Annotated in this window: 58 protein-coding genes, 1 other RNA gene and 1 riboswitch (1 of these 60 running past the window's edge); of the genes, 52 read left to right on the top strand and 7 right to left on the bottom strand. The window is 50.6% G+C overall.

Annotated features, from left to right (window positions below; genetic code table 11):
• The 4 genes from LX24_RS09085 to LX24_RS09070 all read left to right on the top strand — a co-directional run.
• On the top strand, positions 1 to 2,144 hold the 3' portion of the coding sequence (locus tag LX24_RS09085; protein WP_207706574.1) for a RelA/SpoT family protein. Its footprint begins 34 nt before the window's first position; the window shows 2,144 of its 2,178 coding nt (coding positions 35–2,178); the start codon falls outside the window, past its left edge; it ends in the stop codon at positions 2,142 to 2,144.
• Positions 2,145 to 2,347: 203 nt separating this feature from the next.
• The gene (locus LX24_RS09080; RefSeq protein WP_166511837.1) at positions 2,348 to 2,962 is read left to right on the top strand and encodes an MBL fold metallo-hydrolase; all 615 of its coding nucleotides are present in this window, start codon (positions 2,348 to 2,350) and stop codon (positions 2,960 to 2,962) included.
• A gap of 64 nt (positions 2,963 to 3,026) precedes the next feature.
• Positions 3,027 to 3,644, top strand: coding sequence for an MBL fold metallo-hydrolase (locus tag LX24_RS09075; RefSeq protein WP_166511836.1), 618 nt, complete (start codon positions 3,027 to 3,029; stop codon positions 3,642 to 3,644).
• Between the two features lie 256 nt (positions 3,645 to 3,900).
• On the top strand, positions 3,901 to 5,598 hold the full coding sequence (locus LX24_RS09070) for an AMP-binding protein (protein ID WP_166511835.1): 1,698 nt from the start codon (positions 3,901 to 3,903) through the stop codon (positions 5,596 to 5,598).
• A gap of 98 nt (positions 5,599 to 5,696) precedes the next feature.
• Here the strand turns inward: LX24_RS09070 and LX24_RS09065 are convergent, their stop codons facing one another.
• Positions 5,697 to 5,921: a DUF896 domain-containing protein gene (locus LX24_RS09065; protein ID WP_166511834.1), complete on the bottom strand. Its 225-nt coding sequence runs from the start codon at positions 5,919 to 5,921 to the stop codon at positions 5,697 to 5,699.
• 326 nt (positions 5,922 to 6,247) lie between these two features.
• On the opposite strand from LX24_RS09065, the gene hisS reads away from it, so the two are divergent.
• From hisS to LX24_RS08840, 45 genes are all read left to right on the top strand, one after another.
• Positions 6,248 to 7,498, top strand: coding sequence for a histidine--tRNA ligase (hisS, locus tag LX24_RS09060; RefSeq protein ID WP_166511833.1), 1,251 nt, complete (start codon positions 6,248 to 6,250; stop codon positions 7,496 to 7,498).
• Between the two features lie 155 nt (positions 7,499 to 7,653).
• On the top strand, positions 7,654 to 9,450 hold the full coding sequence (gene aspS, locus LX24_RS09055; protein ID WP_166511832.1) for an aspartate--tRNA ligase: 1,797 nt from the start codon (positions 7,654 to 7,656) through the stop codon (positions 9,448 to 9,450).
• Between the two features lie 98 nt (positions 9,451 to 9,548).
• Positions 9,549 to 9,730, top strand: a non-coding RNA gene (gene ssrS, locus LX24_RS09050) — 6S RNA.
• Between the two features lie 111 nt (positions 9,731 to 9,841).
• Positions 9,842 to 10,552, top strand: a complete 711-nt coding sequence (locus tag LX24_RS09045; protein ID WP_166511831.1) for a tRNA threonylcarbamoyladenosine dehydratase — start codon at positions 9,842 to 9,844, stop codon at positions 10,550 to 10,552.
• A gap of 140 nt (positions 10,553 to 10,692) precedes the next feature.
• Positions 10,693 to 11,022 carry a thioredoxin gene (trxA, locus tag LX24_RS09040; protein ID WP_207706573.1) on the top strand — a complete coding sequence of 110 codons (330 nt, stop codon included), beginning with the start codon at positions 10,693 to 10,695 and terminating at the stop codon, positions 11,020 to 11,022.
• 63 nt (positions 11,023 to 11,085) lie between these two features.
• A complete protein-coding gene (locus tag LX24_RS09035; protein WP_166511829.1) occupies positions 11,086 to 12,411 on the top strand; it encodes a replication-associated recombination protein A in 1,326 nt (441 codons plus the stop codon).
• A 136-nt stretch (positions 12,412 to 12,547) separates the two neighbouring features.
• Positions 12,548 to 12,991 carry an RrF2 family transcriptional regulator gene (locus LX24_RS09030; protein ID WP_166511828.1) on the top strand — a complete coding sequence of 148 codons (444 nt, stop codon included), beginning with the start codon at positions 12,548 to 12,550 and terminating at the stop codon, positions 12,989 to 12,991.
• Positions 12,992 to 13,021: 30 nt separating this feature from the next.
• Positions 13,022 to 14,245, top strand: coding sequence for a cysteine desulfurase NifS (gene nifS, locus LX24_RS09025; RefSeq protein ID WP_166511931.1), 1,224 nt, complete (start codon positions 13,022 to 13,024; stop codon positions 14,243 to 14,245).
• Positions 14,246 to 14,325: 80 nt separating this feature from the next.
• Positions 14,326 to 14,694, top strand: coding sequence for a Fe-S cluster assembly scaffold protein NifU (gene nifU, locus LX24_RS09020; protein ID WP_166511827.1), 369 nt, complete (start codon positions 14,326 to 14,328; stop codon positions 14,692 to 14,694).
• Positions 14,695 to 14,742: 48 nt separating this feature from the next.
• Positions 14,743 to 15,807 carry a tRNA 2-thiouridine(34) synthase MnmA gene (gene mnmA, locus LX24_RS09015; RefSeq protein WP_166511930.1) on the top strand — a complete coding sequence of 355 codons (1,065 nt, stop codon included), beginning with the start codon at positions 14,743 to 14,745 and terminating at the stop codon, positions 15,805 to 15,807.
• Between the two features lie 373 nt (positions 15,808 to 16,180).
• Complete coding sequence (locus LX24_RS09010; protein WP_166511826.1) at positions 16,181 to 16,354, top strand: hypothetical protein; 174 nt, start codon at positions 16,181 to 16,183, stop codon at positions 16,352 to 16,354.
• Positions 16,355 to 16,383: 29 nt separating this feature from the next.
• Positions 16,384 to 16,581: a hypothetical protein gene (locus LX24_RS09005; RefSeq protein ID WP_166511825.1), complete on the top strand. Its 198-nt coding sequence runs from the start codon at positions 16,384 to 16,386 to the stop codon at positions 16,579 to 16,581.
• Positions 16,582 to 16,714: 133 nt separating this feature from the next.
• Positions 16,715 to 17,761 carry an AI-2E family transporter gene (locus tag LX24_RS09000; RefSeq protein ID WP_166511824.1) on the top strand — a complete coding sequence of 349 codons (1,047 nt, stop codon included), beginning with the start codon at positions 16,715 to 16,717 and terminating at the stop codon, positions 17,759 to 17,761.
• 375 nt (positions 17,762 to 18,136) lie between these two features.
• Complete coding sequence (gene alaS / locus LX24_RS08995; protein WP_166511823.1) at positions 18,137 to 20,773, top strand: alanine--tRNA ligase; 2,637 nt, start codon at positions 18,137 to 18,139, stop codon at positions 20,771 to 20,773.
• Between the two features lie 147 nt (positions 20,774 to 20,920).
• The gene (locus tag LX24_RS08990) at positions 20,921 to 21,175 is read left to right on the top strand and encodes an IreB family regulatory phosphoprotein (RefSeq protein WP_166511822.1); all 255 of its coding nucleotides are present in this window, start codon (positions 20,921 to 20,923) and stop codon (positions 21,173 to 21,175) included.
• Positions 21,176 to 21,207: 32 nt separating this feature from the next.
• Complete coding sequence (locus LX24_RS08985; protein ID WP_166511821.1) at positions 21,208 to 22,152, top strand: aldo/keto reductase; 945 nt, start codon at positions 21,208 to 21,210, stop codon at positions 22,150 to 22,152.
• 68 nt (positions 22,153 to 22,220) lie between these two features.
• The gene (gene ruvX, locus LX24_RS08980) at positions 22,221 to 22,643 is read left to right on the top strand and encodes a Holliday junction resolvase RuvX (RefSeq protein ID WP_166511820.1); all 423 of its coding nucleotides are present in this window, start codon (positions 22,221 to 22,223) and stop codon (positions 22,641 to 22,643) included.
• A gap of 80 nt (positions 22,644 to 22,723) precedes the next feature.
• A complete protein-coding gene (locus LX24_RS08975) occupies positions 22,724 to 23,026 on the top strand; it encodes a DUF1292 domain-containing protein (protein WP_166511819.1) in 303 nt (100 codons plus the stop codon).
• Between the two features lie 84 nt (positions 23,027 to 23,110).
• Positions 23,111 to 24,781, top strand: a complete 1,671-nt coding sequence (locus LX24_RS08970) for a VanW family protein (protein ID WP_166511818.1) — start codon at positions 23,111 to 23,113, stop codon at positions 24,779 to 24,781.
• Positions 24,782 to 24,783: 2 nt separating this feature from the next.
• The gene (mltG, locus tag LX24_RS08965; RefSeq protein WP_166511817.1) at positions 24,784 to 25,833 is read left to right on the top strand and encodes an endolytic transglycosylase MltG; all 1,050 of its coding nucleotides are present in this window, start codon (positions 24,784 to 24,786) and stop codon (positions 25,831 to 25,833) included.
• A gap of 38 nt (positions 25,834 to 25,871) precedes the next feature.
• Positions 25,872 to 27,092, top strand: a complete 1,221-nt coding sequence (locus LX24_RS08960) for a peptidase U32 family protein (RefSeq protein WP_166511816.1) — start codon at positions 25,872 to 25,874, stop codon at positions 27,090 to 27,092.
• 66 nt (positions 27,093 to 27,158) lie between these two features.
• On the top strand, positions 27,159 to 28,883 hold the full coding sequence (locus tag LX24_RS08955) for a peptidoglycan D,D-transpeptidase FtsI family protein (RefSeq protein WP_243131691.1): 1,725 nt from the start codon (positions 27,159 to 27,161) through the stop codon (positions 28,881 to 28,883).
• A 383-nt stretch (positions 28,884 to 29,266) separates the two neighbouring features.
• Positions 29,267 to 30,493, top strand: a complete 1,227-nt coding sequence (gene kamA / locus LX24_RS08950) for a lysine 2,3-aminomutase (RefSeq protein ID WP_166511815.1) — start codon at positions 29,267 to 29,269, stop codon at positions 30,491 to 30,493.
• A gap of 38 nt (positions 30,494 to 30,531) precedes the next feature.
• Entirely contained in the window at positions 30,532 to 31,386 is an 855-nt protein-coding gene (gene ablB / locus LX24_RS08945) for a putative beta-lysine N-acetyltransferase (RefSeq protein ID WP_166511814.1), read from the top strand.
• A 131-nt stretch (positions 31,387 to 31,517) separates the two neighbouring features.
• Complete coding sequence (locus LX24_RS08940) at positions 31,518 to 32,285, top strand: helix-turn-helix domain-containing protein (RefSeq protein ID WP_166511813.1); 768 nt, start codon at positions 31,518 to 31,520, stop codon at positions 32,283 to 32,285.
• A gap of 136 nt (positions 32,286 to 32,421) precedes the next feature.
• Positions 32,422 to 32,592 carry a 4Fe-4S binding protein gene (locus tag LX24_RS08935; RefSeq protein WP_166511812.1) on the top strand — a complete coding sequence of 57 codons (171 nt, stop codon included), beginning with the start codon at positions 32,422 to 32,424 and terminating at the stop codon, positions 32,590 to 32,592.
• 70 nt (positions 32,593 to 32,662) lie between these two features.
• A complete protein-coding gene (locus LX24_RS08930) occupies positions 32,663 to 32,863 on the top strand; it encodes an FmdB family zinc ribbon protein (protein WP_166511811.1) in 201 nt (66 codons plus the stop codon).
• A 498-nt stretch (positions 32,864 to 33,361) separates the two neighbouring features.
• Entirely contained in the window at positions 33,362 to 33,967 is a 606-nt protein-coding gene (gene mobA, locus LX24_RS08925) for a molybdenum cofactor guanylyltransferase (protein WP_207706572.1), read from the top strand.
• A 102-nt stretch (positions 33,968 to 34,069) separates the two neighbouring features.
• Positions 34,070 to 34,612 carry a YqeG family HAD IIIA-type phosphatase gene (locus tag LX24_RS08920; RefSeq protein ID WP_166511809.1) on the top strand — a complete coding sequence of 181 codons (543 nt, stop codon included), beginning with the start codon at positions 34,070 to 34,072 and terminating at the stop codon, positions 34,610 to 34,612.
• Positions 34,613 to 34,618: 6 nt separating this feature from the next.
• Positions 34,619 to 35,545: a shikimate dehydrogenase gene (locus LX24_RS08915; RefSeq protein WP_243131688.1), complete on the top strand. Its 927-nt coding sequence runs from the start codon at positions 34,619 to 34,621 to the stop codon at positions 35,543 to 35,545.
• Positions 35,546 to 35,586: 41 nt separating this feature from the next.
• Positions 35,587 to 36,753, top strand: a complete 1,167-nt coding sequence (gene aroC / locus LX24_RS08910; protein WP_166511808.1) for a chorismate synthase — start codon at positions 35,587 to 35,589, stop codon at positions 36,751 to 36,753.
• 13 nt (positions 36,754 to 36,766) lie between these two features.
• On the top strand, positions 36,767 to 37,288 hold the full coding sequence (locus tag LX24_RS08905) for a shikimate kinase (protein WP_166511807.1): 522 nt from the start codon (positions 36,767 to 36,769) through the stop codon (positions 37,286 to 37,288).
• Complete coding sequence (gene aroB, locus LX24_RS08900; protein ID WP_166511806.1) at positions 37,285 to 38,376, top strand: 3-dehydroquinate synthase; 1,092 nt, start codon at positions 37,285 to 37,287, stop codon at positions 38,374 to 38,376. Before LX24_RS08905 ends, aroB begins: the two co-directional genes overlap by 4 nt.
• 123 nt (positions 38,377 to 38,499) lie before the next feature.
• Positions 38,500 to 38,589, top strand: a riboswitch (cyclic di-GMP riboswitch).
• 85 nt (positions 38,590 to 38,674) lie between these two features.
• Positions 38,675 to 40,345, top strand: a complete 1,671-nt coding sequence (locus tag LX24_RS08895) for a GspE/PulE family protein (RefSeq protein ID WP_166511805.1) — start codon at positions 38,675 to 38,677, stop codon at positions 40,343 to 40,345.
• Positions 40,342 to 41,418: a type IV pilus twitching motility protein PilT gene (locus LX24_RS08890; RefSeq protein WP_166511804.1), complete on the top strand. Its 1,077-nt coding sequence runs from the start codon at positions 40,342 to 40,344 to the stop codon at positions 41,416 to 41,418. Before LX24_RS08895 ends, LX24_RS08890 begins: the two co-directional genes overlap by 4 nt.
• A gap of 64 nt (positions 41,419 to 41,482) precedes the next feature.
• A complete protein-coding gene (locus tag LX24_RS08885; protein WP_166511803.1) occupies positions 41,483 to 42,691 on the top strand; it encodes a type II secretion system F family protein in 1,209 nt (402 codons plus the stop codon).
• Positions 42,692 to 42,719: 28 nt separating this feature from the next.
• Positions 42,720 to 43,808, top strand: coding sequence for a type IV pilus biogenesis protein PilM (gene pilM, locus LX24_RS08880; protein WP_166511802.1), 1,089 nt, complete (start codon positions 42,720 to 42,722; stop codon positions 43,806 to 43,808).
• A 3-nt stretch (positions 43,809 to 43,811) separates the two neighbouring features.
• The gene (locus LX24_RS08875; RefSeq protein WP_166511801.1) at positions 43,812 to 44,552 is read left to right on the top strand and encodes a PilN domain-containing protein; all 741 of its coding nucleotides are present in this window, start codon (positions 43,812 to 43,814) and stop codon (positions 44,550 to 44,552) included.
• Positions 44,553 to 44,559: 7 nt separating this feature from the next.
• Positions 44,560 to 45,093: a type 4a pilus biogenesis protein PilO gene (gene pilO, locus LX24_RS08870; RefSeq protein WP_166511800.1), complete on the top strand. Its 534-nt coding sequence runs from the start codon at positions 44,560 to 44,562 to the stop codon at positions 45,091 to 45,093.
• A 47-nt stretch (positions 45,094 to 45,140) separates the two neighbouring features.
• Complete coding sequence (locus LX24_RS08865) at positions 45,141 to 45,929, top strand: hypothetical protein (protein ID WP_166511799.1); 789 nt, start codon at positions 45,141 to 45,143, stop codon at positions 45,927 to 45,929.
• Entirely contained in the window at positions 45,926 to 47,212 is a 1,287-nt protein-coding gene (locus tag LX24_RS08860) for an energy transducer TonB (protein ID WP_166511798.1), read from the top strand. Before LX24_RS08865 ends, LX24_RS08860 begins: the two co-directional genes overlap by 4 nt.
• A 158-nt stretch (positions 47,213 to 47,370) precedes the next feature.
• Positions 47,371 to 47,772 carry a type II secretion system protein gene (locus LX24_RS08855; protein WP_166511797.1) on the top strand — a complete coding sequence of 134 codons (402 nt, stop codon included), beginning with the start codon at positions 47,371 to 47,373 and terminating at the stop codon, positions 47,770 to 47,772.
• Positions 47,773 to 47,850: 78 nt separating this feature from the next.
• The gene (locus LX24_RS08850; protein ID WP_166511796.1) at positions 47,851 to 48,684 is read left to right on the top strand and encodes a transposase; all 834 of its coding nucleotides are present in this window, start codon (positions 47,851 to 47,853) and stop codon (positions 48,682 to 48,684) included.
• A 307-nt stretch (positions 48,685 to 48,991) separates the two neighbouring features.
• Positions 48,992 to 50,500, top strand: coding sequence for a sodium-dependent transporter (locus LX24_RS08845; protein WP_243131690.1), 1,509 nt, complete (start codon positions 48,992 to 48,994; stop codon positions 50,498 to 50,500).
• The gene (locus tag LX24_RS08840) at positions 50,490 to 50,591 is read left to right on the top strand and encodes a MetS family NSS transporter small subunit (RefSeq protein WP_166511794.1); all 102 of its coding nucleotides are present in this window, start codon (positions 50,490 to 50,492) and stop codon (positions 50,589 to 50,591) included. Before LX24_RS08845 ends, LX24_RS08840 begins: the two co-directional genes overlap by 11 nt.
• A 117-nt stretch (positions 50,592 to 50,708) precedes the next feature.
• Here LX24_RS08840 and LX24_RS08835 read toward each other — a convergent pair whose 3' ends face one another.
• The 4 genes from LX24_RS08835 to dmpI all read right to left on the bottom strand — a co-directional run bounded on the left by LX24_RS08835 (position 50,709) and on the right by dmpI (position 54,458).
• Positions 50,709 to 51,662, bottom strand: coding sequence for an alpha/beta hydrolase (locus LX24_RS08835; protein WP_423244333.1), 954 nt, complete (start codon positions 51,660 to 51,662; stop codon positions 50,709 to 50,711).
• Positions 51,663 to 51,809: 147 nt separating this feature from the next.
• Positions 51,810 to 53,129, bottom strand: coding sequence for a hexokinase family protein (locus LX24_RS08830; RefSeq protein WP_166511793.1), 1,320 nt, complete (start codon positions 53,127 to 53,129; stop codon positions 51,810 to 51,812).
• Positions 53,130 to 53,561: 432 nt separating this feature from the next.
• Positions 53,562 to 54,140, bottom strand: a complete 579-nt coding sequence (locus LX24_RS08825; protein ID WP_166511792.1) for an NAD(P)H-dependent oxidoreductase — start codon at positions 54,138 to 54,140, stop codon at positions 53,562 to 53,564.
• 126 nt (positions 54,141 to 54,266) lie between these two features.
• On the bottom strand, positions 54,267 to 54,458 hold the full coding sequence (gene dmpI, locus LX24_RS08820; protein WP_166511791.1) for a 4-oxalocrotonate tautomerase DmpI: 192 nt from the start codon (positions 54,456 to 54,458) through the stop codon (positions 54,267 to 54,269).
• Positions 54,459 to 54,692: 234 nt separating this feature from the next.
• Here dmpI and LX24_RS08815 point away from each other — a divergent pair, with 234 nt between their 5' ends.
• From LX24_RS08815 to LX24_RS08805, 3 genes are all read left to right on the top strand, one after another.
• Complete coding sequence (locus LX24_RS08815; RefSeq protein ID WP_166511790.1) at positions 54,693 to 55,835, top strand: DUF7305 domain-containing protein; 1,143 nt, start codon at positions 54,693 to 54,695, stop codon at positions 55,833 to 55,835.
• Positions 55,836 to 55,852: 17 nt separating this feature from the next.
• Positions 55,853 to 56,215, top strand: coding sequence for a type IV pilus modification PilV family protein (locus LX24_RS08810; RefSeq protein WP_166511789.1), 363 nt, complete (start codon positions 55,853 to 55,855; stop codon positions 56,213 to 56,215).
• Positions 56,216 to 56,299: 84 nt separating this feature from the next.
• The gene (locus LX24_RS08805) at positions 56,300 to 56,833 is read left to right on the top strand and encodes a PilW family protein (RefSeq protein WP_166511788.1); all 534 of its coding nucleotides are present in this window, start codon (positions 56,300 to 56,302) and stop codon (positions 56,831 to 56,833) included.
• A 153-nt stretch (positions 56,834 to 56,986) separates the two neighbouring features.
• On the opposite strand, the gene LX24_RS08800 is transcribed toward LX24_RS08805, so the two are convergent.
• Both LX24_RS08800 and LX24_RS08795 read right to left on the bottom strand, forming a co-directional pair.
• Entirely contained in the window at positions 56,987 to 57,259 is a 273-nt protein-coding gene (locus tag LX24_RS08800) for a hypothetical protein (protein WP_166511787.1), read from the bottom strand.
• 121 nt (positions 57,260 to 57,380) lie between these two features.
• A partial coding sequence (locus tag LX24_RS08795) for a transposase (RefSeq protein WP_166511786.1) occupies positions 57,381 to 57,671 on the bottom strand: 291 nt, incomplete at its 5' end.

Genomic DNA, 57,671 nt, shown 5'->3' with positions numbered 1-57,671 from the left:
TATATAACCCCGATGCCGATTTGCAGCTGCTCAAGCGAGCCTTTGCCTTTGCCAGTGAAGCACATGCCGGGCAAAAGCGCATTTCCGGGGAACCCTATGTCACTCACCCGGTGGCCATTGCCGCCATTTTGGCTGATCTGGAAATGGATATGGATACCCTGGTGGCCGGCCTGTTGCATGATACAGTGGAAGATACCGGGGTTACCCTGGAGGAAATAGAAAAGCGTTTTGGCCGGGAAGTGGCCCAGCTGGTGGACGGGGTAACTAAATTAAGTCGCCTGGAGTACCGTTCCAAGGAAGAGCGGCAGGTGGAAAACCTGCGTAAAATGTTTTTGGCCATGGCGCGGGATATCCGGGTGGTGCTTATAAAACTGGCTGACCGGCTGCATAATATGCGCACGCTCCAATACCACCAGGAGCACAAACAACGGGAGATAGCGCTGGAAACGCTGGAGATATTCGCCCCCCTGGCACACCGGTTGGGTATTTACAGGCTGAAGTGGGAACTGGAGGACCTGGCTTTTCGTTTCAGTAATCCGGAAAAATATTATGAACTGGCCGACCTGGTGTCCCGGACCCGTAAAAAACGGGAGGATTATATTCGATCCATTATATCCGTGCTGCACAAGAAATTGATTGAGGTAAAAATCAACGCTGAAATCCAGGGACGACCCAAGAACCTGTACAGTATATATACGAAAATGCAAAAGCAGCAATTGGAGTTTAACCAGATCTATGACGTGATGGCAGTCAGGGTGCTGGTGGATTCGGTGCGGGATTGTTATGCCGTCCTGGGTACGGTGCACACATTATGGGTGCCTATACCCGGTCGTTTCAAAGATTACATTGCCATGCCCAAATCAAATATGTACCAATCGCTGCACACCACGGTGGTCAGCCCCCAGGGGGACCCCCTGGAAATACAAATCAGAACCTGGGAAATGCACCGCACATCGGAATACGGCATTGCCGCCCACTGGCGTTACAAGGAAGGTGGAGGTAAGGAAGGTGATTTCGACCGTAAACTCAGCTGGCTGCGGCAGATGTTGGACTGGCAGAAGGATCTCAAAGACGCCCGGGAGTTTATGGAAAGCCTCAAAATAGATCTTTTCGCCGATGTGGTGTTTGTATTCACCCCCAAGGGGGATGTGATGGAATTCCCCGCCGGTTCCACACCCCTGGACTTTGCTTACCGGGTGCATACCCAGGTGGGGCACAATTGCGTGGGGGCCAAGGTGAACGATAAAATCGTGCCCCTGGATTACACCCTCAAGAACGGCGACCGGGTGGAAGTATTGACTTCCAAGCAGAGCCACGGTCCCAGCCGGGACTGGCTGAAGATCGTTAAAACATCCCAGGCCAAAACAAAGATCAGGCAGTGGTTTAAAAAGGAACAGCGGGAAGACAATATAGCCAGGGGCCGGGAATTGCTGGAACGGGAAATCAAGAAACAAGGCCTTGAGCCCGAGACCGTAAAAAGTGATAAGCTAGTTGAATATGGCCATAAAATGAATTTGGCCAGCTTGGATGACGTCTATGCCGCCGTGGGCGATGGCACCGTTTCCGCCTCCAGTTTGGTCAACAAACTGCGGGAGGATGCGCTGCGGGCGGATAAAAAAGCCCTGGCCGGTGAATGTCTAAACACACTGCTGCAGCAGTCGGAACCCCGCCCTTTACCCTCCTGGGGCAAGCCCACCCAGGGTATTCGGGTGCGGGGCATCGATAATCTTTTAATCAGGCTGGCCCATTGCTGCAACCCGGTACCCGGCGATGACATAGTGGGCTATATCACCCGCGGCAGGGGGGTCTCCATTCACCGGGAAGATTGCCCCAATGTGGAGTCCCTGCTCAACGAGCCCGACCGCCTGGTGGAAGTGGCCTGGGACAAAGATTTTCACTCCCCCTTCCAGGTACGCCTGGAAATCGTGGGCGCGGACCGGGCCGGACTGCTCAGCGACATCATGGCCATACTGATGGAACTAAAAATGAGCGCCAACTGGGTCAACGCCCGGGGACGCAAAGACAACACCGGAGTGGTGGAAATGATCCTGGAAATGAGAAACATGGACCAGCTTGATTACCTCATCAACCGGTTCAGCCGGGTCCAGGACGTCTACAGCGTACACAGAAGGGGTCAGGCTTAAAGTTTATTAAAGTAACTGCTTTATTTGGATAAACGGATACTTGTTTCGTAAATACTGGCTTGGGGCAGCAAGACGCAATAACTGCGAACCAAGGTGATATCCCGGTAATTCTCCGTGCTTTATTGGTAGATTAAACTGAAAGTTTGGAATTGGTTGCCTTTAAAGCTAACCCGTGCACAAAAAAATAATCGGAGGGATTTGTTTTGATTTTGGAACGGCTTGAAGTAGGCCCCCTGGCCACTAATTGTTACATCATCGGTTGTCCCCAAACCGGTATCGCTGCGGTGGTGGATCCCGGCGACGAGGGGGAAATTATTTTGGATAAACTAAACAAACTGCATTTGCAATGCAAATACATAATCCTCACCCACGGCCACGTCGACCATATCGGTGCGCTGGATGAGGTACAGGCAGCCACCGGTGCCGGGGTGCTGATACACCCGGGTGACGCCGAAAGACTAGCCAACCCGGCGAAGTATTCTGTTCTACCCATTGGCTCCCTTAACCCCCAGAAGGCCGACCGGCTTTTGGAGGACGGGGATACAATACAGGTGGGTCATATTACTTTGGAAGTGCTGCATACTCCGGGCCATACCCCCGGTGGTATTTGCCTCAAAACAGGTCATATATTAATAACCGGGGATACCCTTTTTGCCGGCTCGGTGGGGCGTTCCGACCTGCCCGGGGGCAGTCACCAGGTATTGATTAACTCCATAAAAACCAAACTGCTGGGCTTTGCTGATGAAACAAAGGTTTATCCCGGCCACGGCCCCGCCTCCACCATTGGGGCTGAAAAAAGGTTTAACCCCTTTCTATAATCGGGCATGATTCATTTTAAGGTGCACGTCGCTGACCAAATTCTTAAACAGGAGGTTTTTTGTTTTGATATTAGAAGGATTCGGGGTAGGCCCCATGGGTGCCAATTGTTACATCATCGGCTGTGATAAAACCAAAGAGGCGGTAGTGGTGGATCCCGGCGCCGAGGGCGGGCGCATTTTAAGCCGGCTAAAAAGCCTGGGGCTGACCTGTAAATATATTATCCTCACCCACGGGCACGTAGATCATATTGCGGCGCTTAAGGAAGTGCGGGAGGCCACCGGGGCTCAAGTACTCATCCATACCCGGGATGCCGACATGCTCACCAACCCGGGGCTGAACCTGTCCATGTTCATGGGAACCGTGTTAAAGTTCAAGGAAGCGGAGCGATTGCTGGAGGACGGGGACAAAATACAGGTGGGCCAGCTGTCCATTGAAGTTATCCATACCCCGGGGCATACTCCGGGCGGCATCTCTTTAAAGGTGGGTAAGAATTTGATTACCGGAGATACCCTGTTCCAGGGTTCGGTGGGCCGTTCCGACTTCCCAGGGGGTAATCACAACGTGCTGATCAATTCCATAAAAAACAGGTTAATGGTCTTCCCCGACGAAACCAAGGTATATCCCGGACACGGCCCGGTTTCCACCATCGGTGCTGAAAAAAGATACAATCCTTTTCTTTAAGCAGTGCCGGCGCAAACAAGATACAGCAATAGAGGTGCCGCCGGCGCAAGCATTACATTACCAGGAACCCTGTTAGATGCTGGAGCGAAAATTTAGGCGACTGGTGCCAGGTATTGAAAGGTGGAAAGTCTCTTGACTTTCCACCTTTCAATACCTGGCACTAAAGTTTATCCTTCAAACGACTCCCATAAAATATTCACAATTGCAGGAAAATTGGCTGCATTTATGGTACTTAAATAGTGGGAGGGGTGGTAAAATGAGTAAAGCAAAAAGAATCAGCGCTTTACCGGGCGACCACAATTTACAAAATTATGATCAAGCTTGCCGTACCTTTAATTTTGAGGAACTGGCCCGGGAATTTTACGGGGACGCTGCCTGGGTCAATGTGGCTCACCGGGTGTTGGAAGATAATATCGCCCGCGGCTTGGGCGACCGGGTGGCACTGTATTTTGACGGGGACGACCGGCAGGAAACTTATACTTTCAACCAATTAAACCAGCAGGTCAACCGCTTCGCCAACATTTTGGAAAAACACGGCCTGCAGCGGGGCGACCGGTTGGGTTTATTCCTGCCCCGGAGTCCCGAGTTGTATATCAGTTTTCTGGGGGCGGCCAAGAAAGGTGTTGTAGTGGTGCCCCTTTTTGAAGCTTTCATGGAGGATGCCGTGCGGGAACGGCTGCAGGACAGCGGTGCCCGGGCACTGGTGACCACGGCGGATCTATTGCCCCGGGTACCACGGCAGCATTTGCCAGGATTAAAGACAGTATTTATCACCCGGGGTGCGGTGGCGGACACGGACAATACTTTGGATTGGCACAGTGAAGTAACCGCTGCCTCCCCGGTAACCCGGTGCTGCTGGTTAAACAGGGAGGACCCCCTGTTCATACTGTACGCCGCCGGTGCGGACGGGCGTCCCAAGGGACTGGTGCACGTGCACGATATCATGCTGGGATTGTGGTACACCTCCGCCTGGGTGCATGATTTAAAAGATGGGGACGTTTACTGGTGCACCGCCGACCCGGGCTGGATCACGGGTATTGCCTACGGTTTTTTAGCCCCCTGGCTGCACGGTGTACCGGTACTGGTTAAAGGGGGACGCTTTGATGCGGCCGGTTGGTGCCGGGCGCTGGAAAAATACAAGGTGAGCGTTTGGTATAGCGCGCCAACCGCCTGGCGGATGATTATCGCTGCCGGTCGTGAAGTTTACGGGCAGTATGACTTGAGCAGCGTGCGGCATTTGCTCAGTGTGGGTGAACCCCTAACCGGGGATGTTATGCAGTGGTGTATGGAGACCTTTGGTATCCCGGTTTATGATACCTGGTGGATGAGCGAAACAGGGATGAATATGATTTGTAACCTGCGCTGCCTGGATATTAAACTGGGTTCCATCGGCCGGCCTGTGCCCGGTATCAAGGCTGCCGTGGTGGACGATTCCGGAAAAGAATTACCGCCTTATCATGTGGGCAACCTGGCGGTGCAGCGGGGGTGGCCCGCCATGGCCCGGGATGTATGGGGGGATCGGGCGAAATATGAGGCCTACTTTAAGCTGGCCCCCTGGTTTATTTCCGGTGATGCGGCTTACATGGATGAAGACGGCTACTTTTACTTCCAGGGCCGGGTGGACGGGGTGATCAACACCGCCGGCGAGCGGGTCGGCCCGTGGGAGGTGGAGGAGAAACTAAAGGAGCACCCGGCTGTTTTGGATGCCGGTGTGGCCGGTAAGCCGGATAAAATAAGGGGCGAAATTATCAAGGCGTATATTGTTCTGCAGCCGGGCCACCAGTGGTCGCAGCAGTTAAAGGAAGAACTGCGCAGCTTTGTCAAGAACGGTCTGGCGGCCCACGCCGCCCCTAGGGAGTTTGCGGTCAAGGAAAACATCCCTAAAACACCGGACGGCCAGGTGGATCGTAAAGCGCTGAGGGGCTGGGTACTGGAACTGGGCGGTGTTGATTAAGTCCAGGTAACGCAATATGCTAGGCGCAGCAAACCAGAGTAATATATATTATCATTCAGGCTGTAGTATGTTTGTACCTTTTGCAATGTTGCTTTAAATTAATGACGTGTCTTGCAATCATGGCACCCGCACCGGGTGTCGTGTTTTTTTGTTCTGGTATAACCGGCACTATCCATGGCGTCCACTATTTGCTTCCGGATGCCGTCCAGGTACTGCCGGCGCAGTTTCTGCTGCTCATCTTTTTCTTCTTCGGTAAGCCCTTCATAACGTTTTTTACGGGCCAGGTAGTTGATTCGTTCCACTAATTCCATGGTTATCACCATTTATCACCTCAAATCAATTATAACATTATAGCCATGCAACCGCCAGCGAGCTTACCAATAACAAGGTGTGCCCGGGAAAATAAGATTACTGATAGATAATAATAACCACCTGAGTGTATTAATTTTGAATCGCTGCTGGAAAGACAAATCCGAGCAAGGTGCAGTGGATATAAGGAAAACCGGATGGGGTGCCGGTTGACAAAACTCGAGATTTTACATAAAATTGGATTCAGGTATGCAAAGCAAGCTTTTGCTCTGCCCTCCCGTTTCCGGTAACCGGTCACGGGAGTTTTCTGTTGTATTAATTGAAGGAGGAAGTTATATACATGTTGACTACACGGCCCCGGGGGACTGCTGATATTCTCCCGGGCCAGGTTGAAAAATGGCAGTATATAGAGGAAGTGGCGGCCCGGGTGTGCCGGGAGTACGGCTACCGGGAAATCCGCACCCCTATTTTCGAGCATACGGAATTGTTTGTGCGCGGGGTGGGTGAAAGCACCGATATAGTGGAAAAGGAAATGTACACTTTCCAGGACCGGGGCCAGCGGAGCATCACCCTGCGTCCCGAGGGAACGGCATCCGTGGTGCGGGCCTACCTGGAAAATAAACTGTACGCCGGGCCGCTCCCTGTCAAAACTTATTACATAGGGCCCATGTTCCGGTATGACCGTCCCCAGGCCGGGCGCTACCGCCAGTTTCACCAGTTTGGCATCGAGGTGTTCGGAGCCCGGCAGCCCGCAATGGATGCCGAGGTAATGGCACTGGCTATGGACTTTTACGGCCGGTTGGGACTGGATGACCTGGAACTGCACATAAACAGTTTGGGCTGCCCTGCGTGTCGTAACGTGGTGCGGGAAAGGCTGCAGCAGTTTTTCCGGCCCGTGCTGGGTGAGTTGTGCCCCAACTGTCAGGGCAGGTACGAAAGAAATCCCCTGCGGATATTGGACTGCAAATCGAACCGGTGCACCGAACTGGCCTTGGAGGCCCCCACCACGGCGGATTGCTTGTGTCCCCGGTGCCGGGAGCATTTTGAACAGGTGCAGCAGTATATGCGGGATTTGGATATACCCTACGTGCTGGACAAACGGCTGGTGCGCGGTCTGGATTATTATACCCATACCGCCTTTGAAATAATGGCCCCCGGTATAGGTGCCCAGAGCTCGGTGGGTGGCGGCGGGCGCTATGACGGTTTAGTTGAAGCCTGTGGCGGGCCGCCTACCCCGGGCATCGGTTTTGCCCTGGGCCTGGAGCGGATTCTGCTGGCCCTGGAAAAACGCGGCAAGCTGCCCGTTGTTCAAGCCGGGCCGGAGGTATTTTTGGTGGCTGTGGGGGACCGGGCTTACCGGGAGAGTTTTTCACTATTAGCCCGGCTGCGGGCCGCCGGTATTGCCGCCGACATGGATTACCAAGGGCGCAGTCCCAAAGCCCAGATGAAATACGCCGGCAAACTGGGGGTGCGCTATGCAGTTATTATGGGCGAGGAAGAGCTGCAGCGAGGCAGCGTTGTGCTGCGGGACATGGCTGCGGGCAGCCAGCGGGATATCCCGGTGGGCGAAGTTATTGGTGCTTTGAAGTAAAATCTTTACAGGGAAACCAACTCCTAATTACCTGGTTTTTTATTACAGTGACCTGTTTGATTGCTTAAATATACCCAGACATTACTTGCCGCTGGCTTTAAATGCTATAACAGCCTATTAAGCCGCCGGTATTAAGGCAGGAGGTTTTTACATTAATGTCAGAATCTTTACAGGGGATGAAACGCAGTCACTATTGCGGGGAATTAACCGCTGCGGATAAAGACCGGACGGTTACTTTGATGGGTTGGGTAAACACCCGCCGTGACCATGGAGGTCTAATATTTATCGATTTGCGTGACCGTACCGGGCTGGTGCAGGTGGTATTCAGCCCTGATATCAACAGTGCATCCTTTGAAAAGGCCGGGGGGGTGCGCAGTGAGTATGTATTGGCGGTCACCGGCCGGGTGCGCATAAGGCCTGAGGGGACGGTCAACCCCAACCTGGCCACCGGGGAAATTGAAGTGCTGGTGGATGAGATGCGGGTATTGAACCGGGCTAAAACACCGCCCTTTTATATTGAGGACGGGGTGGAGGTGGACGAAAACCTGCGGCTGCGTTACCGTTATTTGGACTTGCGCCGCCCTGAAATGCAGCAGGCTATGCGCATGCGCCACCGGGCCGCCAAGGCGGCACGGGACTTTCTGGACGAGCATGGCTTTTGGGAAATTGATACACCCATGCTGACCCGTAGCACCCCGGAAGGAGCCAGGGACTTTTTGGTACCCAGCCGGTTGAATCCGGGCCGCTTTTATGCCTTGCCCCAGTCTCCCCAGTTGTTTAAACAAATTTTAATGGTAGCGGGCATGGACCGTTATTTCCAGATTGTCCGCTGCTTCAGGGACGAGGATTTGCGGGCCGACCGGCAGCCCGAGTTTACCCAGATAGATTTGGAAATGTCCTTTGTGAATGTCGACGATGTACTGGCACTGATGGAAGAAATGGTGGCCAGGCTGTGCCGGGAAACCGTAGGCCTGGATGTAACCACGCCCTTTATGCGCCTCACCTACCAGGAAGCCATGGACCGCTTTGGTACGGACAAGCCCGATACCCGGTTCGGCATGGAATTGGTGGATATCACTGATATAGCCGCGAGCTGCGGCTTTAAAGTATTTGCCTCGGCGGTGGAAAACGGCGGGCAGGTGCGGGGCATCAACGCCACCGGTTGCGGTGGGTACAGCCGCAAGGATATTGATGATTTGACCAAGTTCGTCGCTATTTACCGGGCCCGCGGGCTGGCTTATTTTATAGTTACCACCGACGGAGTAAAATCTCCCATCGCCAAATTCTTCAATGAGCAGGAAATAGCCACCATCCTGGAGCGGTTTGACGCCCGGGAAGGCGATCTGCTGCTATTTGTAGCTGATCAAGCCAGTGTGGTGGCGGCTTCCCTGGGGGCGCTGCGGGTACACCTGGCTGAGCGGCTGGATATCATCCCCCGGGATAAGTTCAACTTTTTGTGGGTTACCGATTTCCCCCTGTTGGAGTACGACGAAGAAGAGAAACGTTGGGTGGCCATGCATCACCCCTTTACCTCACCCCGGGAGGAAGATATACCCTTACTGCAAAGCGACCCAGGCCGGGTGCGGGCGCAGGCCTACGACATTGTTTTAAACGGCATCGAAATAGGGGGCGGCAGCATCAGGATTCACCGCCGGGATGTACAGGAAGCCATGTTTGACGCTATAGGCCTGACCAAAGAAGAAGCCCATGAGAAGTTTTTCTATATGCTGGAGGCCTTTGAGTACGGCACCCCGCCCCACGGGGGTATTGCCTTCGGGTTTGACCGTTTGGTAATGCTGCTCACCGGGAAAAAGACTATCCGGGATGTAATTCCTTTTCCCAAAACCCAAAGCGCCACCGATTTAATGACCATGGCCCCGGGGGCGGTGGACGAGCACCAGCTCAGGGAACTGCACATTAAAAGCACCGTGAAAAAAACGGATAAAAAATGACTTTGTTGTGTAAAAACATATTAATTGCGAGATGAAACCTTGGCACTTGCCATGAAGCCATATTTTATGTTAACATTGGCTTAATAAAGATTTAATAAATCACCCTGCGGTGTACGAGGTCCGTCTGAAGTTTTGAGCCAACACCAATGTTAAGGGAGCCTGGCCTCTGGATGTGGATTGTAATACTCTACTTAGAGGAAACATGAATCATACAGGAGGGCACCCACCTGTGAGAACAGGTTCAGAAAACTTTGGCGATTATCGGCACCATGGGGTAATTAATGTGTTATAAATGGTTTCCTTAAAGTCAATTACTTTCCGGTAATTGACTTTAAGGAAACTTTTTCGTTATTATTGACTGTAATTACCCAACAGCATTGAGGTGGATAAAATGCCCCACAGGTTTGATCGAACAGCCATGCTTATCGGCAACTCAGGACTGGAAAAACTGGCTGCTTGTAAAGTGGCGATATTTGGCCTGGGCGGTGTGGGCTCATTCACCGCGGAAGCGTTGGCTCGCTCCGGGGTGGGCGCCCTTTTACTGGTGGACCATGACATCGTGGATGTCACCAATATCAATCGCCAACTGCACGCGCTAACCGGTACGGTGGGTCTACCCAAGACCCGGATTATGGAGGAACGCCTGCGCCAGATTAATCCCACCCTGCGAGTGCAAGCACGACAGCAGCGGTTTACCCCTGATTCAGCCGCCGGTATGCTGGATAACCAGGACCTGGATTTCGTAGTGGATGCCATAGACGACGTGGACAATAAAGCAGCTCTAATTGCCGGGTGTGTCGGGCGTAACCTGCCCATAATTTCGGCTATGGGCGCGGCAAATAAACTGGATCCCATCTCCTTTAAGGTGGACAGTATATGGAAAACATCAGTCTGCCCCCTGGCCCGGGTAATGCGCAAAAAGCTGCGGGCAGCCGGGGTTACCGCTGATGTGCCCGTGGTTTATTCCACGGCTCCCCCCCGGCCCGGTGCTACCGGTGGTGCACCCGGCAGTATTGCCTTTGTGCCTCCGGTGGCGGGTTTAATTATGGCCGCCTACGTTACCGATAAATTGCTGGCACTGGGTGTTTTTTCCGTAGTATGAATTGACATTTTGGCACCGTGCAGATATTATAGTTTATGTGGACATACCCTTATGCATATGACCATTAAAGATTTACATATACTACTATTGTTTGGTGGCGAAATTTAATATACAGAGAATAAATTAAAGGAGAGATGCCAGTGGCCAGTGAAAAGATTAGCATATTAGGGGAGTCTAATTTCAGAGATTTTGTCAACAATGCCGAAACACCCGTACTGGTGGATTTTTGGGCAGAATGGTGCGGGCCCTGTAAAATGATCGCCCCTGTGGTTGAGGAAGTGGCGGCGGAATACGAGGGTAAATTACAGGTGGGCAAATTGAATGTTGATGAAAACAAGACCATCCCCTCCAGTTTCAGCGTGGTGAGTATCCCTACTTTGATAGTATTTAAGGATGGCAGCGAAGTGGAAAGGATTGTAGGATTCAGGACCAAGAAAGAACTGCAGTCCATACTTGATAAACATATCTAATTAAATAACAGGGCGAGCCAGGGACAGGTGGTGTTCCTGGCTTTTTTAATGGAGGGTTATACTATGGAAGATATTTTTCAACAGGCCGCACGCAGCCGGGTGACCCGCACGGCGCCGCTGGCCGTACGCATGCGGCCCCGTACACTGGAAGAGTTTGAGGAACAAAACAGCCTGGTGGGTACGGGGCGGCCATTGAGGCAGCTTCTGAAAAATAACGGTTTACAGTCGCTGATTCTTTTCGGTCCCCCCGGCACCGGCAAAACCACACTGGCGCACATAATTGCCAACATGACCAGTGCTCACTTTGAAAAGATAAATGCTGTTATGGCGGGCGTGGCCGATGTACGCAAAGTGGTGGAACAGGCCCGGGATCGCCTGGCCATGTACGGCCGGCGCACTGTACTGTTTATCGATGAAATCCACCGCTTCAACAAGGCCCAGCAGGATGCGCTGTTGCCCTTTGTAGAGGACGGCACGGTTATTCTCATCGGTTCCACCACCGAGAATCCCATGTTTGCCGTTAACCGACCGCTTCTTTCCCGCTCTTTGCTGTACCGGCTGGAACCCCTTTCGGCCCAGGCGCTGGCCAGAATTGTGCGCCGGGCACTGGCCGATGTAGAGCGCGGGTTGGGCAGCTACCAGGTGGATCTGCCCGGCGATGTGTTGCAAATGATGGTGAATTTCGCCAATGGCGATGCCAGGGCTGCTTTAAATGTGCTGGAAATGGCCGTACTCACCACACCTCCGGGGGAGGATGGCCGGCGGCGGATAACCCCCGATGTGGTACGGAATGTTTGCCAGAATAGAATTATTCAGTTTAACCGGGCCGATGAACATTACGACGTCACTTCAGCCTTTATTAAAAGCATGCGGGGATCCGATCCCCAGGCCACCTTATACTGGCTGGCCCGGCTGCTGTACGCGGGGGACGACCCGGTTTTTATCGCCCGCCGCATTATGATCCATGCAGCGGAGGATGTGGGCCTGGCCGATCCCCAGGCACTGGTGGTGGCCACCGCGGCCGCCCAGGCGGTGGAACGAATCGGTATGCCCGAAGCCCGGATCATCCTGGCCGAAGCCGCCCTTTATATTGCCATGGCACCCAAGAGCAACGCTTCCTATATAGGCATCGAGGCGGCGCTGCAGGCGGTACGGCATGAAAAAACACAACCGGTACCGCTGCACCTGCGGGATACCAGTTACAGCGGGGCCAAAAAATTGGGCCACGGGCAGGGCTATCTTTACCCTCATGACTATGACCATCACTGGGTTAAGCAGCAGTACCTGCCGGACAATATTTTAAACGCTCAATTTTACCGGCCATCAGAACAGGGATTGGAGAAAGCAGTATGGGAGCGGTGGCAAAATATCACGAGCAAAAAAACTTGAACCCGGCCCTTGTTTTTTTACTTAAATCTTCTATATTGTAGACTTACATCTATATTGACAAATTCCGATTGGAATGCTAAGATATCTTTGAATTAAATCCGAGTTAAATGGTGCGAATTGAAAAGGGGGTGGGAAATTGCGCCTGTCCACAAGAGGGCATTACGGGCTAAAGGCGATGTTTGATTTGGCGGAGCATTATGGATCCGAACCCATCCCGCTGAAAACGGTGGCCGAGCGCCAAAATATATCCGATAATTACCTGGAGCAATTAATAGCTGTTTTGCGCAAGGCCGGCCTGGTAAAAAGCGTGCGCGGGGCCCAGGGCGGTTATATACTGGCCCGGGAACCGGGTAACATAACAGTGGGCGATATAATAAGGGCCATGGAAGGACCCATCGCACCGGTGGATTGCGTCAGCGAAGTGGAGCCGACGGAATGCGACCAAGCGGAATCCTGCATTACTAGGATGGTCTGGGCCCGGGTGCGGGACAGACTGGCCGAGGTGATGGATTCCATCACCTTGGCTGATATGTTGCGCGATGCTGAAAACCTTACAGCAAACAATAAAGATAAGACCTGATGTAATAAGGCAAAAGGAGGAAAATCATTGGTGCGCAGAGTATACTTTGATCATAGTGCCACAACACCGGTTCGCCCGGAAGTCGCGGAGGTTATGCAGAATTACCTGACGGCTAACTTTGGTAATCCCACCAGCCTGCATTATTTTGGACGTCAGGTACGCAAGGCGCTGGAAGAGGCTCGGGAAAAGGTGGCCGCAGCCATTGGTGCCAAGCCCGAGGAAATTGTATTCACCAGCGGCGGCACCGAGTCGGATAATATGGCTATTCATGGTGTGGCCATGATTAACAAAAACCGCGGCAACCATATCATTACCTCCGCCGTGGAGCACCACGCTGTAATAAACACCGTCAAAGCACTGGGCAAACAGGGTTTTACCGTTACCATCCTGCCGGTGGATAAATATGGTCTGGTCAGCGTGGAAGACCTGGCCAACGCCATTACCGATAAAACAATATTAATCAGCATCATGCACGCCAATAATGAAGTGGGTACTATTCAGCCCATAGAAGAACTGGCAGCGGTGGCCAGGGAAAAGGGCATCCCTTTCCATACCGATGCTGTGCAGAGCATGGGCAAAATACCCGTTAATGTAGATAAGCTGGGTGTGGATTTGCTTACCATCAGCGGCCACAAGATATACGGTCCCAAGGGTGTAGGCGCCCTTTATATTCGCAAGGGCACCCGTTGGAGACAGTCGTTGTTCCACGGCGGTGCCCAGGAACGGTTGCGCCGGGCCGGCACCGAAAATGTACCCGGTATCATTGGTCTGGGTAAGGCCTGTGAACTGGCGGTACAGGATTTGGAAAAAGAATCGGCGTACCTTACGACCTTGCGGGACAAGTTAATTAAGGAAGTTATGGATAGAATTTCCAATGTGCGGGTTACCGGGCATCCCACCCGTCGCCTGCCCAACCATGCCAGTTTTTGCTTTGAGTTTATCGAAGGAGAGTCCATGCTTCTAAGCCTGGATATGAAGGGCATTGCCGCCTCCAGCGGGTCGGCCTGCACATCGGGATCGCTGGAACCATCCCACGTGTTGTTGGCCATGGGTATACCCCACGAACTGGCCCATGGTTCCATCCGGATCACCCTGGGCAGGGACAATACCGAAGCAGACATCGATTATTTTATGGAAATAATGCCGCCCATAGTGGAACGTTTACGGGCCATGTCGCCGCTGGACCAGGAAAATGAATTCGCCATGGAAAGCAGCTGTGCGGCTTGTAAGGTGAGTACATCCTGTCACAGGTAGTTTGGGACAAGATTTTAGCTGTTGTTACAGTATATAATTTGAGCCGCAGGTAAAAAATATTTTTGGGGAGGATGCGGGGTATGTATACCGATAAGGTAATGGATCATTTTGAGAATCCGCGTAACGTTGGCGAAATTGCTGATGCCGATGGAGTAGGGCAGGTTGGTAATCCCACCTGCGGAGATATTATGAAAATATACCTCAAGATCGACAATGATGTGATTACCGATATTAAATTTAAAACATTCGGTTGCGGAGCTGCCATTGCCACCAGCAGCATGGTGACGGAAATGGCCAAGGGCAAGACCATAGAGGAGGCACTGAAGCTAAGTAACAAAGCAGTTGCCGAGGCTTTGGGCGGTCTTCCTCCCAAGAAAATGCACTGCTCCAACCTGGCGGCGGATGCCCTGCATGCAGCCATTGAGAATTACCGGGATAAGCAAAAATAAATTGCAGGTGATACCTTGAACAGCAATAAAAAACTTGTTTTAGTAGCCATGAGCGGCGGCGTGGACAGTTCTGTCACCGCCGCTCTTTTAATGGAACAGGGTTATGAAGTCATCGGAGCCACTATGCAGATATGGGATCCCGGGCGCACCGAGGTGGCAGGGGATTTTGTGGGCTGCTGCTCCCTGGCTGCGGTGGAGGACGCCCGGTCTGTGGCCAATAAGCTGGATATCCCTTATTATGTACTAAATTTTTACGACCTTTTCCGTCAATCAGTGGTGGAAAACTTTTGTCAGGAGTACCTGGCGGGCAGAACCCCCAATCCTTGCGTGGTATGTAACCGTAAAATCAAATTCGAGGCTCTGCTGAAAAAGGCCCTGGCTCTGGGTGCAGATTACCTGGCCACGGGGCATTATGCCCGGATCGATTACGATGAAAGCACCGGTCGCTACACTGTAAAAAAAGCCCGGGATCCCCGCAAGGACCAGACCTATTTTCTTTACAATCTGACCCAGCAGCAACTGGCTCACACACTGATGCCCCTGGGCGATTATACCAAGGACGAGGTGCGGCGCATGGCCGCCGAAAGAGGGCTAAAGGTGGCCGAAAAGCCTGAAAGCCAGGAAATATGCTTTGTACCCGATAATAATTATCGTAATTTCCTGCGGGAGAATGTGGCGGATAACGCCATTAAACCCGGTCCCTTTCTTAATTTGGAAGGGCAGGAGGTGGGACGGCATGAAGGCATAGCCTTTTACACCATTGGCCAGCGCCGGGGCCTGGGGCTGGCCATGGGGGAACGTGTCTACGTGGTGGACATTGATCCCGTTCGCAATGCCGTGATCGTGGGTCCGGAGGAAGCGCTGGACAGAAAACGTTTGTTGGCCGGGGATTTGAATTTTATATCGATAGCTCAGTTGACCGGTCCCCGGCAAGTGGAAGCCCAAATCCGTTATAACGCCCGTCCCGCCCCCGCCACCATCACCCCCCTGCCGGGAGATCTGGTGCAGGTGGAATTTGCCACCCCCCAGCGGGCCATCACCCCGGGCCAGGCAGTGGTATTTTACCAGGACGACTACCTGCTGGGCGGTGGAACCATACGGGGTCAGGCTTAAAGTTTAATAAAGTAACTGTATTACCGGAATAATACGATATTTGTCGTTACTACTGTTTGCTCTGCCATTTTAGTTTAATGTTGCAACAAGAGAGGTTTCGGGTTTTCAACACCAGGCACCACAGCTTTAGCTTAAGTTCGATGTCTGATAAAACCTTACACCACAGGGTTGGGTGTGCTCCAGTCTGTTGCCAGGGGTGCCGGGGTTGTAATTTTGTCAGTGGCCAGTGGCAACGCTTTTTTAGAACAATTTCAAGGGCGCGGTTCCTATACCGGGCTCTTGTTTTTTTATATTCCAGGCCACCACCGGGCATTTAATTAAAAAAAAGTGGGCATAATTAATATAGTTTAAGAGATTTATAGGAGGCGATAATTTGCATTGTCCGGTATGCGGAGGTAAAGCCACCGGCAAGGTGGGCGTGGACCAGTATTATTGCTGGGATTGCTGCGTGGAATACCGTATGAATAAAGAAGGGGTTAGTATATACGAAGTGGCCGAGGATGGCAGCCTGGTGTCCTTTGATCCTCAAAACGAAATGCTTTTGTAACCGGTCATAACTATGGGGGGTGAAAAACTATGCAGCGTGGTTTTTGGCGGGGTTTAATTACCGGCAGCATATTGGGCGCGGTTATGTCCATGATCAAAACACCGCAGCGTAAACCATCCGGTGTATTTAATATAAGCAGAATCCGGCGGAAGTATCCCCGCCGGACCACTGACCGTATGATCAGAGAGGTGTCCCGCACTGTAAACGGATTGATAAAAAAGAAATGAGCGATAAAAAGTGGGGAAAATATCCCCACTTTTTTTGCGAAAAGCGGGTTAACAAAGATATCCTGTTCAATTCGACCTATCAACCCGGTGCCGTCATGCCGGTACATTAATGCTTTAGCTGGGTGGTGGTATTATGAGCTGGTGTAATAAAAAAACAAATTACCGGCTGCTATTAGCCCTGGTTCCGGTGGCCCTGCTGCTTTATTTTATTTATCTTATACGGGGTATCTTTTTGTCTTTTCTGCTGGCGGTGGTGCTGGCGTATCTGTTGCACCCTCTGGTGCGCGCGGTGGAAAGCCAGGGCACATCCCGGACCACGTCCATACTGATTGTATATGCGGCTATGTTCATTATGGTGGCCGGGCTGGTGCTGTATGGCATGCCCCATATACTTTCCCAGCTTTATATGATCGCCGATGTGGTGCCCGGCTATACCGCCCAACTGCAGGAATTTACGGCATCTTTACAGCTGGAGTATGCCCGGGCCGGTATTCCCGAGGCTGTGCGCCGGATAATTGATGAGCGCATTATCTGGGTGGAGCAAATACTGGTACAAATGGCGGAACAGGTGGTGCAGATAATCATTGGCCTGGCCGGCTACATATTTAACATTATCCTGGCACCCATCTTTGCATACTACCTGCTCAAGGATGTGGAAATTTTTACCGAGCGGGCTGCTGCGCTGTTACCGCTGCGGTGGCGGCAGGACATGCTGGAACTGGGCAGTGAAGTGAGCCGGGTGGTGGACAGTTTTATCCGGGGCTACCTGCTGGTGAGCGTTATTACAGGGGTTATGACGGGTATTGCCCTGGCCTTTCTGGATATGGAATTTGCCCTTATGCTGGGTATATTTGCGGGAATCACCAACCTGATACCCTACTTCGGTCCCTTTATCGGTGCCATACCGGCGGTGGCACTGGCTATGCTGGTGTCCAAATGGATGGTGCTGAAAGTAATCATTGCCTTTGTGGTGATTCAGCAGGTGGAGGCCAGCATAATCTCCCCCAAAATACTGGGGGGGCGGGTGGGTTTACATCCCCTGTTTGTGATACTGGTGCTGCTGGCCGGCGGTCAACTTTTCGGGCTGACCGGTTTGATTCTGGCCGTGCCGGTGGCCGCTGTTTTGCGGGTCGTCTATATTTTTGCCATGTACAGGTTCTGGCCCAAATATAACCCTTGAAGAGTTGTATTTTGATGGTGCCGGTGTTGAGAGGTAAAAAGTCAAAAGACTATCAACCCCTTGACACCTGGCACCAAAGGGCGGTTCTTGACATGATTTGTGTTAATTTTGTATAATTAGTACGCGCATCCATACAGTAAAAATATAGGAAAAGAACACGTCTTTTCCTGCAGAGCGAGATTGAAAATAGTAAATTTCGCCGCCAAACAGCGTTACTGTTTAGATAACGCACGATTTCCCATGTTTTGGGGAAATTGTTATCAGGGTGGTATCGCGGAGCCTTTTCGCCCCTGGCCGGGAAAAAAGGCTTTTTTGCTACCTTATACTGTATACATAACAAATACATAACAACTTCCATTTGAGGGGGTATTGTTTTTGACGGGCAAAGAAATAAGAGAAAAGTACCTGAAATTTTTTGCAAGCAAAGGCCACAAAATATTACCCAGTGCATCTTTAATTCCCCATAATGACCCCAGTATTTTGTGGACGGCGGCGGGTATGGTGCCCTTTAAACCCTATTTCACCGGTGCCGCCAAACCGGAAGTGACCCGGGTCACCACCTGCCAGAAATGCCTGCGTACACCTGATATAGACCAGGTGGGGCGTACTGCGCGGCATCATACTTTTTTTGAAATGCTGGGTAACTTTTCTTTCGGTGATTATTTTAAAAAGGATGCCATTAACTGGGCCTGGGAATTTGTTACCGAGCATCTGGAGCTGGAAGCTGATAAGTTGTGGATATCCATATATGAAGATGACGATGAAGCCTTTGAAATATGGCATAAGGATGTGGGTCTGGCGGAAAGCCGGATCGTACGCATGGGTAAAGACACTAACTTTTGGGAAATAGGAGTTGGCCCGTGCGGACCCTGCTCCGAGATTTACTATGATTTGGGCCCCGAGCGGGGCTGCACCGACCCCGATTGTGCCGTGGGCTGCAATTGCGACCGGTACCTGGAAATATGGAACCTGGTCTTCATCCAGTTTTTCCGGGATGAGGAAGGTAACTACACACCATTGCAAAATAAAGGTATTGATACCGGCATGGGTTTGGAACGGGTGGCTTCGGTATTGCAAAATGTCAAGACCAACTTTGATACCGACCTGTTGCGGGATATCATGGATTTTACCGGGGAGTTGACGGGTACCCGTTACGGCACAGGTGACGAAATTGACCTGGCGCTAAAGGTGATAGCCGACCACGCTCGGGCAGTGACCTTTGCCATTTCCGACGGCGCCCTGCCCTCCAACGAAGGCCGGGGTTATGTACTGCGCCGCCTGCTGCGCCGGGCTGTGCGCTTCGGGCGTGTGCTGGGTGTGGCTGAACCGTTCCTGTACCGGGTGGCCGGTGCCGTTATTGATAAAATGGGTGATACCTATCAGGAACTGGTGAAAAACCGCCAGCTGGTCACCAGGGTGGTGAAAACCGAGGAAGAACGGTTCGGGGAGACCCTGGCCCAGGGCACTGATATGCTAAGCGGGCTCATTTCTGAGGCCAAACAGGCCGGTCGCAATTATATCGACGGGGAGCAGGCTTTCCGCTTGTATGACACCTACGGCTTCCCCCTGGAGCTGACCGAGGAGATTGCCGGGGAAAACGGTTTGGTGGTGGAACAGGAGGGCTTTGCCCGGGCGATGGAACAGCAGCGTAGCAGAGCCCGCAGTGCCCGGCAGGAAACCGAATATTTGTCCGAAAAATCCGCCCGCATGAAAAACGTGCTGGAGCAAACCGGTGAAACGGTATTCGTCGGTTACGATACCCTGTGCAGTAAATCTATGGTTAAGGCATTGTTTGTCGAGGACCGGCAGGTGGAGCAGGCTGAAGCCGGCCAAGAGGTGGAACTGGTGCTGGACATTACTCCCTGTTACGCCGAGTCCGGTGGTCAGGTGAGCGACCAGGCCAGGATAACCGCCGAAAACACAGAGGTGACCATAGACGCCGTGACCAGACCCCTGGAAGGGCTACACCTGCACCGGGGCCGGGTACTGAGCGGTATAATACGGGTTAACGATGAAGTTGATGTGCAGGTTGACGCCAGGCGGCGCATGAATATCGCCCGCAATCACTCGGCCACCCACCTGCTGCATAAATCCCTTAAAGAGGTACTGGGCGAGCATGTTAACCAGGCCGGATCGCTGGTGGCCCCGGACCGCCTGCGCTTTGATTTTACTCATTTTGCCGCCATAGCCCCGGACGAGCTGGAGCGGGTGGAGCAAATGGTTAATGAAGCTATTTTGAATAATTTAAAGGTGGAAACTATAGAATCCACATTGGATGAGGCCAGAGGCATGGGGGCCATGGCACTGTTCGATGAAAAATATGGCGATACGGTCAGGGTGGTTAAAATGGGGGATTTCAGCCTGGAACTTTGTGGGGGTACCCATGTTTCATCCACCGCCGAGGTGGGTATGTTCAAATTGCTGGGCGAAAGTAGTGTGGGTTCCGGTTTGCGCCGGGTGGAAGCGGTTACCGGCCAGGGGGCCATGGACTACCTGCGGGCCAAGGAGGACCAGCTTAAACTCATTGCCCGGGCGGTGAAGGCGCCTGCCCATGAACTGGTGCACCGGGTGGAAACGCTGGTACAGGATTTGCGTGGCATGGAAAAGGAAGCCGAAGCGCTGCGGGCGCGCCTGGCCCGTTTTGAGGTACAAAGTATACTGGATGCCGCCAGAGAAATGGATGGCATCAAGGTGTTGGCCGCCCGTTCCAATGCTTCAGATATGGATAGCCTGCGGGCTATGCTTGATTTGCTGCGGGATAAAATGGCTTCCGGGGTTATTGTGCTGGGTGCGGCTACCGGTGACAAGGTCAACCTGGTGGCCGGAGTGAGCAAGGACCTGGTGGGGCGGGGACTGCACGCCGGGAAAATACTCAAGGAGATTGCTCCCCTGGTAGGCGGTGGCGGTGGCGGCCGGCCCGATATGGCCCAGGCCGGTGGGAAGAACCCGGCCGGCCTGGATAGCGCACTGGAGAAAGTATATGCACTGGTAACCAAGCAAGCTGCCAATTAAGGCCCAATTAAGGCCCAATTAAGGCCAATTGAAAATAAGATAACCAAAACAGGTATTTGCTTTTATACACTATACGACATTATAATAGAAAATAATCCTGCCAGTTTTTAATACGGTGCGGGCAAATATTATGGGGGGGTATTTCTCATGTCCAGGGAAACAACTGAGCATACCGTCATGTTCAAGGTGCAGGCCGAAGAAAACAAGGCCCGGGAAATCCTGCTCCAGGTGTACGCAGCGCTCAAGGAAAAGGGGTATAATCCCATCAACCAGCTTGTAGGCTATTTATTATCAGGTGACCCTGCGTATATAACCAGTTACAACAATGCCAGAAGCTTGATTCGGCAATTGGAGCGAGATGAATTGCTCGAGGAACTGGTTAAAAAGTACCTGGCTTCTTAGAAAACGGATGTGAAAGAGAGTATTAAAAGATATTGCAGTATAATAAACTGGGTAATACGGAAATAACAGTATCCCGGCTTTGCTTTGGCACCCTGACCATGGGTCCACTGCAAAAGGGGCTCGGTATTCAAGCCGGTGCCAAATTAATCTGCCTGGCTTTGGAAAAAGGGGTCAATTTTATGGATACCGCCGAAATATACGGCTGTTATCCCTATATCAAAGAGGCCTTGCGCTCTTTCCCGGAGGCGGTGGTGGCCTCCAAATCATACGCACCTACAGGGCAGGAGATGGAAAAAAGCCTGCATCACTGTTTAAAGGCGCTGGACCGGGATTACGTGGATATTTTCCTATTGCACGAGCAGGAATCGGTTTTTACCATTAGGGGACACTGGGAAGCGGTGGAATATCTGCTGAAAGCCCGGGAAAAGGGGTTGGTCAGGGCTATCGGGATTTCCACCCATTATGTGGCGGGGGTGCGGGCCGCTGCGTCTATTCCCGAGTTCGATGTTATCCACCCCATCATAAACCGGGCCGGTATTGGTATTGCCGATGGCGGCGTGGATGAAATGCTGGATGCCATATCCTTTGCGGCTATGATGGGCAAAGGGATTTATGGTATGAAATGTTTGGGCGGCGGCCATTTAATACCCGAAACCGACCGGGCAATGGATTTTATACTGGCTGTACCCCAACTGGCTGCGGTGGCCGTTGGCATGCAGTCCCCGGAGGAAATTGAATATAACGTCAGCAAGTTCTCCGGTGCTTGTCCGGACCGGGAGCTGGCGGAGCAGTTAAGAAGAAAGCCACGATATCTCCATGTGGAAGATTATTGCCAGGGGTGTGGCCGGTGTGTGGAGAGGTGTAGCGCCGGAGCACTGGCCGTTGTGGACGGGCGGGTGCAGGTAAACAGGGAATTATGCCGGTTATGCAGTTACTGTGCCTCGGTTTGTCCCGAGTTTTGCATCAAGGTGATATGATGACGGGCGCGGGCCTGGAATTTAAGGATACCGAACATTGTATTCGGTAGGGGAAGGGTTGTAATTATTTGCGCATTATGGGTATTGATTTTGGCGATAAAAAAATAGGTATCGCGGTGAGCGACCAACTGGGGTGGACAGCCCAGGGGGTTGAAACAATAGTTCGCCAGCCCGGTATGAAAAAAGATTTGGATAAAATAAAGGCTTTGGCGTTAAAATATGAAGTAGAAAAAGTTGTGGTGGGCTTGCCCCGTAACATGGACGGCACCACCGGGCCCCAGGGAGAAAAGGTACTGCATTTTGCGGATAAAGTCCGGCGTCACCTGGGGCTGCCGGTGGAAACATGGGATGAACGGCTCAGCACGGTGGCAGCCGAGCGCCTTTTGATCCATGCAGATATAAGCAGGGCCAAACGACGCAAAGTAATCGACAAAATGGCCGCATCCATAATACTACAGGGTTATTTGGATGCTCACAATAGCGGCAATTAATATTGCAATGTGGTTTATTATTGACATTTAAACTGTTTTTATTATAGAATAGCTCTAACTTGTGGAAAGAGGTGGACTCCTTGCCTGAGCAGGATGAAATTATAACCATTATTGATGAGGATAACAACGAACATGACGTAATCATTTATGATATTGTAGAACTGGACGGACAGCGGTATGCCATTGTGGTACCGGTGCTGGATGAAGAAGAAGATATGGATTTCCAGGAGCCTGAAGACGAAGAAGCCGGAGATGCTTTTGTATTGAAAATTGAACAGGATGAAGACGGCGAAGATATACTGGTGGAAATTGATGACGATGAGTGGGAAAAGGTAAGAGATGCCTGTATGGAGGTACTGGATTCCGATGGGGATAATCATTAATTTCAAGCGTCAATAGCGGTAAAGCTGGACGAATAACTGTGTTCGTGGCCAGCTTTATTATTTTTTTAAAAGGAGGCCATCCGGGTGCGTCGAATAAGCTTGATTGGGGTTATAATTGCTTTAATCGTGACCGGCGTTATTTTTAGTTTTTCGGGCGCTTCCTTTGCTTTAAATGATAAAATCGCCTCGGGTGTATATGTAGGTAACATAAGCCTGGGCGGGCTGACCCGGGAACAGGCCCGGGAGCAATTGGCGCCTTTGGCGGAAAAACTAGCCGACACCATGGTGACCATCCGGCACGGGGATAAAAATTGGACTTTCAAAGCCGGGTCGCTGGGGGTAACGCTGGATTTTGAAAAAACGCTGCAGGAAGCGGCGGCCATCGGACATACCGGTTCACTCCTTAACCAGTGGCGGGAACAGCACCGGGTGAAACGCGACGGAGCATATATTGCGCCCCAGGTGTCCACGGACAGGGCCGTGCTGGAAAAAAATATACTGGCTGAGGCGGGGGAAATAATCACAGAGCCCGTCAACGCGGGTTTCCGCATTACACCCGATGACCGGGTTGAAATTGCCCCGGCCCAAACCGGCACCAGCATAGACTTTGATTTGCTGGAAAGGGAAATATCCAGCTGGGTGATAGCTGCGGTGCAAAAGGAAGGTAAAATTGCCGGTGCAGAACCTGGTGCTCTGCAATTGCCGCTTTTATCTATAAAGCCGCAGCGTACCACCGAAGATATAGAGGCCATGGGGATCAACGGTCGTGTGGCCAAGTATACAACCAGTTTTGATGCCGGCCAGGCGGGGCGCACATATAACATTAAAGTGGCCGCCGCCGCTCTGGACGGGTTATTGATGGCCCCCGGGGATACTTTTTCCTTTAACCAGGTGGTGGGTCCGCGCAGTTCTGAAGCCGGGTATAAAAATGCCAACGTTATAATCAACAACGAATTCGTACAGGGTCTGGGAGGCGGTGTTTGCCAGGTATCCTCAACACTATACAACGCCGTGCTTCTGGCTGATTTAAAGATAACCGATCGCAGTAATCACACCTTGCCGGTGGGCTATGTACCAATTGGCCGGGATGCCACAGTGGTATACGGGGCCATTGATTTTAAATTCACCAATAACAAGGAAAACTATATTTATATCAGTTCGCTGGTTGAAGGAAACACCTTGACCATAAAAATATACGGCAACAAGGAGACCAGTCCCCGGGTGGAGGTGGCCAGCTGGATTACTGAAACTATTGAACAAAAGGTAGTATATGAAGAAGATCCCAATTTGGCTGCCGGGGAACAGGTGGTCAAGCAAAAGGGAAATAATGGTTATAAAGTAACCACGGTCAGGTATAGATGGGAAAATGGTGAAAGGAAAACCGAATATATGCCGGAAAGTTATTACCACCCTGTTAACCGGGTGGTGGCGGTGGGTACCGGCCAGGTTAAGCCATCGGTGGTAATCCCCCCGGACAACATAGTTGAGCCGGTCAGCGCTGGTGAAAACCCGGACCCGGAACCGGGGGAGTCCGGTGAAACAGGGCCGGCGGATCCCGGTACAACCGATCCCGAAGTGCCGCCTGGGGATGGTGATAACCAGGATGACAACCAGGATGCAGCAGAGGGTACGGTCACCGGATGTGAAGTGCCTTCGGATCCGGCATTATGCGAAACGCCGGATCAAACAACCGGTCCGGTGCCTGGCCCGGTTGTAACAATTGAAATAGTTGAAGACATTGAGGAAAGGCTGTAATAATGGGTTATAAATATTTAACAGGTAAACGTAGTGATTCAAAGCGTTATGTTTTTGTTCCGCGCCCCGGTACCATGCTGGTGGCTGTGGTATTGCTGTTGCTGGTGGTGGGGCTGGCAATGCGAGCGGCGCTGATGCCCGTCGATGAAAAAAATGCGGCCCAAATTCAGGTGGTGGTACCCCAAAACGCCTCCACCGCCCGTATTGCCGCCATCCTTGAGGAACAGGGGTTAATTCGTAATGCCCGGGCCTTTTGTTTGTATGCCAGGGTGCAGGGCTCGGATGGAGCTATGAAGCCCGGTGCATATAATTTAAGCACTGCCATGCCGGTGGCCGGCATTATTGAGGTGCTGGTCAAAGGTCCCCCGGATAGAATTAAAGTTACCGTACCGGAAGGTTATACCGTAGCACAGATAGCCGATTTGTTGGAGGAGCAGGGAATTGCCAGGGAGGAGGATTTTTTGCAAGCTCTGGCCGGTCAGTGGAACCTGGACTTTTTGAGCGAAGTCCCTGTAAGCCAGTGGGGATTGAACGGTTACCTCTACCCCGATACCTACTACCTGGGCTCGCAGACCAGTGTTGATGAAATTGTGGAGCTGATGCTGAAAAGGTTCGGACAGGTTATCGCGGAACATGATTATGTCCGCCAGGCCCAGGCCAGGGGGTTGACATTGCATGAGGCTGTTACCATTGCTTCCATGGTGGAGCGGGAAGCCCGGGTAGCCTCGGAACGACCCCGCATTGCCGGGGTTATTTATAACCGTATGAACCTGGGCATGCCGCTGCAGATTGACGCCACTGTACAATACGCCCTGGGCGAGACCAAGGAGAAGCTGCTGTATAAGGACTTGCAAGTGGATTCACCGTATAATACATATAAAATAAACGGGCTTCCTCCCGGCCCAATCGCCAACCCTGGATGGCCTTCCCTGTTGGCGGCTGTTCAGCCCGAAGAACACAATTATTTGTATTATGTGGCCAGGCCCGATGGGTCCCATGCCTTTGCCAGCACGCTGGCTGCCCACAATGACAATATACGTAAATATCAATAAATAAATTACGGGTAATTTTTAACTATGGAGATGATGGTTTGGTTAAGCCGGAAATACTGGCTCCAGCGGGTAGTCCCGAGAAATTGAAATATGCCGTAGCCTACGGAGCCGATGCAGTTTATCTGGGCGGTGAGAATTTCGGTTTACGGGCCGCCGCGGCCACCTTTGACTTGCCCTCCATGGCCCGGGCGGTGGATTATGCCCACAGTCACGGGGTCAGGGTCTACGTTACTTTGAATATATTTGCCCACAACCGGGATATAGAGGCCTTGCCCCGTTATATCAAGGAACTGGCCGGCCTGGGGGTGGATGCGGTTATTGTTTCCGACCCGGGTGTGCTTTCTCTGGTGCGGGAACTGGCCCCCGAGTTAAAAATACATATCAGCACCCAGGCCAACACCACCAACTGGCGCAGTGCCAGGCTTTGGGAAACGCTGGGGGCCCGGCGTATCGTGCTGGCCCGGGAACTCAGCCTGGATGAAATCAAAACCATCCGCAACCATACCGGTGTGGAATTGGAGGTCTTTGTCCACGGAGCCATGTGTGTCTCCTATTCGGGACGCTGCCTGCTCAGTAATTATATGACGGGCAGAGGGGCCAACCAGGGTGATTGCGCACAGTCTTGCCGCTGGAAGTACCGGTTGGTGGAAGAAAAGCGGCCCGGGGAATATTTCCCCATTACCGAAGACGACCGGGGTACCTATATACTCAGTTCCCGAGATCTGTGCCTGCTGGAATACCTGCCCGGGTTGGTTGATGCCGGGGTAACTTCCTTTAAAATTGAGGGCCGGGTGAAAAGTATCCACTATGTGGCCACCATCACCGGGGTTTACCGCCAGGCACTGGACGCTTACCTGGCGGATCCCGAAAACTACCATGTCAGCCCCCGTTGGCTGGAGGAAATCAGTAAAGTCAGCAACCGGGAGTATACCACCGGATTTATCACCGGTGTCCGGCCCGGTGAGACACCGCCGGTTTATTCCATCTACCGGCGCCCGTATACCTTTGTGGGTGTGGTGCTGGGCTATGATGAACAGCGCAGGATGTTGCTGGTTGAACAGCGCAATCGTTTTGCCCGGGGGGAAACCCTGGAGATGCTGACCCCGGGGGCACAAACATTTGTCCTGAAGGTCGCCGAAATACTGGATTTGGAAGGTAATACTCTACAGGCGGCACCACACCCGCGCCAAACGGTTTACCTGCCCTGGCCGCACCCCGTACCCCGGTGGTCGCTGCTGCGCCGGGCTGAGCATGTATAAACCCCCTGTCCCAAAGGTCACCATATTAATAATGGTTATCTTTGGAAAGGGGTTTTATTTTTGCTAATGATACGCCAGCGCCGGATGGTGGCCTCCTTTTGGATCATGGTGCTTATTTTTGGATTGGTACTGGCCCATTTATACCAAATTCAAATACAGGGTTATAAATATGCCCGGCGGGCCTTTGATATGAGCGCGCAGGGCGTATCCCTGGAACAGTTTAACCGGGGCGAAATAACCGACCGGTATGGTTTTTCCCTTACCGGCGCTTACTATGCCAACCGGGTGGTGGTGATTCCCGTGCTCATGGATAATAAAGAGGCCAGGCTGCAACAATTGGCGGCCATTTTAAAGCTGAACCCGGAACAGTTAAAAGACCGGGCCAAGCGGGGCGCCTTTTATATAGACCGGACACTGAACGGTGATAGTTACACCGCACTGCAAAAGGCAAAGCTGCCCGGGGTTTATTTGTTGCCGGTGTACCAGCGTTATGGAAGCGATCCGCTGGCGGTACACGTAACCGGCCATATGGGTAAAATATCAAGCCGGGAACAGTTTGAACAACTGCAGGACGCAGGTAACAAAGGGTATCTGCTGGGGGATTGGGTGGGGCAATGCGGCCTGGAATATTTTTACGAGCAGCAACTTAAGGGAACAATAGCCACCCGCTGGGCCGGGGTTCCGGTTGATGCCCTGGGCAGAGTGATCCAGGGACCGGGATTGCTGGTGGAAAGCTCGGGCAGCGACCCGGGGCGCCTGAATGTGGTTACCACCATTGACGGGCGTATACAGCGCATTGTCGAAAATGTCATGGATAAACACATTACCACCGGGGCGGTGGTGGTAATGCAGGCGGGTACCGGCGATATACTGGCCATGGCCAGCCGCCCGGATTATCACCCCAGTTTTATTCAAGCGCTGGCCGGTATTGATGAAATGCCCGGTAACCTGTTTGTAAATCATTGCACGGCATTGTTCCAGCCCGGGTCGGTTTTTAAAATAGTGCTGGCGGCGGCCGCCCTGGAAGAGGGATTGGTACAGCCGGATACTGTTTTTAATTGTGCCGGTGCCGCTGCCAAGCCGGTACGCTGTTGGGATGCCAAAGGGCATGGGACTATAAATTTTACCCAGGCATTTGCCGAGTCCTGTAATCCCGCCTTTGTGGAAACCGGTCACCGGTTGGGTGCCGGCAACGTTATCAGGTATGCCCGGGCCTTGGGGTTGGACAAACAAAAAATCACCGGTTACCCGGTGCCGGAAGATACGCGGCAGGATTTATCCCTGATCGGTGCACCATATAACCTGGCCAACAGCAGTATCGGCCAGGGACCGGTGCTGGTTACGCCGGTGCAGGTAGCTGCGCTGGTTAATACCATAGCTAGCGGTGGCAATTATTATACTCCCCGCCTGGTAGCCGGTTTGAGCGATGACAGCGGCCGGCTGGTGCGGAAATTTGCCGCAGATTCCCCCGTACAGGCGGTTTCTCCAAAGACTGCCGCCCAATTGCAGGGATTATTGCGTCAGGTAACCGAATCGGGCGTGGGGCAAAAGGCTGCCGTTCCCGGTGTAGGCAGCGCGGGCAAGACTGGCTCGGCGCAAGTTTCCGGGGAAGAAGAAAAGGTGGATGCCTGGTTTGCCGGGTATGTTCCCGCCCACAGCCCCCGGTACGTGATCAGCGTGCTGGTGCGGGGTGGCCAAAGCGGGGGCGACACAGCGGCGCCGGTGTTTCGGGAAATAGCCTCCTTGTGTATGGAAATGGAGGCGGGTAGTGAATCCATACTATCACAATAAAGCAAGCCCGGGTTTATCAGAGAAATACTCAGGGTAATGGAGCTACCATTTGATAAATGACAACGTTATAACTAAATATGGTAATATTAGAGTATTTCCAGGTTGTCACACGACAACTTATGTATATATAATAAGTTGTCTGCAAAAATTAGTTAGCGGAAGCAGAAAAATTCCCGTTTACTGTAACACGAGTTACATAACTTAGTTATAGCTGTGGGAAAAAATGGACTGGTAGAGTGATATCTTAACTCTATTTATATGCGTCATGCGGTTATTTGTGCCGAATTTTTTGGATGCCCGGCACAAATTTGCAACTATTCGGTTATTAAAGTATTGTGGTTAGTTTAATAAAGTTTAAGCCTGACCCCCCAAGGAGGTTATCGATGAGTATTTTTAAAAATGTCGCGCCCGAAGATTGGAATGACTGGCGCTGGCAGTTACGGAACCGGATTACCAGTGTGGAAAAGCTGCGGCAGGTGATGGACATAACTGATGAGGAAGCCGGGGAGATCGAACGATGTCTAAGACGTTTCCGTATGGCCATTACGCCCTATTACGCCAGCTTGATTGATCCCGGTAATAAGGATTGCCCCATCAGGCAGCAGGCGGTGCCTGTCATTGATGAGCTGACATGTGACAAGGCCGACATGAGTGACCCGCTGCACGAGGATGTAGATTCGCCGGTACCCGGTATCACCCACCGCTACCCCGATCGGGTGTTGCTGCTGGTGACCGATCAGTGTTCCATGTACTGTCGCCATTGCACCAGGCGTAGGATGGCCGGAGGTCACGACCGGGCGCTGCCTAAAGGACAAATCGACCGTGCCATCGCGTATATCCATAATAATAAAGAGGTTCGTGATGTGTTGATTTCAGGCGGCGATCCGCTAACCCTGTCCGATGATCATTTGGAATATATCATTAGCCGGCTCAGGTCCATCAAACACGTGGAAATTATCCGTATCGGCACCAGGATGCCGGTGGTACTACCCCAGCGAATTACTCCCCAGTTGTGTAATATGCTTAAAAAATATCACCCGCTGTGGATCAATACCCATTTCAATCATCCCAGTGAAATCACTTCCGAATCCACCCAGGCCTGTGAGCGGCTAGCCAATGCCGGCATACCGCTGGGCAACCAGTCGGTATTATTGCGGGGGGTTAATGACTGTCCCAATTTAATGAAAAAATTGCTGCAGAAATTAATGACCATTCGGGTTCGTCCCTATTACCTGTACCAGTGCGATTTGTCCCGGGGCATTGGTCATTTCCGCACTACGGTGAGTAAGGGTATTGAAATTATGGAAAACTTGCGGGGACACACCACCGGGCTGGCCGTACCCACCTATGTTATCGATGCCCCGGGCGGCGGGGGCAAAATTCCCTTGCTACCCCAGTACCTGATCTCCCGTTCGGACGACCAGGTGGTACTGCGTAATTTTGAAGGAAATATTTATTTATATACCGAGCCGGCGGCTTATCATAAAAGTGAGTGCCAGTGTGAGGAATGCCGAAAACAAAAGGGTAAACCCGTCCCTGGTCCGGCCGGTTTGATGAAAAACCGGGAGGTGGTTATGAAGGTGCAGCCTGCTAAAAAGGCAGCCGGTTAAATAAATGGCCGAGAAGCATTGTATCAGGGGGGGCTAAAATGTTTGCACCACAAAAGCAGCCGGTTATCAGTAAAAAAAGCGATAATTTTACCGTAAATTTGCTTCTGGACCAATATAGCAAGCGAGCCTGGGTCAGTGATTATGTATATATAGATGCCGCGGAGCTGGTCCGGTTTATTAATGACCTATGCAATGCCAACGGGCTGGAAAAGATCATTTTTCCTGCCCGGGAAGAGCATTATAATGATTTAAAAAAACTGGGTTTTTACCTGGAAGGCAGGATCGAGGGTTATTTTAACGGCAGCACCGCGTATTTTTTAACTGCTTATCTGGACCAGCGCCGGGCCTGCAGTGACTGTCTTCCCGGATATCTGGAACAAACCAAGCATATCCTGAGTCGCCCGCTGAAGAAACCCGCCCCGCTGCCGCCGGGGTACGGGTATTGCACCCCGTCCAATGGGGATATACCCGCCCTAACCGGCATATTTAAACAAGTTTTTGCCACTTATCCCAGTCCGGTGGACCAACCGGATTATCTGGCCGCTGTGCTGGGCAAAACCGCTTTGTTCAAAGCGGTCAAAAAGGGGCGTCAAATAGTGAGCGTTGCTGCCGCTGAAGTTAACTGGGCCAACGACAATGCCGAGATTACCAATTGCGCCACGTTACCCGATTGTCGCGGTGCCGGTTTTATGCTCGGTTTAATTGAAGAACTGGAGAAGGAATGTTTGGACAGGGGAATAAACTGCCTGTACAGCATGGCCAGGGCTTCATCATACGGTATGAACCTGGTGTTCCACAGGCTTGGTTACCGTTTTCGGGGTACGCTGATCAATAATTGTAACATCAGCGGTGGTTATGAAGATATGAATATCTGGGTTAAATATGCCCGTTAGACAAAAACTACCTCCATACCCTCTAGATTGACTAATTAGCTGCGTTATAGTACGATAATTAGTAGTACTTATTTTATATATAATCTATAGAGATGTTTGTGCTTAATCGCACTAATACGGGAGTGTCAATCATGATAGTAAGGGGAGAGCAAATCAGGGCATTGCGGGAGGAGCGCGGCTATACGCTGCAGGATTTAGCCAAACGGGCCAATTTATCCCTTTCTTATCTCAGCGAAATAGAAAGGGGTTCCAAAAGACCTTCGCTGAAGACAATTGATAAACTTGCCGCCGCTTTGAATGTTTCCAAAACCCAGCTTGTTAAGGGGGATGTTGCCGATACGGGACTTTCCATGGGGGATAAGATTCGCCTGCTGCGGGCGGAGAAAAACTTGTCCTTGCAGGATCTGGCCCAGCGGGCGGAAATATCCCTTTCTTATTTAAGCGAAATAGAAAGAGGGGCTGTTTTTCCCGCGCTGAATACTTTGAAGCGAATTGCTGAAGGTTTGGAGGTATCGGTGTCTTCCATTATGGGTCAGGAAGGCTCCCTGGGCCACAAACTAAAGGCACTGCGGGAAGAATACGGGCTGACCCAGGCCCAACTGGCCAACCTGGCCGGTGTAACCGCCGGGCTGATCGGACAAATTGAACACGGTAAAGTGCAGCCTTCTTTAAAGACACTGGAAAAACTGTCCGAAGTCATGGGTGTTTCCCCTTGCTATTTCATTATGGAGCCGGGTGCGGTGGACCAGATGCTCAGCTTAATGAACCCGGAACTGCGGGAATTACTTATGCATCCCAATGTGCAGGCCATCTTAAACCTGGTATGCAACCTCAATGAAAAGGAACTGCAGTTTATTTTAAATTTTATCCAGCTATTCAAACGTTCCGAGATATCTTGATACCGCTGGATGGAGCAAATATATATTCGTTAACAATATCAATACCTGGCAGGCCAGCTTGCCGCTAAAATAACCCTTGCTAAATAAACATCTATATATTAAAATATATCTATATATAGTATAAAGGAGTTGCAATATGGCGGCCAGGGTTATTAAAGCTTTGTGTATTGGGTGCGGGGTTTGCACCCGGATGTGCCCGCTGGGGGCGATATCCGTGCAGGTGAAGACGGCCAGTGTGGACAATGCATTGTGTGATGAATGTGAGGAATGTATATTTGCCTGTCCCAACGGGGCAATTACCGTTTAAACTAATAGTTTAAAACTATTGATTTAAGAACATTGCAATAAACATTTTTCCAGGGGAGGTTTAAACAGCTATGCCCACCTATGATTTTCGCTGTGCCCAATGCGGGCATAAATTCACCGTTATGGTTAGTATCAGTGATAAAGACAAAGTATCCTGCCCCGGCTGCGGCGGTAAAAATGTGGAGCAGTTGTTCACGGGCTGTGCGGTGCGCACCGGAAGCGGCGGAAGTTGTGATATACCGGCTACCGGCGGCGGATTCAGCGGTGGCTGAGGAATTTAGTAAAACCGGCCGTGGGCCGGTTTGAGCTGGTAAATATATATTCATATGCTGGTTTCCTACCCTGGCCGGTGGCCGGGGTTTTTTAATGTGCGACGGGCAGTCGCATCCGTCGTGTATTAACACAACTTTTAGCTGTTAAGGACAGCGGTTACGTTACGGAGTAAAAACGAACCTGGAGTCCCGATAGCATAATCTCGGAGGTGAAATTCCTTCCCCGGGAGCGGCGGTGCACCCGGGAAGCCTAGTCTAGGGTTACAAGTTACGATAAAAACATCGACGCCAATATCCGGAACCTACTGTAGAAGCTGAAGGCGCTCGCCACTTTTGGCAAACATTTTCATTATAAATAAACGCTAAACAAGGCGGGAAAAATTTTAATGAGAGGAAATATGAGTTAATGTGTAGAATATAGGGGAGCGGGAACTTCCCGTGGGAAAGTTGTCGTCAAGGCGGAAGATTATTTATCACAAGGAGTTGGAGCGGGGTTTGTTGCAGCACAGGGCAAATATTTCCGGGGTTATACTGGCGGGCGGTAAAAGCGCCCGGATGGGTACGGACAAGGCACTGTTAAAGGTGGGGCCGTATACCTTAATTGAAACTATTGCCGGTGTCTTTAGAACGCTGGTGGATGAAATACTGGTGGTGACCGGCCGCCCGGAAAAATTTGCCCGGTATGGTGATAAAGCCGTCAGGGATATTCTACCCGGACACGGCCCGCTGGGTGGTATACACGCCGGTCTGGTGCAGGCCGTTCATTCCCGGGTGCTGGTGGCAGCCTGCGATATGCCATTTATCAGTGCTCCCCTGGCCCGTTTTATGATTGAGCTGCCGGGTGATTATGATGTGGTGGTACCCCGTTACCGGGGATATGCCGAACCGCTGTGTGCCATATATGGCAAGGGGTGTATCGAAGTTATCGAACAGCGCTTGACCCGGGGGCAAAATAAAATAACCGGCTTTTACGAACAGGTCAGGGTCAGGTATGTTGAGGAAGAGGAAATGTTCCAGGTGGAACCGCACCTGGAAAGGGTTTTCTTAAACTTAAACACCCCCGGGGATCTCAAAAAGGCCCGGTCCCTGGGTGGTTGGTATTGAAATTTCATGCCCCACAGGGTTACAATGTATGGATTAAGGAATAGCATATACCAAAAGCACCAAAGCGACAAACAGCTTGATTTCATGTCCAAGGAGAGTTAGATGCTGCGTATTTTTTACCCCGATATGTATGTTCCATCAATTTTAGATATAAATCCCGATGAGCTGCGTAAACATGGTATCAACACGGTATTACTGGATTTGGATAACACCATAGTGCCCCGGGACCGGGATAGCTTTTCCCCTGAAATAAAAAGCTGGCTTAAAGGTATGCTGGAACGGGGATTCAAGCTATGTATCGTTTCCAATAACAGTACGGCCCGGGTGAATAAACTGGCCCGTCCGCTCAATATACCCTGTGTGGTCAGGGCGATCAAGCCCATGCCCGGGGCTTTCCGGCGCGCCCTTGGCTTACTCAATACCACCGCTGCGGAAACTGCAGTGGTGGGCGACCAGATATTTACCGACATTTGGGGCGGGAACAGGCTGGGCATGTTCACCGTACTGGTGGTGCCCATGCCCGGTAAGGAGTTTTGGGGAACCAAGCTGGTTAACCGGCGCCTGGAGAAACTGTTACTGGCTCGCATATCCCGCCTGGTATCCCATAAGGATAAACAGTACTATGTCAGGAGAAAGAAGGGGTAACCTGTCTTGAACGGAGAGAAAATTGACGGGATAGCAAGACACGAGGGCGCGCCGGCCGGCGGCTTGGCGTTCAACGGTGAAACTGCGGTATACGGCCTCATCGGCCACCCGGTGGCCCACAGTTACTCGCCGGCCATGCATAACGCGGCCCTGGCTGCCCTGGGGTTAAACGGTGTGTATGTACCCTTCGGGGTACAGCCGGAAAACCTGGTCGCCGCTATGGAGGGCCTGCGGGCGCTGGGCGTAGCCGGGGTTAACGTTACGATACCTTACAAAGAGGCCGTTATGCCTCACCTGGATGAACTGGCGGAAACCGCCATCCTTTACGGAGCGGTGAACACCATAATTAACCGGCAAGGCCGGTTGGCCGGTTACAATACCGACGGGCCCGGGTTTATTAAAGATTTGCGGGAAGATCACGGTTTCGAACCCTCCCAAGGCCCGGCGCTTGTTTTGGGGGCCGGGGGATCCGCCCGGGCCGTGGTGATGGCCCTGGCGCAGGCGGGCTGCCCGGAGGTGGCTGTGGTTAATCGTAACCGGGCCCGGGCGGAGGAACTGGCTAAATCCGTACATTCAAAAACCGGCTTACAAGTCCTTGCTTTGCAATGGGATCCCGGCGACCGGCTTCTGGCGGGCTTTGCCCGCCGGGCCGCACTGGTGGTTAACTGCACTCCGCTGGGTATGTCAGGCCAGGTCCGGGGGGATTTACCACTGCCCAGAGGAGTGCCCGGCAGCGGCCAACTGGCCTATGACCTGGTCTATAACCCGCCGGTGACTCGTTTTTTAGCCCGGTCCGCCGCCAACGGTGCGGTAGTTGCCAACGGCCTGGGCATGTTATTGCATCAGGGTGTGCTTTCCTTTGAAGCATGGACCGGCCTGGCCGCCCCCGTTGCGGTGATGCGGCGGGCACTGTACCGGCAGGCCGGTATTTAAGGCCGGGTGTTACCGGACCTGTAACTGAAAGGATGATTTCATTGCTGCGTTGCCTTACAGCCGGGGAGTCCCATGGCCCCTCCCTTACCGCCATACTGGATGGTGTACCGGCGGGTCTTCCCCTGGCGGCTGAGTATATCGACCAGCAACTGGCCAGACGCCAGGGCGGGCATGGCCGGGGCGGTCGAATGAACATTGAGCGGGACCGCGTGGCCATAACCTCGGGAGTACGGGGCGGGTTGACCACGGGCAGCCCGCTGACACTGGTGGTGGCCAACAAGGACTGGCCAAACTGGTGCCGGGTGATGGATCCAGGAGCCGGAGCGGACTTAAAGTCCCGCGCCGTTACCAGGCCCCGGCCGGGGCATGCTGATTTAACCGGGGCTATTAAATACGGCCACCGGGACATGCGCAACGTGCTGGAACGATCCAGTGCCCGGGAAACGGCGGCCCGGGTGGCGGCCGGTACGGTGGCCCGCCGTTTGCTTGAAGAACTGGACATACTGGTGGCGGGCCAGGTGGTGCAAATTGGTAGCATCAAAGCCCGTGCCCTGGATCTTACCCTGGATACGGAAAAACTGGCCGCTGCAGTGGCCAATTCACCGGTATACTGCGCCGACCCCGAGGCCGGCGCAGCCATGGTGCAGGAAATAGATGCCGCCCGGGCAGCCGGGGATTCCCTGGGCGGGGTTTTTGAAGTATACGTTTTCGGCTTGCCCCCGGGCCTGGGCAGCTATACCCAACGGGATCGCACCTTGGATGGACGGTTGGCCGGGGCGCTGATGAGTATTCAAGCCATCAAAGGTGTGGAAGTGGGCGCGGGTTTTGCTGCCGCGGCCGCCAGGGGATCGGAGATTCATGACGAGATATTTTACCGTTCGGACCGGGGTTTTTACCGGTCGACCAATAACGCCGGGGGTATCGAGGGCGGTATGTCCAACGGTGATATACTACTGCTGCGGGCGGCTATGAAACCCATTCCCACCCTGTATAAGCCGCTGCGCAGTGTGGATATACATACCAAACAACCCTTCGAAGCGTCAGTGGAACGCTCAGATACCTGTGCCGTGCCGGCGGCCTGTGTGGTGGGCGAGGCTGTGACGGCCTGGGAACTGGCGGCGGTGGTGTTGGAGAAATTCGGCGGAGATACGATGGGGGAAATTAAAGAGAGAGTGGCCCTGTATCGCGATTATGCAAAAAGTTTCTAGAAAAGGATTACAAATGAAAAAAAATATTATTTTAATTGGCTTTATGGGTACCGGTAAATCATCACTGGGCAGGCACCTGGCCAGGCGCCTGGGCTATAAATTTGTCGATACCGACAGTGCCATTGAAGAGATTACAGGTAAAACTGTGGAGCAAATTTTTCGCAAGGATGGGGAAATCAGGTTTCGCTCGGAAGAAAAACTACTGGTGCGCAAGCTTTCCCGCCGGGCGGGGCTGGTAGTGGCCACGGGCGGCGGTACGGTGCTGGACCGGGAGAACGTGGAGATACTACGGCAAAACGGCGTGCTGATTTGTTTAACAGCTGCACCCGAGGTTATTTTTCAGCGGGTGAAAAATAAAAAGCGCCGCCCGCTGCTGAGCCGGGGCGATCTTTGGGAAAACATTGTCAGGTTACTACATGAGCGGGCCGGTGCCTATGAAGTGGCCGAGTTTACGGTGGATACCGGCGAGCTTGGTTTTGATGAAGTGCTGCATCAAATAATAAATTATTTACAGCAAAAGGAATATATATCATGAAGAATGTACGTATAAACTTGGGCCGGCGTTCCTACCGTATTGCCATCGGCAGCGGATTGCTGGACCGCATTGGTGATATGCTGGCCGAACTGCCTGTGGGCCGCAAAGTGCTCCTGGTTACCAACACTACGGTGGGTGCCATATACGCCGGGCGGGTGACCGGCAGTCTGGCTCAGGCGGGCCTGGAAGTCTTTCAGGTGGCCATACCCGACGGGGAGCAGTACAAAACGCTGTCCAGTGCTGAACTGCTTTACGACCGTGCCTTTACCGCCGGCCTGGACCGGCGCTCGGCAGTGGTGGCGCTGGGCGGCGGGGTGGTGGGCGACCTGGCCGGGTTTGTGGCCGCCACCTACATGCGGGGCGTGCCCTTTGTGCAGGTGCCCACCACATTGCTGGCCCAGGTGGACAGCAGCGTAGGGGGCAAAGTGGCGGTAAACCATCCCCGGGGTAAGAACATTATCGGTGCCTTTTACCAGCCCGCGCTGGTGGTTTCGGATACAGCCGCGCTGGATACCCTCCCCCGGCGGGAATTGCGGTCGGGGTTGGCCGAGGTGATCAAATACGGCATTATTGGTGATGCTTCATTTTTCACCTGGCTGGAGGACAACATACACCAGGTGCTGGCGCTGGAACCCGGAGCGCTTGCCCATGTCATTGAACAGTCCTGTATCAATAAAGCCCGGGTGGTGGAACAGGATGAAACCGAACAGGGTACCCGGGCCATATTGAACCTCGGGCACACCGTGGGGCATGCCATCGAAGCCCTGGCGGGTTATGGCCGCTACAGCCACGGTGAAGCCGTGGCCATGGGCACTGCGGTGGCAATACACCTGGGGATGGATCTGGGCATGTTATCACGGGAAGCGGCCCGCAGAATTAAAAACCTGCTGCACAAAGCCGGCCTGCCCACCACTGTACCGCCTGGTCTGGCTACACGGGATATTATCACGGCCATGTACGGTGACAAGAAAACAGTTGGCGGTGCCATAACATTCATCATACCGGTGGACACGGGCCGGGCTGTTATCCACCGCCGCACATCCGAAGAGCGCATCCGCCAGGCTATTGCCGCGGCCCGGGCACAATAAACATTAACCTTATTTGGTAAGAAATATCATTTAATATATTTGCTCGAATATATTGTTTTTTAATGTAAATTTTTTTATAATCTGAGATATATATTAACAATTTGTCCAAAAGAGTACACTAAAGCATGAAAAAGGCAAGTACTTCGAAAGAAGTATACGCAAAGCCACGGGCCTAAAGTGTATCCATTACACAATGGCGGCCGGGCAGCCATGTGCGGAATCGATTCGATTCACGCTTTTTTTTACCGTTTTAGGAGAACACCTCATTACATTAAATGCCGTGCAGAGGTAGGGCGGTATGAAGGCAAAAGACAATTATCTCGGCAACTGGTTGGTTAAAGAAAAGGTAATCACCGAAGCCCAGCTGGCCGAGGCGCTGGAAGTGCAAAAAAAAGAAAAGGGTTTTCTGGGTAAAACCCTGGTGCGGTTGGGTTTTTGTAACGAAGACGATATAGCCAGGGTTATTGCCCGGCGTTCCGGGGTACCCTTTATATCGCTGGAAAACACCACCATTGACAGCGCTGCCGTGGCCACCTTACCGGTGGAAGCATTAAAACGCTACAGGGCACTGCCCATCAGCTTCAGCGATAACAAACTGGTGGTGGCCATGCAGCATCCCAATAACATCATGGCCATTGACGATATACGTATTCTCACCGGCTTTGATATTAAAGTGGTGGTGGCCCCGGATACCGAACTGGACGCCATGATTGAAAAGTACAGCCGGGCCAATATGGAATTTGAGCAGGTTAAGGATGATATCCAGGCCGAAGAGCAAATCACCATTGAATCCGAAGATGCGGCGAACAAACCGGCGGTACAATTGGCCAATATGATCATAACCCAGGCGGTGGGTGCCAAGGCCAGTGACGTGCATATAGAATTGTACGAAAGTCACCTGCGGGTGCGGTTCCGTATCGACGGTGTGCTGCATGATACCATGCAATTGCCCCGGACAATGCACGGCCCGCTGGTGTCAAGGTTTAAGATCATGGCTAATATGAACATTGCCGAGCGCCGGCTGCCCCAGGACGGCCGCATGTCCCTCAAAATTGAAGGCCAAACCATTGATGTGCGGGTGGCCTCACTGCCCGCCAGTTACGGCGAGCGGTTGACCCTGCGGCTGCTGAACCGCTCATCCCGTATTATCACCCTCAGTGAACTGGGCATCACCCCCGGTGTGTTGAGTAAATACCGGGAAGCCATCAGCCGGCCCCATGGCTGCATTTTGGTCACCGGCCCCACGGGTAGCGGTAAAAGCACAACGCTTTATGCCAGCCTAGCTACCCTTGATAAAACAACGAAAAATATCATTACCGTGGAAGACCCGGTGGAATACCGCATGGATGGCATCAACCAGGTGCAGATCAATGTCCGGGCCGGCCTTACCTTTGCATCGGGCTTGCGCTCCATACTGCGCAGTGACCCGGATATCATTATGGTGGGTGAAATCAGGGACCGTGAAACAGCCAAACTGGCTGTGGAATCGGCCCTTACGGGACACCTGGTTTTTTCCACTTTGCATACCAATGACGCGCCGGGTTCCATAACCCGCCTGACGGAGATGGGCATTGAACCCTTTTTAACGGCATCGTCACTGCTTTGTGTACTGGCCCAGCGCTTGGCGCGGGTACTGTGTCCCAACTGCAAGGAACCTTATATCATGCCCCGGCATAAAATGAGCGATTTTCCCGACTTCCCTTTTCAAGAAAACGAAACTCATGTTACGCTATACCGCCCGGTGGGCTGTATGCGCTGCAGTAATACCGGGTACCGGGGTAGAATCGGCATTTACGAGCTGCTTTTTGTCAGCGAAGCGATCCAAAACCTGACCCTGGAGCGAAAACCATCCAGGGAAATCAGGAAAGCCGCCATTGCCGAGGGTATGATTACACTGCGCCAGGACGGTCTGGCGAAAGTCAGAGAGGGTATCACTACACTGGAAGAAATAATGCGGGTGGTAGTATGATGGACTTAAAGGATATACTTATCCAAACAGTTAAAATGAACGGTTCCGACCTGCACCTGGCGGCGGGGCTGCCACCGGTGGTACGTGTGAACGGTGAACTGGTTAAATTACCCATGGAACGCCTAATGCCCTCGGATATTGAGGCATTGGTCTATCCCATTCTGGAACCCAAACAACGGGACCTGCTGGAACAAACCCGGGAGTTGGATTTTAGCCATTCCGTGCCCGGAGTCAGCCGGTTTAGAGGTAACATCATGTGGCAGCGTGGTTCCCTGGGCGTTAATTTCCGGGTGGTGGCCTTTGAAATTCCCCGCCTAAACGAGCTGGGACTGCCGGCTGCGGTGCCGGATTTGGCCCTGCTGCCCCGCGGTCTGGTACTGGTTACCGGCCCCACCGGCAGCGGTAAATCCACCACCCTGGCCGCCCTGATCAATGCTATAAACGAACAGCGCAGTTTAAACATTGTCACGGTGGAGGATCCCATAGAGTACCTGCACAGCCACAAAAAATCAATTATCAAGCAGCGTGAGGTGGGCAGCGATACCAAATCCTTCGCTGCAGCGCTAAGACACGTGCTGCGCCACGATCCCGATGTTATATTAATCGGTGAAATGCGTGATACCGAAAGTATTGCCATCGCCCTCACCGCTGCCGAGACCGGGCATCTGGTGTTTTCCACCCTGCATACTCAGACGGCGGCCCTGGCCGTGCACCGTATTGTGGATGTTTTCCCCGAAGGAATGCGCAGCCAGATCAGGCAGCAGCTGGCCGATTCCCTGCAGGCCGTGCTGGCCCAGCAATTAATTCCCCGCAAAGACGGCCGGGGGCGGGTGGCGGCGGTGGAACTGCTGCTTACCAATCCCGCGGTGCGGAATTTAATCCGGGAGGCCAAAGAACACCAGCTATATACCGTCATGCAAACCGGGCGCGGCGCGGGAATGCAGACCATGGACCAGGCCCTGGCCGATCTGTGCTTGGCCGGTGCCATCACCAGGGAGAATGCTTTGGAACGGTCCGTTGATAAGGTGGAACTGGAAAGGGCGTTGCGCAAGCAACAGAATTTTACGTTTTAATTGTTGATGGTCCCGGCGATTGTTCCGGCGTTATTTTGATCACAACGGAGGGAAGGAAGATAATATGCCCATGTATGCTTACGAGGCGTTTGATAATGCCGGGGTACCGGTACACGGCAAATTGGAGGCCGAGCATGAGCAGGTAGCCATTGGCCGGCTCCGTAAAATGGGCTACACCGTTGTTGATATGGCCGAGGTTACCGAATCTCCTTTAAAAAAGGTTTTGAGCGGCCAGCGCAAAGTAAAAATAAGGGATATAACTTTTTTCAGCCGCCAGCTAGCGGCCATGATATCAGCCGGTATACCACTAACCCGCTGTTTATACACTTTAAGGGAACAAAGCACCAACCCCGCATTGCGCAGCATAGTGGGCGAAATCGCGCGCAATGTGGAGGGGGGTATGAGTTTGTCCGAATCGCTGCGGGCGTACCCCAATGTGTTTTCTCCCATGTTCGTGGACATGATCAGGGCCGGGGAAGTGGGCGGTGCCATGGAAGAAATGCTGAAGCGTCTTGCCGACCAACTGGAACGTAATAAAACACTGCGGGATAACATACGTGCCGCCACCTTTTATCCCACTGTCGTGGTGCTTTTTGCCTTTTTTGTCGTGCTGGCCATGTTGTTGTTTGTGGTGCCCATTTTCATTGGGTTTTTCCCACCCGGCACCTCCCTTCCCCTGCCCACCTTAATAGTCATGGCCATGAGCAATTCCCTGCGTGCCTACTGGTATATACATATATTGTTGTTTATCGCCGCCGTGCTGGGGTTGCGTTTTTACCTGGCCAGCGAGGCGGGTAAAAACATGTGGGAGCGGGTTAAATTCCGGCTGCCTGTGTTTGGCGATCTGCTCAAGAAGGCGGCGGTGGCCAATTTTTCCCGTACTCTGTCCACACTGCTGGCCGGGGGGATCCCGGTTTTACAGGCGTTGGAGACGGCCGGCCCGGCTACAGGCAGCAGGCAAATCACCAAAGCGGTGCAGCAAACCGGGGTGGGACTCCAGGAAGGGCGGGGCATTGCCATGCTGCTTGCAAAAAGTGGTTTTTTCCCGCCCATGCTGGTTAATATGGTGGCCATAGGTGAGGAAACCGGTGAGTTGTCCGGGCTACTGGGCAAGGTGGCCGATTTTTATGAAGAAGAAGTGGCCACCACCACCAAGGGGCTTACTTCGCTTTTGGAGCCGGTGCTGCTTATCGTGGTTGGCACTATTATTGGCGGTATGGTAATTGCCATCTACCTGCCTATTTTTACCGCCATAACCTCCACGGGTTTTTAACGTCTGACAAGGGAGTTGATGGCTGCCGATGGGATTTTTTAAGACATCCGGCGCGGTGGGTTTGGAACTGGACACGGGGGTAGTCCGGGTCGTAGCTTTAAGTGGCGATAAACATGCCCCTACCCTGTTGACAGCGGGGGAAATAGCTATACCGGAAGACGCTGTGTCCGAAGGCGTGGTCAATGATGTTGATGCGGTTGCCCGCGCGCTGGAGGAGTTATGGGGCAAATTCCGAATTAACAGTCGCGATGTGGTGCTGGGTATATCCAACCAGGGTGTGATGATGCGGCTGGCCAACTTCCCTAAAATACCCGATAACAAATTGGAGCGGGCACTGCGCTTTCAAGCCGGGGAATATTTCCCCATACCCCTGGAAGAACTGGTTTTTGATTTCTCGGTGCTGGGTGAAGTGGAAGGTGAACACGGGCCGCAATTGCAAATACTGCTGGTGGCGGCCAGACGGGATTTGCTGGACAAAAGCCTGGAGGCCTTGCAAAGGGCGACCTTAATGCCCCGGGTGGTGGACACCTCCGCACTGGCTCTTTTGCGTACGCTACCCGGCCGGCGGCTGGAAGAGGAGTCGCTGCTGCTGGTGGATATATCCAACGGGCTCACTATGCTGCAGCTGGTGGCTGGTGGTGTGCCCCGCTTTGCCCGGGTAATACCCCATTCCCTTAAAACCTACGCCCGGGAATTGGACAGGCCGCTGGACGAGCTGCTGGAAACAGCGAGCCAGGCGGCTGCGGCCAAGCAAGATGGGGGGATACCCAATATAAAATTGACCGTGACCGGGGAACCCCATGGCACAGAACAGTGGCCTGTCAGAGCCACAGGCGAATGGGAATTGGCTCTGGCCAATGAAATACGCTCTTCCATCGGTTATTATATGTCCCAGACCGGTACAGTGGTGGTGGATGGGGTGATTGTCAGCGGCCGGGGCGCGCGAGTGGCGGGCCTGCCCGAATTTTTGCAGGCGGAAATAGAGGTGCCGGTGGAGATTGTTGACCCGCTGGTCAATATCAAAGGTTCAGCCCGGGGTAAGGGTGTGGATATGCAGTACAATGGGCCGGACTTTGCCGTTTGTATCGGTCTGGCCCTGCGTGGACTGGAGGATTAGCGGTTGTATATCAGAATTAATTTACTGCCCCCGGAAATACGGGCCCACAGGGAGCGCCAGCAAAAAAGACGTGTTGCGCTGGCGCTGGCCGGTGCCGTGCTGGCAGTTTTTATAGTGGTTTACGGCGCCCTTTGGCTGGCCACGTTGCAGGTACAGGCGGAGTTGGCCCGGCTGCAGCAGGAGCGCGTGGAGCTGGAAAACAAATTTCCCGCCTTGCAACAGTATGCCCAGCTGCAGAATCAGGTGCGGCAGGCCGAAGATTTAATTAAGGAGGCTGTTGGCGTATCTCCGCGGTGGGCGTCTATTTTTGAAAATATAGGGCTTAACATACCTTTAAATGTATGGCTGACAGATCTTTCTTTTACTGGCAAAAACGATGACAAGCAAGGTCATGCTTCTGGAAACAGCAGCACGGCAGCCGGCCAGTCTGTGGAGAAGCTGGTTGAGGACGCTAAAAATTTGGCCCAAAATATACAGGGCATCCAGGACGGAGCCGGGACTGCCCGGCCCGAACCTAGGCCCGGCGGCGAGCTGACCATCAGGGGATATGCCCTGGACTACGGCGCAGTGACCCAATGGCTGGAGCAAATACGCCAAATGCCGGAACTGGCCGGAGTTAACTGCCAGTTTTCCTCTAGAGAGCAATTGCACGGGGAGCCGGTGATTCGGTTCGAGATTACAGCCCAGGTGGTGACCGTCCAAAATACCGGTGACCCGGGGCCTAAAAACAGCCGGGGAGGGTGATGAGACAGTGACCAAACCAAAACGCGCCCGGGAGGAAACACTGGCCATTGCTTTAGGAACTGCCGCCATGGTTTTGATGTTGTTTTTGCTATATAACCAGCTGTCCGCATTGAAAACCGGGTATGCGGACATAGCCCGGGAGAGGGCTTTGTTGAACCGGACCCGCATGTCCTATCAGGAATTAACGGCACTGAAAAGTCAGGCTTCTGAAATGCGTCGTTATCTGACCGGTCTCCAAAATGCCATTCCCGAAACCCCCGGGGAGGATGTGTTAATCAATGATATCAGCAATTATGCCGCCAGCACGGGCAGCAATTTGTTGCAAGTACAATTTGGCGCGCGGGTGTCCCGGGATAAATATGTGGAAATGCCTGTTAACATTGCCTTAACGGCAAATTATCGCGGTATGTTGGACATGTTGAACCACCTGCAAAACGGCGGCCGGGCACTGCGTATAGAGGAATTTACCATGAGCGGGGGTGATCAGTTATCGCCCGTTATCAGAGCGGATATAACCGCCACTGCCTTTTATGCTGATTAGGGGGTTTGGTGTAAACATCTTGTGCAAGGGGAAGGAGCATTACAGGGATGCCCATGGCTAAAATCAACATTAACCGGGAACAAATAGCCCAATATGTGTTAAACAACAAAAAACAAGTCATCATCGCCGGCGTTTTGTTTTTGGTGGGTTTAATGGTGCTGGCCGCACTTTTTAAATTAAACCAGGACTTTATTAAACAAAGCCAGGGTGAGCAGCTTCAGCCGCAAACCGGCGGCGAAACTACCAGCAGTCCGGAACCAGGAGCCCTCAGCACATATTTACCGGATACCAGCCGTAAGTTGGAGGACAACCGGGAGATTCGGGATCCCTTCAGTAGAGGTATGATGCTCAAGGGGATCATAACGGGTGGCAGCGGTGGTAATCTGGCCATCATTGAATCGGGCACTAACGCCTACGTGGTCGGCCCGGGGGATGAAATGGAAGGCGGCTGGACGGTGGAGGAAATAAAAAGCGGTGCGGTAATTTTAAAAAACGGCGTGCATAAAGTGCAATTGGAATTTAACGGGCGGGTCAAGGATTTAACTCCCAAAACTACCCCGGATAAAAAAACAACCAGTCAATCAAATACCAGTCAACCACCGGCTTATCAATCAACAACCGGTCAGGCGGAAACGGATCAGGGGGAAACCGGGCCGGGGTCCGCAAAGGATACCGGGGAGGAAAGCAGGACAGCGTCGGAGCCGGAGGAAACACCTCCGGCGGTGCAGGCGTCCTGGGATTCAGACAGGGAGACAATAGCCCGGGATCGCCAGACTGATGGACGGGGGGATAACCGGTCACCGGAATTGGCGGATAAAGAAGGTGGGGAGAAATGAACGATAATAAACACCATTACAGTAATCATTGCTTTAATAAATGCAGGAAATTAATTAATAAAATATCTGTAACAGTGCTGGTTACCTCTCTGCTGTATTTTGCCTGCCCGGTTCTGGCTGACGGAACAGGCACTGTTGACGGTGCCGGGGACAGTATTACTGCAACGGCATCCTCAACCTATAAAATAAACAATGACAGGATATCTGTGGATTTCAGGGGCGTGGACATCCGGGATGTGTTATCCGCCTTGGCCATAAAAATGGGCGTGGATATTATACTGGTCGACACCGAACCTGTGGAAATTAACTTCAGCGCGGACAATATCACCCTCCTGCAGGCCATGGAACTGATTATTGGCGGCCAGGGGCTGACCTACTTGCAAAACGGTCAAATAATGGTGGTGGGTACCCCTGGTGTCCTGCAGCAAAACTTTTTCGACCAGATGATCCTGACCAGGTTTAGCCTCTATCACGTACCGGCGGAGACAATAAAGGAACTTATTGGTGCTTTGGGTGTGGAGCAAGTCAGCATTACCGTGGATACCAACCAGAGATTGATCTGGGTCCAGGGCACCGCCCAGGTGTTGAAAAAGGTACGGGAACTGATTTATACCGTGGACACCGAGGACAGCCGGCTATCCCTGGACTATAAAATCCTCACCCTGCACCAGATACCCACGGACCGGGCCGTGGAACTGCTAAAAAGCATCGGCATTGAACTAAAACGCTACGTGCAGTTGGATAACCGTCTCATGGTGTTCGACAGCGAGCTATTCCCCCGCTGGGAGGAAATCACAACCCTGGTGAACGATCTTGATGGCCAGGCCTCGGTTGAGCAAAAGGTGTTTGTTTACCAGTTGAAAAACATCACCGCGGGTTACGCGGCAAAAAGATTAGCCCAGTTCCATTTTGGTGATGAGATAAAAACAATAACCAACAACTATGAGAAATTTGGCAGGGAACTGCTGGTGTTATGCCCGCCATACCTGGAGACAACGGTGCGCAGCGCACTGGTCAGCCTGGACGCCACCCGCCAGAAAACCAGGATACCCGTGGACACGGCCAGCGGTGAGGGAGCATACCAAAGCCTGAACGCCAAGCGCAGCCTGCTCAGCGAACTGTCCGGCATATCCCTGGCCAGCTTTCGTATCTCCAACAACCTGTCGGGAGACAGCAAAAACCCGACCTACGTGCTCTGGGTGGAAGAAACGCCGGATAATGTGCAACTGGTGAAGGATTTGCTTGGGGAGATGGGCGGTGGATCGGGAGGCGGTGGAGACTAGGATAGTGAGTATGAGGATTGGGGGTGGTTTGTAGAGGTTGGTGTTATAGGGATTAAAGAGATGCCCAATGCGCCCAGTGGTGGTATGGTATGTAAAACAAAGGTGAGGTATATTTAGGTTTTACGGCATGTTTTAGATTTTTCTATGGGGATGTGATAATGATGTTTTGGAAAATTAGCAAAACTTTGAAGAACCGGAGAGGCTTCACTCTGGTGGAATTGATGGTGGTTGTGGTTATTATAGGTATTTTGGCAGGGATTGCGGTGCCCAAGTATGGTAACATAACGGAAAAGTCAGAGCGAAGTGCTGTTGAAGCGAACCTGAGAACAATTGATAGTGCGATTTCGATGTATCGAGCAGCTAATGGCTCATATCCTGAAGATGCAACAGCAGCTGATGATGTGACTACTTTAAATGATTACTTGCAAGAATGGCCTTCCGGCCCAGGTACTGCAAAATACGGGATAGAAGAAGGTAGGGCTATTGTAACTTCAACGAATGCAGTAGGGGGCAAAACACTTAGTGGAGAATATTTACCAATTAACTGGGAAGAAGAATAGGTGCCAGGCACCCAACTTATTAACTTATTATTGAAACTCAAACCACCTCTTGCTAAAATATAGCAGGAGGTGTTATTTTTGGGCAGGAGAGCGCGGGTGGAGTATGACGGGGCGATATACCATGTGATACAGCGGGGAAACAATAGGGAATACATATTTGACAGGGATGAAGATAAGATGTTCCTGTTACAAGAGCTTATGGGCAGAAAAGCTTGTGCCGGGTTTAATCTATATGGCTATGTAATTATGAGTAATCACTACCACCTGGTTTTACAGGTGGGGGATGAGCCGTTGAGCAAGTTGATGCATTTATTGAACAGCAGCTATGGCCGCTATTATAACCGCGAACATAATCGCACCGGGCATGTATTTGATGGTCGCTACAAGGCTTTACCTATTCAGAACGAACGGTATCTCCTGGCGGTGCTAAGATATGTTCACCGGAACCCGGTCCGGGCCGGTATGTGCTCTCATGTTAACAAATACAGGTGGAGCAGCGATATATATTACCGCAACAATCAGGGCAATCTTATCGACATAGATTTACCGCTTGGTATGTTTTCAAATGACAGGGAAAGGGCAATTAAGCAATATATATCTTTCATGGAGCAGGAAGATGATATTGATTATGATCAACTGGATGCCGTCGGCGATACTTCATTTATGATCAAGATTAATCCGCCCCAAAAAAAATCCGTTAAAAAAAGCCTTGATGAAATATTAGCGGATACCGGTGTTTGTCCAGCGGACTTTGCGCTGATAAAAAGCGGTTCCAGGAAAAGATATCTTGTCCCATATAAAGCAGCTTATGCTAAAGAAGCGGTAAAGTACAAATATACCTTAAAAAGCATTGGTGATAATATTAATATATCAGCTACAGCTATTTACAAACTGTTGAATGGCGGTGGATAAAAGCAGCTTGATGCTGCCAATATCTTGACAATATCAATAAGTTAATAAGTTGGGTGCCTGGCACCATGTTAAAAAATTTGCAATAATGTGTTGAAAGGTGTCTAAATTTGCAGTAAGATGGTTGAAGTGCCGGTGTTTATATTATGCAACAAAGGGGGCGAAACGGAAGCAAGAGATGTCATAGACCATCGAGGCAAAATATTGGCCGTCTCCAATGATAATGTAGTACAAGGTTGGAAATGCTATATTAGTTGGAAATATTTGACCGGCATTTTTCCATACCCGTGTAAAGGAGGACACTAGCTTGGTGCAACGAGAACAATGGGGTACCCGGATGGGTTTTATCTTGGCTGCGGTGGGTTCCGCCGTAGGCCTCGGTAATATCTGGCGGTTCCCCTATATGGTGGCGGATAATGGCGGGGGAATATTTTTTCTTGTTTACTTATTTGCATTGTTGACTGCAGGTATTCCCATCATGATTCTGGAATTTGGCATTGGTCACAAATATCGCGGTGGGGCACCTTTAAGCTTTGCCAAAATGAATCGTAAATTTGAGTGGCTTGGCTGGTCTCAGGTAATAGTGTGCTTTTTTATCGCCGTCTATTATGTGGTTGTTATTGCCTGGGCCTTGAGTTACTTTTATCATTCATTTTCTCTGGGTTATGCCGGTGACCCCGCTGGTTTTTTCTTCGGTAATGTACTGGGCCTGACAGATGGACCTTTTGAACTGGGTGGCATACAAACCCAACTGCTAATTCCTTTAGCTATAGCCTGGGCTGTCAATTTTTTTGCCATTTACACCGGTGTTAAAGGCGGTATTGAAAGGCTAGCTAAGATACTTATTCCGACATTGTTTATAATGGTGGTAATAATTGCATTGCGTGGTTCCACCTTGCCCGGTTCTGCGGCGGGCTTAAACTTTATGTTTGATCCGGACTTCAGCAGGTTATTTGATTTTAAAGTTTGGACGGCAGCCTACGGGCAGATCTTTTTTGACTTAAGTATTTGCTTTGCCATTATGATTACTTATTCCAGTTACCTGCCCAAAAGATCGGACATCACCAGCAACGCCTTTACCACTTGTCTCACCAACTGTGGTTTTAGTTTACTGGCCGGTATTGCCGTGTTCAGCATCTTGGGGCACATGGCCTTTACCCAGGGTGTGGCGGTTAATGATGTGGCTGGTGCCGGTGTGGGGTTGGCCTTTGTCACCTTCCCTGCAGCTATCGCCACTTTGGGAAGTGTGGCTCCGTTATTTGGGATGCTATTTTTCCTGGCCCTGGCCCTGGCCGGCATAACTTCTTTGATTTCCATCAACGAGGCTGCCATTGCCGCTTTAATGGACAAGCTGGCCTTGGATCGTAAAGTGGTTACGGTGATTTATACCGCTGTAGCAGCATCTTGCAGTTTACTGATCGCCACCGGTGCCGGATTATACATTCTTGATATTGTTGACCACTTTACCAACAACTTTGGTATCGTTTTCGGTGGTTTGATCCAGGTGCTGCTGGTGGGCTGGTTCTTCAAACTCAAGTCTTTGCAGGATCATATCAATTCGGTTTCAGACATAAAAGCCGGTTCCTGGTGGGTGTTTTCCATTAAAATCATTACACCGTTGGTGGCGGGCTACACCGGCATTATGACCCTTATTAGCGATATCAAAGTACCGTATGAAAACTACCCCCAAGAAGCGTTATTGGTAATGGGGTGGCTTGTACTGGCGGTGATTGTTGTTGGCGGGTTCCTGGTGTCCAGATTAAAATGGAAAGATAAAGAAGTGCTCTTAATCGAGGGGGTAAGAGATAATGACAGGTAGTGCTATCGCCATGATGATAATCGCCATGGTTTTACTTTGGGGTGGTGCCGCTTATTTCCTGATTAAAGCATATAGGAATAATACCTTTTAGGTACCTCGTGCTGCTGGCGTATAAGCAGACGTGTAAAATCTATTAAGTAATATAAAGAATCCCGGAAGGCTTGAGTATCTTCCGGGATTCTTTATGTCAAAGCAAATGAAGATATTTTTAGCGGATTTCGTTGCTATTTTCCTTAACTTTATCCAAAAATGAACTAATTTTTTGCAGGTATAAATCCCCTGTCACTTCGTAAGATTTGCAGTGTTTTGCCTCCGGTACCCGCCAAAAACTGGCACGGGGGTAGGCCTTTTGCAATAACTCACTATTTTCAATGGGAATATCGGTGTCTCCCTCCCCGTGGATTAAAAGAAGAGGCCGGCCATTAAAATTCTTTACCTCATTAACCGGGCTGACCGCACCCACATTTAATCCCGTCAAAGGGGGTACAATTATGAAAAAAGCCTGGTTGAAGGGTATTGCGGGTAACTTGCTCCAAACTGATAAATTGGCCATTAAGTAACTCCTGAGGTCTGCAAAGGGAGCATCTGCTATCACACCCGCCACGGCAGGCTCCCGGGCACCGGCTAAAATTGATGTGGCGGCGCCCATTGAGTATCCGATAAGGATTATCTGCTGGTTTAAATCCCGCCGGGTTTTTATAAAATCAATTGCACCCAGCAGGTCGCGAACTTCGTACTGACCAACGGAGGTTAACTCACCATCGGACTGGCCGCTGTTACGAAAATCAAACATTAGCACGTTGCAGCCCTTATCAACTAAAAAATCGGCTATCGGCAGCAGGGGTACAGTATTGTGCATCCTGTTTTTGCGGTAGCCATGGGCAAATATCACTGTCTGTTCGTTTCCGGGTGATTTTATCAACCAACCGCTTAAATTCAGCCCGTCTTCCCGGCTTTTAAAACTTACATTCTCATAAGCCAAGCCAATATCAGCCGGGGAACCGGTTACCTCTTCCCGTACCGGGTGGGTCAGGTTCCAACCGACATAGGCGGAAATTCCCAACACAACTATGGCGGCCAGGGATATTAAACCAATGGCGGCCCATAGAATTATTTTTGGGGTTTTAGAATGGGTCAGCTGATTGTTAGGCTTGCTTTTCAATATTATCACTCCCGTATGTATGGTATTTGAACATTAAAAGACCAACTATAATGACAAATAATTAACTGGTAATTCAAATTCCTTGGAGGAATACCCTTTAAGTTTTTCTCTATAATGGTTTGGATCAACCAGGAAACATAGGAATGTTTATCCCGGAGTTCCCCCGGTCTGATCCACAGACGCCGCAGCTATGGCCGCCCCAACCCCGGAACCGTCTTTGGTTAGCTTTGTCGTTATTGATTGATGCTTACCTTTAAATATGTTATTGAGGGTAATGCTCAGCTTGTTTGCGAAGCCGGGCATTAATTCATACAGGGAACCGTCTATAGCTATGGTGTGACGTTTTGTAAGCCCCGGATCAATATGCATTATTACGCCGGTGTAAGTTGCCGCAACTAGTTGTACGGCACGGATAATTACGATTGAGGCAACACTACGCAGGGTTATCCGCTCTTCAATAAGGGAACCGGAAATGTGACCTTTAGTTTTCAACCACTGGTCAACATCCTTTAAATCCGGGCTTGTGTCCGCCAGCAATAACGCCACATCTTCAGATTTTACATGGTAAGGTGAGTAAAAAATTTCCGGCCGGCTTTCTTTGAACAGCAGCTTTTTATCAATAAAATCCTGGATAATTAATCTGACCAGTTCCCCTATGTATTGGCCGCCAACCATCTTCTCCAACCGCTGTTCCCCCGGTGCCTGGCTTTGCCGGTCCAGTTTGATATCATAATCAGTGAGTGGTAGGTTATCAAAATTACCTGATTCCATGTTAATAATCATTGGTTGGCCTGTAATTGGTGCCTTGGGTTCTATGTAGCAGGTATTATGACCGGTGCCGCATATTGATCCTATATCGGCGCTCTGGTCAATATATGAGGCTGTTAGCAATGTTCCCACTGTGTCATTGATAATGGCCTTGGGAATAACCTGGGTAATGTTTTTATCCACCAGAGCCCGTTTAAGTATTTCCGATACATCGTGGCCCTCTACACCCGATGTTTGAATTTCCTTGGTCCATTTGATCAATATAGCCCGGTCAACACCCGTTTGCCGGCTGGGGAAAGAAAAGGTAAGTCCAAGGGGATAAATTCGGCCCGGTGATAGCATAGATTTTATCTTTTCAGCAATAAAACTAAACAACTCATGCCCGGTAGCCTTGGGGGAAGTAAAATTGTAATCCCGGTCCTGCAGGGGAAAGGACTGCCACCCAAGGGTTTGGTATGCCCCGCTTCCCTTTAACTCCACCGTTAATACTCGCACGTTGGTGCCGCCGAAATCTACAGCCAGGTAAACTCCCTTTTCTATACCGGTGGGTTTTGTCAGGTAAGAAGGCAGCATTTTTAACGAGCTTTGTTTTCCGGCAAGCCCGTCCGCCATGGCCTTCTGAAAGCTATCGGCTATCTCTAATATTTGAGGTTCCGCAAGAACAAAACCAGCCCTCAGCATTCTAACGGCATTTACCATGTATTTGGCACTCCTAACTTTCGATAAAAATTGTATCCATTGAGCACTAGGTCTCTGTTTCAAGCTTGCTTGTAGCTTTGGTAAAAATTTAAATTGATACGCCATGTTGGTGTTATTGTTATCGTTTACGTACCCATAAAATTATAGTTTATCTTTGTATCTTTTGACTATACACCTGCCGTATTATAACACATTCATATGCCGCGCATTCACTATTTCCCCTATCTCCGTATTAGATTTATGTTATAAACACGATAATTTTAATGGTTGCAGAAAAACTTATGCGAAAAAGGCCCGGCAGGCTTACATTTAAAAGCTTGCTGAGCCTTTCCCATAAGTTAAGGACAACTATTTAAAAATCTAGACACCAATGTTGCTAAAGCGGTACCAGCAGAGGATGAAAATTACCTAACGCTATTTTCAGGATAAGGCTTAGATATTTTTAATAAACTCCCTTACAGCACTTAACATTTGTTTGCGCTCCTCATCGGAAACCATGGGTACGGCATAACAGTTGATATGCTTGGCATCGGCAAAGCCGCAGAAGGTGAAAGTGCCATGGATAAAAGAGGTGTTGAGTGCCTTCATCATACCGGTCTGGTTGGCTGTGTTTTCATCCGCGCCCGAGGTGGTGATGACCGCGGCCCGCTTGCCCGTAAGTAGACCGCGCGGGCCGGTGGGAGTATACTCATAGGCAAATCCTTGACTCATTACACGGTCAATGTAGCCCTTTAACATTGCAGGTATGGAAAACCACCAAATGGGGCTGATCAACACCAGCACATCGGCCCAAACCACGTCGGCCTGTTCCCTGGCAATGTCTTCAGGTTTTTCTCCAGCCAGGAACTTCTGGAAATCCGCTGCACTTAGTACCGGGTTCCAATTCATGGCGTATAAATCCTTAACCTTTATCTTTGCACCCTTTTGTTCCAGTTCCTGTTTAACCACATCCAGTATGGCGGCGTTAAAACTTTTGGGGTTGGGGTGGCAATAGATTACCAGTGCGTTCAATTTATCAACTCCTTGTAATTATACCTACAATAATATAGAGTGTTTGCTGTAAGAGGGGGTTGACAGCTTGTAAAAAGTTAAAAGTTGAAAAATGCTGCAATCAGTAGTGGCCGATAAGTAATAATGCTAACTTGTTTTTTTATCGGATAGCAAAACACCCCCTACTCCCACGTTATCCATTTCCCGCTCCTGAATTAACACGATAAAGGCTTGCTCCGGTAGTTTGATTATTTCACTGGCAGCTTTAGTGATGGATTTAACTAATTCTGTCTTTTGTTCCTTGCTCAACTTGGGGCCGTCAACGGTAATTACTGGCATGGTAAATTCCTCCTTTATTCTTATATCTTATCATTATAGTTTATCTTAGTATTAGTTGACTATACGCCTATAATACATGACCTTTATAAATTTTAAATAATTGGTGTATTTTGGGATAGAAGGTACAAGAATAACTGTATACTGTTCAAGGTTCTTCCAAATAAACTATCCCGGAGGTATAATAACGTTAAACTCTAATTCCTAATTTTTTCTGTTTAATTGGGAGTGAATTCTATGTTAAATAATAAAGGGATTGCGATGCCGCTTGTAATCATGGTTACGTTTATAATGGCTTTATTAGGCGCGATCGCATTGCAATATAGTAATTCACAAGCTGTAGCCGTATCAAACGACCTAAGAAAAAAGCAAGCACACTATCTTGCACGTTCTGGCATAGCAGCCACCTCATCATGGATAATGAATAACCCTAACAAGGCGGACACATTAAACGGAAAAAGATGTGAACCGGTTTATTTGGGAGAAGGCAGTTTTGTTGTTGAGGTTAAAAAGCCATCCGATGATACTCTGAAGCTAATTTCAACTGGTACTGTCCAAGGGGTTTCGGATACCATATCTATGACCATGATAAGAGAAGAAGTTATTATTGGTGGGGACGGAAACCCAATAGATCCAAATGGTACACCGGAAGATAATTTTGATTATGCCGCTTTATCCAAAACTATATTAAAGGTTTATAATAATGGGGAAATAAATGGAAACGTTGGAGTAAGTGGAGAAAAAACAAATATTATACTTTATAATAACGCTAAAATAACAGGGAAGCAAGATTATAATCTAGAGCGCGAATTGCCTGATTATGAGGAACCGAATAATTATAGATATGCAGGTAGTATACTGCTAAGTAATAACAAGCAAACTACTATAAGCGCTAACGGTGATGGGCCACACTATTATGAGTCAATAAAAATGAATAATAATTCAACCTTAACAATTGATACTGGTCAAAATAAGGATTTTTGTATTAAAGTTGGCACACTTGATTTTAGTGAAGGTAATAATAGTGAAATAAATATAATTGGTGAAGGAAGGGTCTTAATGTATGTGGATGATTTTAATCCCGAAATAAAAAATAATGTGACAATTAATAGCTCTAAAGATCCTAGTAAGTTGATTATCTATACAAAAGGGACGCAAAATATCTTTGCTATGAATAACTGTGCTGTTTATGGAGGTATTTATGCACCAAGGGCAAAAGTTATTATCAATAATAATGCCTGTATTGTAGGCTCCGTTGCGGCTAATGAGATAGAAGTGAAAAACAATGGAGAAATAAAAAAAGGTACAGTAATTGATTATTCTAGCGGTGGGGAAAAAATAATAGTATATAAAAAGGATCAATGGGGAACATGGAAATAAAAAGGGTGTGAGAAGTTATGGGGTTTAAAAGGCATATAAAATTTAAACTTAAAAGATTAAATAAGTATAATCAAATTGGAGGTTTTTCTTTAACAGAAATTCTTGTCTCTGTGGCTGTAATCTTAATTGTATCTATAGCTATGTTAGCTTTGTTTACTAATAGTGTAACAGGGGTTTTTTCCGCAGGGCAACGGAGTGATGGCATCCATATTGAACAAGAAATTATTGAAAAGCAATTAGCTGAAGATAATACAGGAAATACGAGTTTAGAAATGAATTTTGTGGGTTCGTCAGATAGTATATTAATTTCAATTGATGGTAAGGTAGTAAATGAGGGGTCTTTAACTACTTTTATTCCTAATACTGGAAATATTGATTGAACAATGCAGAAAACCTGTAAAATTAAAGATTATTGTTTGCTTGTAGTTAATTAACCAACAGATACTAACCCAGGAGGCCTAATCATGAGGCTAAATGATAATGGATTTACGTTGGTCGAACTCGTGATTGCTATGGCCCTATTGCTAATCGTATTGTCATTGGGGTATATGATGTATTTTTTTGGTCTAAGGTCCTTTCAGACTATTGAAGAACAGTGGAAAGTGCAACACGAAGTGCAACTTGGTGCAAATTTTATTACCAATTCCGTTCGAAATGCAATAAAGATTGAGCTAAATCCAAATGATATATTATTTTGGGATGATAGTGACAATTATATTTGCTTAGAAAAAACAACTCAGGGCGATGAACAGAAATATAGTATTATGCATATCAGCAATAAAGGAAGAACTCCAGTGACGAAGCCGGTTATTGACAAATTGCAATTTGAATTAGCAAGAACAAATGATAACTATATATTGTCATTTGATATAATAGGTAGCTCCAGAGAATCAAGTTATAGATTAAATTCAAGTGTTTTTCTGAATAACTCTGATAAAATACATCCAGTGGTTATACCTGATTCAGAAATTGTGGCTATTTATTACAAAACGCCATAATTTAATACTAATTTACGTGCCATTGGGTTGTGCCTAATACTATTACTATAATGAACGCTCGTTTAGCAGAACGAATGATGTTGCAGAAATTGAGATTTGAATTATTTTGAATTGTCCTGGTTGATTAAAAATGGGTAATAGGTTTTACTACTATCATTCCCACCAAAAATCAGCCAAAAACACCTCAAGCTCATCATTATGACTCTGATTATTCGCCAACCGCTCGGCCCACCAACCGGTCACAATATACCCTTTTTCGTAAGGTACAATGGCAAAATCCGGGTCAAATTTTTCACTGGTCCGGGTTTTCTCCCATATCTTTTTCCCGTTGGCATCGATTTTAACAAGGTAAAGCCCGTATCCATTCTTATCAAAAGAATTGGACCAGCCCGCCACCAAAAAAACCCCGTCAACGGTCTGCTGCACTGATTTACCCGTGTCGAAATCGGCGCCGCCGAAGGTTTTTTCCCAGATTTTTTCACCGTCTGAATTAATTTTAATGAGATAAATAGGGATTGCTGAACCAATCCTATTTCAATCAAAACATTTATAACGACGGCCTTAAAAAAGCCGGTTTATGCCCAAATAGGTACCGGAGAAAAATAAACAAAATAACACGCAGCCTGCGCTCCAAGTTCATCACCAAAAACTGGAGGCAAATTACACTTTCGGCGGTCTCTTTCAGGCGCGCCATAATACGCGCCAGCCCATAGCGGCGCTTACCTTCGCCGAATTTACCTTCTATGGCATTACGTTCGCATGCGTCTTGCCGTTCCAAGCGTCTTTGTTCTTTTTGAAGCGACTTGTCAGCTGGTGGTCTACCCAGCCTTGGGCCGCT

The organism is Desulfallas thermosapovorans DSM 6562, assembly GCF_008124625.1.
Lineage (GTDB): Bacteria > Bacillota > Desulfotomaculia > Desulfotomaculales > Desulfallaceae > Sporotomaculum > Sporotomaculum thermosapovorans.
The sequence above is the reverse complement of the archived record's forward strand: the minus strand, read 5'-3'. Positions and strand labels throughout refer to the sequence as shown.

Bases quoted from the DNA above. Each gene is read 5' to 3' on its own strand.
- LX24_RS09070 (WP_166511835.1), top strand. From the start codon at position 3,901: ATGAGTAAAGCAAAAAGAATCAGCGCTTTACCGGGCGACCACAATTTA.
- LX24_RS09065 (WP_166511834.1), bottom strand. From the start codon at position 5,921: ATGGTGATAACCATGGAATTAGTGGAACGAATCAACTACCTGGCCCGT.
- hisS (WP_166511833.1), top strand. From the start codon at position 6,248: ATGTTGACTACACGGCCCCGGGGGACTGCTGATATTCTCCCGGGCCAG.
- aspS (WP_166511832.1), top strand. From the start codon at position 7,654: ATGTCAGAATCTTTACAGGGGATGAAACGCAGTCACTATTGCGGGGAA.
- LX24_RS09045 (WP_166511831.1), top strand. From the start codon at position 9,842: ATGCCCCACAGGTTTGATCGAACAGCCATGCTTATCGGCAACTCAGGA.
- LX24_RS09035 (WP_166511829.1), top strand. From the start codon at position 11,086: ATGGAAGATATTTTTCAACAGGCCGCACGCAGCCGGGTGACCCGCACG.
- nifU (WP_166511827.1), top strand. From the start codon at position 14,326: ATGTATACCGATAAGGTAATGGATCATTTTGAGAATCCGCGTAACGTT.
- mnmA (WP_166511930.1), top strand. From the start codon at position 14,743: ATGAGCGGCGGCGTGGACAGTTCTGTCACCGCCGCTCTTTTAATGGAA.
- LX24_RS09005 (WP_166511825.1), top strand. From the start codon at position 16,384: ATGCAGCGTGGTTTTTGGCGGGGTTTAATTACCGGCAGCATATTGGGC.
- LX24_RS09000 (WP_166511824.1), top strand. From the start codon at position 16,715: ATGAGCTGGTGTAATAAAAAAACAAATTACCGGCTGCTATTAGCCCTG.
- LX24_RS08990 (WP_166511822.1), top strand. From the start codon at position 20,921: ATGTCCAGGGAAACAACTGAGCATACCGTCATGTTCAAGGTGCAGGCC.
- mltG (WP_166511817.1), top strand. From the start codon at position 24,784: ATGGGTTATAAATATTTAACAGGTAAACGTAGTGATTCAAAGCGTTAT.
- LX24_RS08955 (WP_243131691.1), top strand. From the start codon at position 27,159: ATGATACGCCAGCGCCGGATGGTGGCCTCCTTTTGGATCATGGTGCTT.
- kamA (WP_166511815.1), top strand. From the start codon at position 29,267: ATGAGTATTTTTAAAAATGTCGCGCCCGAAGATTGGAATGACTGGCGC.
- ablB (WP_166511814.1), top strand. From the start codon at position 30,532: ATGTTTGCACCACAAAAGCAGCCGGTTATCAGTAAAAAAAGCGATAAT.
- LX24_RS08940 (WP_166511813.1), top strand. From the start codon at position 31,518: ATGATAGTAAGGGGAGAGCAAATCAGGGCATTGCGGGAGGAGCGCGGC.
- LX24_RS08935 (WP_166511812.1), top strand. From the start codon at position 32,422: ATGGCGGCCAGGGTTATTAAAGCTTTGTGTATTGGGTGCGGGGTTTGC.
- LX24_RS08930 (WP_166511811.1), top strand. From the start codon at position 32,663: ATGCCCACCTATGATTTTCGCTGTGCCCAATGCGGGCATAAATTCACC.
- LX24_RS08920 (WP_166511809.1), top strand. From the start codon at position 34,070: ATGCTGCGTATTTTTTACCCCGATATGTATGTTCCATCAATTTTAGAT.
- LX24_RS08905 (WP_166511807.1), top strand. From the start codon at position 36,767: ATGAAAAAAAATATTATTTTAATTGGCTTTATGGGTACCGGTAAATCA.
- aroB (WP_166511806.1), top strand. From the start codon at position 37,285: ATGAAGAATGTACGTATAAACTTGGGCCGGCGTTCCTACCGTATTGCC.
- LX24_RS08895 (WP_166511805.1), top strand. From the start codon at position 38,675: ATGAAGGCAAAAGACAATTATCTCGGCAACTGGTTGGTTAAAGAAAAG.
- LX24_RS08890 (WP_166511804.1), top strand. From the start codon at position 40,342: ATGATGGACTTAAAGGATATACTTATCCAAACAGTTAAAATGAACGGT.
- LX24_RS08885 (WP_166511803.1), top strand. From the start codon at position 41,483: ATGCCCATGTATGCTTACGAGGCGTTTGATAATGCCGGGGTACCGGTA.
- pilM (WP_166511802.1), top strand. From the start codon at position 42,720: ATGGGATTTTTTAAGACATCCGGCGCGGTGGGTTTGGAACTGGACACG.
- LX24_RS08865 (WP_166511799.1), top strand. From the start codon at position 45,141: ATGCCCATGGCTAAAATCAACATTAACCGGGAACAAATAGCCCAATAT.
- LX24_RS08860 (WP_166511798.1), top strand. From the start codon at position 45,926: ATGAACGATAATAAACACCATTACAGTAATCATTGCTTTAATAAATGC.
- LX24_RS08855 (WP_166511797.1), top strand. From the start codon at position 47,371: ATGATGTTTTGGAAAATTAGCAAAACTTTGAAGAACCGGAGAGGCTTC.
- LX24_RS08840 (WP_166511794.1), top strand. From the start codon at position 50,490: ATGACAGGTAGTGCTATCGCCATGATGATAATCGCCATGGTTTTACTT.
- LX24_RS08830 (WP_166511793.1), bottom strand. From the start codon at position 53,129: ATGGTAAATGCCGTTAGAATGCTGAGGGCTGGTTTTGTTCTTGCGGAA.
- dmpI (WP_166511791.1), bottom strand. From the start codon at position 54,458: ATGCCAGTAATTACCGTTGACGGCCCCAAGTTGAGCAAGGAACAAAAG.
- LX24_RS08815 (WP_166511790.1), top strand. From the start codon at position 54,693: ATGTTAAATAATAAAGGGATTGCGATGCCGCTTGTAATCATGGTTACG.
- LX24_RS08810 (WP_166511789.1), top strand. From the start codon at position 55,853: ATGGGGTTTAAAAGGCATATAAAATTTAAACTTAAAAGATTAAATAAG.
- LX24_RS08805 (WP_166511788.1), top strand. From the start codon at position 56,300: ATGAGGCTAAATGATAATGGATTTACGTTGGTCGAACTCGTGATTGCT.